We start from the raw sequence: 57,671 nt of genomic DNA, 5'->3' as shown, positions 1-57,671 counted from the left end.
GGTCAGGCCGCGGCTGTCGGAGGGCGATCTGGGGTTTGATCCCTGGTTGCACAGCCTGCGGCAATACCGTGATCTGGAACGTGGGCTGAACGGTTCGGGGATTGTGCTGACCCGCTGTGGCAATCTGATTGACACCATCTGGGAAGATCAGCCTGCGCCACCGATGGAGCCGGTTCATCTGCATCCCGACGCCTTGGCCGGACGTACATCGGCCGAAAAACGTGCCGAGCTGGCCGCCGCGTTGAAGACGCTGGGGGCCGCGGTTGCGGTCATCACCTTGCCGGATTCGCTCTGCTGGTTGCTCAATATCCGCGGCACCGACATTCCGCGCAATCCGGTGGCCCATGGCTTTGCCTTGGTGCATGTCGATGGCACGGTTGATCTGTTCATGGCAGCGGCCAAGCTGGGGGATGTCGATCTGGGGCCGGATGTGCGCCAGCATGCACCGGATGGTTTTTCGGCGGCTTTGGCCAAGCTGGATGGGCCGGTTCTGGTGGATCCTGAAACTGTGCCGTTGGCGGTGGTTGATGCGATCACGGCCGAGGTGGTCGAGGGCCGCGATCCATGTGTTTTGCCGAAAGCCTGCAAAACCGAAGCCGAGTTGGACGGCATGCGCGCCGCGCATCTGCGGGACGGCGTCGCCATGTGCGAGTTCCTCGCCTGGCTGAACGATGAAGCGCCGGGGGATCTGACGGAAATTGATGTGGTGACCGTGCTGGAGGGATTTCGGCGCGAGAGCAATCAGCTGCGCGATATTTCCTTTGAGACGATCAGCGGCTCTGGCCCGAATGGCGCGATTGTGCATTACCGGGTGAACGAGGAAACCAACCGCAAGCTGGCGGATGGGGAATTGTTGCTGGTGGACAGTGGTGGGCAATATGCCGATGGCACCACCGACATCACCCGCACCATGGCCGTTGGCACCCCCCCGCCCGAGGCCGTGGCGGCCTTTACCCGGGTATTGCGGGGCATGATCGCCATGTCCTGTGCGCGCTGGCCCAAGGGGCTGGCGGGGCGGGATCTGGATGTTCTGGCGCGGATGCCGCTTTGGCAGGCCGGACAGGATTACGGCCATGGCACCGGGCATGGGGTTGGGGCCTATCTGTCGGTGCATGAAGGTCCGGCGCGGCTAGCCCGCACCGGCACCGAGCCGCTGTTGGCGGGCATGGTCCTGTCGAATGAACCGGGGTTTTACCGCGAGGGCGCTTTTGGCATCCGGATCGAGAACCTTTTGACGGTGCGCGCGGCCCCGGCCCTGCCCGGGGGCACGGTTGACGAGATGCTGGAATGGGAAACCCTAACCTTTGTCCCGATTGACCGGCGCCTGATAGCGCCCGACATGTTAACCGCAGATGAGCGGCGCTGGTTGAATGAATATCATGCGACATGTCGTCAATTGCTGCGCGACAGACTGGGCAATCGGGCCGCACTGTGGTTGGATGCCGCAACTGCAGAAATCTGACATCAAACGGTTACATGCCACGGGGCATGTACAAGGACGTGTCGTGGGGAGATAGAAAATGACAATCAGGATCGTAAAAGCCGAGGGCAATTGGGTTGTCCGTGCAGGTGGCGCCGTATTGGGTGAAAGCAGCAATGCATTGGAACTGATCGAAGATGGCCACAAGCCGGTGATCTATTTCCCGCGTGGCGATATTGCGATGGCCTTTCTTGACGCGTCGGACAAGAAAACCACCTGCCCGCACAAAGGCGAAGCCAGCTATTTCTCGATTGATGCCAAAAACCGGACGCTTCAGGATGTGGTCTGGAGCTATGAAGATCCCAAACCCGAAGTCGCAGAGATCAAAGGGTATCTGGCGTTTCAACCGGGCGCATATCTTCAGGTCGAAGAGGTCTGAGGTCAAACCCGCAAGCAAGGGCCGGGGCGGATCTAGGCCGCCCCACCCCGCAATTTCTTGCCCGCCGCATAGAGCCGGCCAAGCGTGACCGCAATCAACCGGGGTTCGAATATCAGCCCCAGGCCAAAGCGGATCGACAGGTTGTTCAGGGTTTCGATCGAAATTGATTTCGCTGCGCGGGAAAATCCGCCCGCCTGCATTTCCTCAAGACAGCCATTCACCGTCAGCGTGTCAAAACCAAACGTATTCTGGAACAGAAACCAGAGCGATTCTGAATGCATTTTCAGATGTGGCGCGGCGGTCGTTTCTTCGAATCGTCCGTTGGGGACATCAATTTCATACCGTTTCCCCAGATCATCGCATTCGATGACCACCGGCTGAAACAGCCGGATCGGGCTGTATTTTTGCGCCAGACGCATGGCCGTGACGCTGTTGTTGCGATGAACGCGATCAATGAATTTGGCGAACACGGCCTCAAGCTCGGCTGGGGTTTTGCTGGTGAATTCCATCAAGGGGCCGGTAACCGCCCGATCCCGCGCCGCATTCCAGAACGCCACCGCATCGCGGGTCATCCCGTCGCTGACCTCGCCCCGGAACACATCACCGGGTTTCATCACCTGAATGTCGAAATCCGCATCGCCAAAGCGGTCCAGCACATCCTGCGGCCCGTTTGCAGCATCGTTCAGATAGACATTGCGGGTATTGGCAAAGGCCACGTAACTGGCAAAGGGGATGACGACGCGGGGGTTCAACAGCTCTGCCTGGACCGCGATATTGTCGAGCTTGGCCTGGGCCGCCTCTTGCCGCCAGGCGGTGTTGTCCGGCCCGCCCTTCCATGCAGCATAGGAAAACTGGGTCAGCAGCACGTCACATGGCCCCGCCTGCGACAGGATCTGACGCGCGCGTTTCGGGTTGTCGATGTGGCAATCATTGAGGTTCAAAATGTGATGCGTCGCGGTTTTGATCGACACAAGTGAATCGTACCAATCATCCTTGAGGCACATCAATTGCATCCCGCCGATGTCATAGGCGCGGCCAAAGGTCATTTCACACAGGTCGATCCCCTGGCCGCGAATGAATTCGGCCACCCGCTGATCGCCAATTTTCTGAAACCAGATGGCAATGCCGCGCGCGCGCAGCTTGGCCCCATGGGTCTTGAAGAATGCGATCGAGAAATGATCGGGGTGTTCGTGGCTAAGCCAGATATGTGTCACCCGGTCCAGCAGCGCGTCAACCGCCGCATCCGGGGTTTCGACCAGAAGCTGCCAGCCCTTGTGAAAGGCCGGGCCGGAATACCAGGGGTCGGTCAGTAGCGCGACCTCGCCCTCGGTGATCAGGATTGAGGCGTGATTGATAAACTCGATCTGCATGGTCATTCCTTTGTTCCGACGCGCCTGTCAGTCAGCTGTGTTCTTCTTCTGCCGTCGCCGCCAAAGCCCGGTTATAGGCCTTGAGCGCATCAACGTGAAACAATGCCCCCCGCAATTCCGGTGGCTGGCCCTCGCCGCGTAATGCGACGACGGGTACAAACGTCAAACCCGATGTGTCAAACATCGGCATCGCGGTTTCCAGGGTGGCATTCGCGTTCAGATACACCCCCTCTTCGACCAGTTTCCAACAGGCATCCTCGGACGCGGCGGTCTCGGCGTCCCAGGGGCGCATCACCTGACTGACCCGAAACATCGCCAGCAAATAGGCCTGTGGCCCAGCGGCCAGATGCACACCGCGCCGCTCCAGCTGGGTCAGGAAGAACGACCGATCCACCAATCGCGATGACACCGCCGTTGAAATCGACACTGTCACCATCACCGCCAATCCGGTCTGCCAGTCGCCGGTCAGTTCGAACACGATCAACGTGGTCGAAATCGGCGCGCCCAGCACCGCCGCCGCAACCGCGCCCATCCCCGCCAAGGCATACAGCGTGAAGGCGCCGGAATGGTTGGGAAACAGGCCGGTCGCGATCAGACCAAAGGCCAACCCGGTCAACGCCCCCACCATCAAGGCCGGCGAAAACACCCCGCCGCCCATCCGCCCCGCCATGGTGATGGCCACGGCCAGCACCTTGAGCATGGCATAAACAATGGCTTGCCACAAAAGAAGTTGCCCGGTCAGCGCCAGCGAAGTCGTCTCGTATCCGACGCCAATGATATGCGGGAAAAAGATCGCCATCGCGCCCAACAGCGCCCCCGCCAACATCGGGCGAATCCAATAGGGCATGCCAATGCGGCTTTGGATCCGGCTTTCCAGATCATCGGCCCAGAATATGGCCCGGATCATCACCACAGCCACCAGCCCACACACCATCCCAAGGATCAAAAATGCCGGCAGTTCGAGATAGAATTCCAGGGCCGTGGTGCCGGGAAGCGTAAATTCGGTCACATCACCAAAGGCCAGCCGGTTGATCACCGTGCCCGCCGCGCTGGCCACCACAATGGGCGCAAAGGAATGCAGCGCAAAATGGCGCAGCACCACCTCAAGCGCGAACAGCGCCCCGGCAATCGGCGCATTGAAGCTGGCCGAAACCGCCGCCGCCACAGCACAGCCCAGCAGATCACGCCCGGTGATACCATCCGCATGCAACACATTGGATACCCAGCTGGAAATCATCGCCGCAATATGCACAACCGGGCCTTCCCGCCCGGTCGATCCGCCGGTGGACAGGGTGATCAAGGAAGAGGCCGCCGAGGCCAGCCCCTCTTTGCGTTCGACCCGCCCGTCGTGAAGTGCGGCGCCTTCGATCACATCCGCCACCGACCGGACCCGGCCATCGGTCGTGAACAGATACAGGATGACCCCCACCGCAATGCCGCCGCCCATCGGAATGATCAACGCCCAGAACCAATCCAGCGTACCGGCAAAACTGTGCAATTGGCTCAGATCTTCGGTGCCGTAAACACTGGCCTGCAACCAATCAATTGCGCGGCGAAACAGCAGCGCCGCAAAACCCGCCCCAATGCCAATCAGCAATGCGATGAACCAGAATTGCACCTGACTGGGCCCGCGATGTCGCAGCAATTGCCACCCACGGGCAAAGACATTGGCCATTTCACGAATCTGGCGTCGGGCAAGGTTTTGGTTGTTATTTGTCATTACACTCGATCACATCTTTGCGCGCTTCTGCCGCTACGGTAAGAATGCGCGATTTCGGTGATCAGACGGGGCAGACATGACCAGACCAGGGGCGCGGATAGAGGAAACCATTGAGGCGCTTAAGTCCTTGTTAGGCCAGAGGTTGACGACGTCCAAGTCCGATTTGGACCAGCATGGCCGATCCGAGAGCTATTTTGCCCCAATCCCCCCGGATGCGGTCGCCTATCCCGAAACCACAGAAGAAGTTTCCGCCCTGGTGAAGATTTGTGCAGGCTTCGATGTGCCGGTGGTGGCCTGGGGCACCGGAACCTCGCTTGAGGGGCATTCGCTGGCTGTCGAGGGTGGGGTCGTGGTGGATTTTTCCCGTATGACGCGGGTGCTGGATGTGCGCCCCGGCGATATGGATGTCAGTGTTCAGCCCGGCCTGACCCGCGAGGTCCTGAACCAGGAGCTGCGTGCCACGGGGCTGTTTTTTCCGGTTGATCCCGGTGCCAATGCCGCGCTTGGCGGCATGGCGGCCACCCGCGCCAGCGGCACCACTGCGGTGCGCTATGGCACGATGCGCGACAATGTTCTGGGGCTGGAGGCGGTGCTGGCCGATGGCCGAATCATACGCACCGGCACGCGGGCGCGCAAATCATCCGCCGGCTATGACCTCACCGCGCTGTTGGTGGGCAGCGAGGGCACATTGGGATTGATTACCGAATTGACCCTGCGGCTGCATGGCCAGCCCGAGGCGATCAGCGCCGGGGTCTGTGCCTTTCCCGACATGGCCCGCGCGGTGGCTGCGGTGACCGACACGGTGCAACTTGGCCTGCCGATGGCGCGGATCGAATTTGTCGACGCGGCCACGGCGGCGGCGGTCAATGCCTATTCCGGCATGGAATTCCCGCTTTTGCCGCATCTTTTGGTAGAGTTTCACGGCAGCGATGCGGGCGTGGCCGAACAATCGCGACAGTTCGGTGAAATCGTCGCCGATCATGGTGCGCTGGGGTTTGAATGGTCGCAAAACGCCGAAGACCGCAGCGCGCTTTGGACCATGCGGCACAATGCCTATTACGCGATCCTCGCCTCGCGCAAGGGCGCGCGTGGTGTGGTTACCGACATCTGCGTGCCGGTGTCGCATTTGGCACAGGCGGTGGAGGAAACCCAGGCCGATATCGCCGCCAGCCCAATCCCCGGCCCGATCCTGGGCCATGTCGGTGACGGCAATTTCCACGCGATCCTTTTGGTGGATGACAGCAATCCGGCGGAAATTGCCGCCGCCAAGGCCCTGTCGGCGCGGATGGTGGAACGTGCCTTGGCGCTGGGGGGGACATCCACCGGCGAACACGGGATCGGCATGGGAAAGCTGGATTTCATGGCCGCCGAACATGGCCCCGCCTGGGGCGTCATGGGCGAAATCAAACGCGCGCTTGATCCCAAGAATATTTTGAACCCCGGCAAAATGGTGCCGCCCGGCAATCAGTTTTAGACCCCCGCGCGGCAGCGATTGCGCCGCCTTGTCACATCCGGGTCACGGCCCGGCGGTATCCGTCATAAACCCAACCAAGGAATTTTTCATGACCTTCGCCCGTGCACCATTTTTGTTTATCAGCACCTGTCTCGCCATGCTGTTGAGCGCCGCCATCTTTGGATTTTTCTTCGCTTGGGTCTGTTCGACCATGTGGGGGCTGGATGCCATCGACCCGCGCATTTCGATTGCGGCGATGAACGGCATGAATGCCAGCGTGCGCAATGCGGTCTTTGCCCCGGCGTTTTTTGGCACCCCTCTGGCGCTTGCCCTGACTGCCGTGTTGGCCTGGCGCAATCGCGCGGCGGCGCTTTGGTTCGGGACGGCGGCGTTGCTGTATATTGTCGGGGCTTTCGCCGTGACAATGGCGGTCAATGTCCCCATGAACGAGGCGCTGATGTCCGTGACAATCCCCGAGGATCTGGAGGCCGCGCAGGTGATCTGGCAGGCCTATTCCAGCACCTGGCAGGTCTATAACATCGCCCGCACAATCGTCACCGGCTTTGTCTTTCTGTTCGGTTTGATGGGGGTGATACGGCTGGCGCGCGGCTGATCTTCAGCCCGCCAGCAAGGATCGCGCCGCGGCACGCGCCTCGTCCGTAATGGTGTCACCCGCCACCATGCGGGCGATTTCGTCAATCCGGTCGCCGGCATCCAATGGCACCACCTGCGACAGCGTCTGCTCGCCGGTCACCCGTTTTTCCACCCGCCAATGATGCGCACCCAGCGCCGCAACCTGGGGCGAATGCGTCACCACCAGCACCTGACCGGCCTCGGCCAGTGCCGCCAACCGGCGCCCAACCGCATCCGCCGTGGCCCCGCCGACACCCCGGTCGATTTCGTCAAAGATCATCGTTACGCCGTCATTGCCCTCGGCCAGACAGACCTTGAGCGCCAGCAAGAACCGGCTGAGCTCGCCACCCGACGCAATCTTGCCAATCGGGCCGGCCGGTGCGCCGGGGTTGGTCGCCACGGTAAAGGCCACCGCATCGCGCCCCTCAGGGCCCGGCGTGTCATCCGTGATCTCGGTGGAAAACACCGCGCGCTCCATTTTCAATGGCGCAAGTTCTGCGGTGACAGCGGCGTCCAATTTGCCCGCGGCGGCGTGGCGTGCGGCGCTCAGGGCGGCGGCAGCGGCGTCATATTCAGCCTGTGCTGCATCCGCTGCGCTGCGCAATTCCGCAAGGCCGGCATCCCCCTGATCCAATTTGGTCAGCCGCGCGCGCAGGCTCTCGGCCAGTTCCGGCAGGGCTTCGGCCCCGACATTGTGCTTGCGTGCCAAGGCGCGCAGGGCAAACAGCCGCTCTTCGCAATCTTCCAATTCATGTGGGTTGAAAGCCAGCACATCCAGCGTTTCCTCGATCCCACGCACGGCTGTGTCCAGCTCCTCCAGCGCGCGGGACAGCGCCGCCAGCGGGGCGTCCAGCCGACCGTCAGCCCGGTCCGCCACCCCGTCAAGCCATCGCATCGCCTCGCCCATTGATCCTTCGGCGCCATCATTGCCAAGTGCGTCGCCCGCGCGGGAAATATCTTCGCGAATGCGTTCCGCCCCCTGCATCAGTCGGCGCTTGGCATCCAGTTCGCTGTCCTCGCCCGGTTGCGGATCAAGCGCGTCAACCTCGGCCACCGCATGACGCAGGAAATCTTCTTCTTCGCGCATGGCGGTCATGGCCGCCTCTGCCTCGGACAGCGCCTTGCGGGCAGCAGACAGGCTGCGCCAGGCGGCACTGGTGGTGCGCAACTGTGCCTCGACCCCGGCAAAGGAATCCAGAATCCGACGATGCCCGCGCGGGTTCAACAGACCGCGATCGTCGTGCTGGCCGTGCAATTCAACCAATGTTTCCGACAATTGCCGCAGCACCTCGCCGGAACAGCGCCGGTCGTTGACCCAGGCCGTTTTACGCCCATCCGCCGAATTCACCCGGCGCAGAATCAACTCATCCCCTGTCGGCAGACCGGCCTTTTCCAACACGGCAAAGGCAGCATGATCCGGGGACAGATCGAATTCGGCCACGACCTCGCCCTGTTTGGCACCGGACCGCACCAATTCGGCCCGCCCGCGCCAGCCCAGCACAAAGCCCAGCGAATCCAGCAGGATCGACTTGCCCGCGCCGGTTTCCCCGGTCAACACGTTCAACCCCGGCTGGAAGGCCAGCTCGAGGTGATCAATGATCAGCATATCGCGAATATCAAGCGCGCGCAGCATTTACGCCCCTTGGGCCGGGCCTGTTGCCCGCCGCCCTGTTACAGCCATTCACCCTTGATCATCTGGCGATAGATCGCCCCCAGCCAGCTGCCTTGGAAATACTTCGGTTCAAGCCCCTGCCCGGTCAAAAGACGATAGCTGTCTTCGTACCATTCGGTGGATTGATAGTTGTATCCCAGGATTGCGCCGGCGGTCTGTGCCTCTTGGGTCAGGCCCAGCGACAGATAGCTTTCAACCAGACGATGCAGGGCCTCTGCGGTGTGGGTTGTGGTTTGGAAATCTTCGACCACCACCCGGAACCGATTGATCGCCGAGGTATAGTGCTGACGTTTCAGATAATACCGCCCGATCTCCATCTCCTTGGCGGCAAGGTGATCAAAGGCGAGGTCGAATTTCAGAATCGACGAGCGGGCATATTCGCTGTCTGGATAGACTTCGATAACGGTGCGCAGCGCCTGCAATGCCTGAAAGGTCAGCCCCTGATCGCGACCAACATCGTCAATTTGGTCATAATACGATAGCGCCAACAGATATTGCGCATAGGCCGCATCTTCGTCTGCCGGATAGAAATCAATATAACGCTGTGCTGCGGACCGGGCGCTTTCGTATTCCTTGTCCTTGTGATGGGCAAAGGCCTGCATGATCAATGCACGCTTGGCCCATTCGGAATAGGGATACAGCCGTTCGATCTCGGAAAAGAAACGCGCCCCTTCGGAGTATTTCCGGCGGTCGACTTCATATTCGCCACGCTCGAAAATCTGTTCGGCGGTATAGGCCTCGATCGGGGTGTTCGATGCCCCGATATTGCCCCGCGCGTTACGATAAGACTCGCCACACCCCGCCAGGGGCACAGCCAGCACCAGCGCCACAAGGATGGCCCGCGATGTCACACCAAAAAGTGGTCTGCCGCCTGTCATGCCTGATCAACCCTCACCCAATAGTCCGGCCCGAATGTCGGGCTTTGTTCCAGCCCGGCGTTCAAACGTCAACGCCTGTTTGGCCCGGTTAACCCGTCCTAGCACAAAGCCAGCAATCTCTTAAAGGGCATACGACAGTTCCCCAAAAATGGAAACGCCTGCCGACCATCGACAGGCGCAAAAGAAGGTGATGCCATGGAAAGCTGAGCAAAATCTGCGGGGCGGATCAATGCAGACGCCCCGTTCACCTGGGAATCAGGCGACAGCGGCGGGAATATCGTGACGCATCACGCCCGCCCCGGGCAGACGCGCGGCGCTGGCACGATCACATTCCACAAACCGCACCGCACCCGGTGTGTTGAAAAGCGCATGCAACAACATGTTGGTCATCGAATGCCCGGCGCGATAACCGGTGTAATGGCCCAGAATGGGTGCCCCCGCCAGCGACAGATCGCCAAGCGCATCCAGCATCTTGTGGCGCACAGGCTCGTCGCTGTGGCGCATGCCGCCGGGGCTGAGGACCTTGTCACCGTCAACCACAACGGCATTGTCCAACGTGCCCCCAAGCGCCAGGCCATTGGCGTGCATATAGTCAACATCCGACTTGCGGCAGAATGTGCGGCTATCGCACAGCTCGCGCACAAAGGCCCCGTTGGACAGGGTCATCTGCTTGTCCTGGCTGCCGATGGCCGCATCTTCAAAGTCGATATGGAACGACATCGACAGCGTGTCCGCAGGCGACAACCGCGCCCAGCCGCTGTCGGTTTCGACGGTGACGGTTTTTTCAACCTTCAGCGCGGCGACCGGCATGTCCAGCTCCCGCACGCCACGGGCCAGAATTGCATCGACGAACGGCGCGGCGGAACCATCAAGGATCGGCACCTCGGGTCCGTTGATTTCGATCAGCGCATTATGCACACCACAGCCCGCAAGTGCGGCCATGACATGTTCGATGGTCGACACTTCGACACCGGCACCATTGACGATACGCGTGCACAGCGGCGAGCGCACAACAGAATCCCAGCGCGCCGGGATCATGGTGTCGCCAAAATGAATATCCGTCCGTTTGAACCAGATGCCATATCCCGCCGAAGCCGGAGAAATGATCATGCGTACCGGGCGGCCAGAGTGCAGGCCGACACCGTCAAAGCGGATCTTGGATTTAAGCGTTGCCTGCACGTTGCTACCTCTTGTCTTCTTCCCTTGCCACATGGGGGCCTTTGATGGTCCCGGCAGCATTTCCGCAAAATTCCCGCCCTGGGCGGTCGACGTGGTGGAACCCGGTTTCAGGCCCGGTGCCACCAAAGACATCACTGCGGATCGGTGATGAGGCAGAGATACGAATTGTGCCGCATCTTCTCAAATAACGTAATGCAACGTGTTGAAACATATGGCCGAATCCATCGGCGACAACTTGCATATTAGGGTCAAGCCATTGAATTCATGTCTGAATTCATGTTGCATGATTATGGTGCAAACCCTTAATCGTGACCACAAACCGGGCGTTTCTGGCGCGGTTTGTTGCATTTTGCGTGCCGGGGTTCTGCCGTTTTTCGCCAGTTTTCGCCGGCACTCCCCCACCGCGGTGGCGCAAGACATTCCCCCCACACCAGCCGCACAACAAAAAAGGGCCCCCGAAGGGACCCTTTTCAATCTTGGGCTGCGTTGCCTCAGTTGGCTTGACGGCGCAGGAAGGCGGGGATTTCAATCCGCTCCTGCTCAGGGTCGGCCTGAGGCTCGGGCGCATGGCTTGCTGCCGGGGTTTGCATGGGCGGCTGACGGCGCGGTTGCTGTGCATGCCCGCCTTCCTGACCATGGCCGGTCATCCGACCGATCAGCGAGTTGATACCAAACCGCGGGCGGTCCGGCTCTGCGCCGTCCTGACGTGGCTCTGCGCCGCGCGGTGCGCCGCCACCGGCACGATGTGCCGCAGCCTGCAAACGGGCCAAAGCTTCGGGCGATGGGGTGCCGGGTGTCGGGGCCTTGGGCGCGACAAAGGACTCGGTCTCGTCTTCTTCGTAGCGTGCATGGCTGGGTTCGAATTGCGGCACATCCGGCTGATAGGCCGGGGGCGGAAGATCGTCATCCGCCGCAACATCCGTGCGCTGCTCAAACCCGTTGAACAACGAAGGTTCTTCTGGCGCTTCAGCGGCTTCGGGCGCGGCCTGTTCAAAGGCCACCGGCTGATGTTCTTCGGCCTGGGTGGCCGCCACTGGTGCGGGCGCAGGTTCGGCCGGGGCCGGTGCTTCGACAGCGGCTGGGGCCGCAGCGGGCACCTGTTTCAGAGGCTCGGCCAGCGAACGACGCGGCACGGGAATATCCATTTGCACGTCGGAGGCATCAATGCCTGTGGCTACAACGCTGACGCGCATCTGACCGCCCATCGCCTCGTCCAGGGTCGAGCCGACGATGATATTGGCGTCTGCGTCCACCTCTTCGCGAATGCGGTTGGCCGCTTCGTCGAGTTCGAACAGCGTCAAATCGGTACCACCGGTGATGTTGATCAGCACGCCCTTGGCGCCGCGCAGCGAAATCTCGTCCAGCAGCGGGTTGGCAATCGCCTTTTCCGCCGCCTGGATTGCGCGATCTTCGCCGTCGGCCTCGCCCGTGCCCATCATCGCCTTGCCCATTTCGTCCATCACGGCGCGCACGTCAGCAAAGTCGAGGTTGATCAGGCCCGGACGCACCATAAGGTCCGTCACACCCTTCACACCCTGATAGAGCACATCGTCCGCCAGGCTGAAAGCTTCGGTAAATGTGGTTTTTTCGTTCGCCAGCCGGAACAGGTTCTGGTTGGGAATGATGATCAGCGTATCCACGACCTTTTGCAGCGCCTCAACGCCATCTTCGGCCTGACGCATCCGCTTCGCGCCTTCGAACTGGAACGGCTTGGTCACAACACCAACCGTCAGAACCCCAAGTTCCCGCGCCGCTTGCGCAATGATCGGGGCCGCGCCGGTGCCGGTGCCGCCGCCCATCCCGGCGGTGATGAAACACATATGTGCCCCCGCCAGATGGTCGACAATCTCTTCAATGCTTTCTTCCGCAGCAGCGGCGCCGATCGTCGCCTTGGCGCCCGCGCCCAGGCCTTCGGTCACTTTGACGCCCAGCTGCACCCGGCTGGCAGCATTGGATTGTTGCAGCGCCTGTGCATCGGTGTTCGCGACAACAAATTCGACGCCTTCAAGCGCCTTTTCAATCATGTTGTTGACCGCGTTTCCGCCTGCACCGCCCACGCCGAAAACCGTGATGCGGGGCCGCAGTTCGTCGTGTCCGGGTACTGAAAGATTCAATGTCATAACTGTCCGCCTTGTCCGCCTGCTTTATACCCTGACCGGGCATTTTCCTGCCTATTACTCTACATTATGCCGAAATGGCAGGCCGGCGTCACGTAAAAAACATGAATAAACCGCAAAATATGGGCAAAAAGATGCCCATTTCTGCCGGATGCCGGCGAATTTCCCAAATATGGCGGAAGTATTGTGGTCATGACACAAGGTAACCCGGTCAAATGGCCGGTTTATCCACAGTGTTATCCACAGGTGCAGCCGCATTCAACGGCTCAGGTTGCTACCAATTGTCACGAAACCATTTGACCGCCCGCTTCAATGAACGCGCCGGATACCGATCGACCGGCAGGTCAAAGTCCCACCATTCGTCCTGGGGGTGGGCGGCAAACAGGCACAGCCCCACAGCCGCCGAAAAACCGGGGCCGGTGACCGCCTGCGGCAGACCATGCACCCGCAGCGGCCGGCCCAACCGGACCTGATGGCCCAGAATACGTGACGCCAGCGCATCAAGTCCCGGGATCTGGCTCGCGCCGCCGGTCAACACGATTTGCTGGCTTGGCAGATGCTCAAACCCTGCCGCGTCAAGGCGCACGCGCACCTCTTCCAAAATTTCTTCGACCCGTGGACGCATGATGCCAATCAATTCGGCCCGGCTGGCAGTGCGGCGATCATGTTCCCAATCGCCGGTCTCGCCGCCAATGCCGATCATCTCGCGGTCATCCATGCCGGTCGCAACAAGGCCGCCGTGCACGGTCTTGATCCGCTCGGCCATCGCCATCGGCACCTGAAGCCCCATGGAAATGTCGCTGGTGACATGATCGCCGCCCATCCGCACCGCATCGGAATAGATCATGTGTTTTTTCATGAAGATCGAGATACCGGTCGCCCCGCCGCCCATGTCGATACAGGCCGCGCCCAGCTGTTGCTCGTCCTCGACCAGCGCCGCATTGCCCGCGACATATGCGGAACTGGCCAGCCCGGCCAATTCCAGATCACAGCGTTTGACGCAATGCGCCAGATTCTGGATCGCCTGTGCATCTACCGTCAACATATGCATGTCAGTGGACAGGTTGTTGCCGATCTGACCGCGCGGATCGTCCAACCCGGAACGATGATCCAGCGCAAAATTCACCGGTTGTGCGTGCAGCACCTCGCGCCCGGCGCCAAAGTCCGGCACATCACAAGACGACAGCACCCGCGCCACATCCTGTTCATCGACCGTCTGGCCATGCACCTCGACCTCGCCCGCCAAACCATAAGAACGCGGACCGCCACCGGAGAAACAGGCAATCACGTGATCCACCCGAATGCCGGCCATCTTCTGGGCCGATTGCAAAGAGGTGCGAATGGCGCGTTCGGTTTCGCCCATCGCCGAGATTTCGCCAAACCGCACGCCGCGCGACCGGGTGGTCGCAGCGCCAATCACCCGAAACCCGGATTGCCCCGCAAGCGAGCCAACCCCGGTATCGACGCTTTTTTCCGTGCCATCAAATCGCAGGACCAGACAAGCGATCTTGGCGCTGCCCACGTCCAGAATGGCAATCACGCCGCGTTGCATTGCCGCCTTGCGCATGTTGCGCATGGCCCGCTGGGATTCATACAACTCGATCATTTTGCCCTAACTCCAAGCTCTTCCGCCTTGATTTTCCGCAATTCTGTGACTGCGTTGTCATTCATTCGTATCGTTGGCCGGTCCGGCAACCGCATGTCGACCACCGCCAGATCACGATCCAACATGCCGTGCGGCGTGATCTTGTCCAACGCCAGAACGCGTTCCAATGCCGGCACCGGTTGATTTGCAGGCAGCTGAATTCGCTGACCCCGGTTCAGCACCAGATCCCAGCGCCGTTCACCCACCCGAACCAATCCGCGCAAACGCGCGTTCAGGGGGGTCGCGGCCGCCAAAATCGCCAGCGCCTCTTCGACCTCGGTCTCGGCACCGTCGCCGGCAATCACCGCAAGATCGGGGCGCTCTGACCGATGGGCCAAGGACGACACCCGGAACCCCTGGGCATCCAGAAGTTCCAGCCCCTGCCCCGACCGCCAGACCACCGCCGGCACCCGTTCAACCACATTAACCTGAAGCACGCCGCCCGGCTTGATCCGCAGACTGATCCGTTCCACCGCGTCCAGACCGGCAATCGTTTCGCGGATCTGATCCAGATCGAGATGAAAGGACGACACCGGAAAATCGACGGCCAGGATCTCGCGGATGTCCTCGGACACGCCAAGACCGGCGCCATCGACCCGCATCATGTGCACCATGAATTCATCGCGCTGTTCGATCGCGACACGCATATCCACCAGCTTGCTGTTCAAAGCCTCGCGCCGGGTCTCATCGGACAGCCAGATGGTGCCAATCAACAAGGTCACCGCCAGCGGCACCCCGATGCGCAGCATATGGCGAAACATCGGCGTCAGCATCAACCGCTGCATCCGATAGGACCAACGTGACGGCGCCGGATCGGCCTTGGGCCGGGGCGCGTTGGGCCGGGGGGCGTTGGGTCTGGCTTGGGGTGTTTGAACCGGCGGCGTCGGCCCGCCATGTGCCGGGTGATAGGCGCGGAAAATCCGGCCTTTGGCGGGGGGATCACTCAGCGATGACATGAGGCCTCCTCCACCATCCAGGCGCAAAGTTGGCCAAAGCTGATGCCCTGTGTCGCGGCCTGTTCCGGTGCCAGCGACGTGGGGGTCATTCCCGGTTGGGTATTGGTTTCCAACAGGATCAACCCATCCAGACCGCGCGCCGCATCCCAGCGGAAATCGGTGCGGCTGACACCGCGACAGCCAAGCGCAACATGCGCCCGTGTCGCATAATCGAGGCAGGCGGCAAAAATGTCCTTTGGAATATCGGCCGGCACCACATGGCGCGACCCGCCCTCTTTGTATTTGGCGTCGTAATCGTACCACCCGGTGGTGATGATATCGGTCACGGTCAGCGCCCCGGGATCGTTTTCGCCCGTGCCCATCACCGTGGTTGTCAATTCACGTCCCGGCGCAAAGGTTTCGACCATGACGAATTCCGGCATGTCATCGGACAATTGCGGCGGGCCGTTGTTTTCGGCCTCGACCAGATAGACACCAACGGACGAGCCTTCGTTGTTGGGTTTGACCACATAGGGCGGCGTCAACACATGGCCCGCGCGCACATCGGCGGCAGCGGCAATCACGCTTTCGACAACCGGCAATCCAGCGTCGCGAAAAACCTGTTTGCTGCGCTGCTTGTCCATTGCCAGCGCCGAGGCCAGCACGCCGGAATGCGTATAGGGCAGACCCAGCCATTCCAACATGCCCTGCACACAGCCATCTTCGCCCCAACGACCATGCAGGGCGTTGAACACAACATCAGGCGCAGCCGTGGCAAGCTGCGCGGGCAGATCCTGCCCGGCGTCGATCTCTATAACCTCAAAGCCTTCGCCCCTGAGCGCCACAGCGCATTCGCGCCCCGAAGACAGCGACACCTCACGCTCCGCAGAGGGGCCACCCATCAACACCGCAACTCGGGAGCCTGCCCTGCTCGACATGCTCACATCGCCTCAACTTTTCTGGACCTGCTCGGGCCCTAATTTTATCGAACCTGCCGGTTCGTTTATTATGTCGAACCATATGGTTCAGTATCTGGCCGTTTTTCGACCTTGGCGGGTCAAAGCTTTTCGCCAACCCGCATGATTTCCCAGTGTAACGCTATTCCGCTGGTTTGAAAAACCTTTTTTCGCACTTCTTCGCCCAGATCTTCCAGATCTGCTGCGGTGGCGCTGCCGGTGTTGATCAGAAAATTGGAGTGTTTCTCGCTCATCTGCGCACCACCAATGGTTGCGCCACGCATTCCAGCGTCGTCAATCACCTTCCAGGCCTTCAATTCATGGCTATCGTCTGCCCGCCCGGTGCTGGAAAATCCGGCCGGATTGCGAAAGGTCGATCCGGCTGTGCGGTCCTTGGTGGGTTGGGTGGCGTCGCGTTTGGCCAGCTGATCGTCCATTTTTTGGGCAAGTTCCTGCGCATCCCCCCGCGCGCCCTGCAAAACGGCCTGTGTCAGAACCCAGCCATCGGGCAGATCGGTCTGTCGGTAGCGAAAGTTGAGGTCATCGGCGGTGAGCGTCACAATCGCGCCCTCGCGGGTCACGGCAGTGGCTTCGACAAAATGATCCGCGACATACGACCCGTAGCACCCGGCATTCATCCGCACCGCGCCGCCAATCGCACCGGGAATGGTGCGCAGAAAGGTCAGATCGACCCCGGCCTCTGCCGCCCGTTTGGCAACATGGGCATCCAATGCGGCGGCGCCCACCGTCACCCGGGTGCCATCGACGGAGATCGCGTTGAACCCCCGCCCCATGCGCACCACCACGGCCCGCAGGCCACCGTCGCGCACAATCAGGTTCGATCCAACCCCCATGGGAAAGACCGACACCGCCGGGTCCAGCGCACGCAGAAACCCCGCCAGATCATCGGTATCTGCGGGCTGAAACAGCCAATCCGCCGGTCCGCCAACCCGCAACCATGTCAGATCGGCAAGCGCCCGATCCTGGGTCAGCCGTCCGCGCACCTCTGGCATCTGTACAGAATTGTTCATTACCCGCCCTTTCCGAAACGCTTCGGTCATAAGGCGGTTTGCAGCGCAGGAAAAGCCCCGTCAACCGGTCTTCAGCTAGGCCTTTGCCCGAACCTCTGCTCAGACCTCTGCCCCAACCTCTGCTCTGGCGTCGGGCCGCACATCTTCGTGGGCGCTGGCATTGTCGCGCCGTGCCCGCCACCAGGCGACAAGCCCGCCAAGGCTCAATCCCGTCAGGGCTGGCAGTGCAAGAAACGCCACAATCAGGAAATAGGCCAATGCATCCCAGCCCACCGCAGACTGCGCCATGGAATAGGTCACCGCGCCAGCGATGATCACCATTCCCAGCAGGCAGAAATATTCACACACAGAGCCGCGCCGCACCAATTGATGCCCCAACAAACCGGCTACCATCGCCAATCCCGCGATGAAAAGGGCATATTTGATCTGATCCGGTTCCATATCTCCGCTCCCGACTTGTTTGACAAAGCCTAGTCGCGAAGATGCCCTTGCGGCAACTGGGGTATTCCTTACCCTGTCCGATTATTTGGTCTGATCCGCCGCTGCGGTCTTAACGCGCGCCGCCCCCGGCCATGCGTCGCATCCAGCGGCCAAGATAGATCACAGGCCAGCGCAGAACACTCATCCCGGCCAGCAGCGTCAACAGGCCGATCCAAGGGCCGTTTTGATAGGTGACAAACCCAAGCAAAGGCACACCCACAGCAATCAGCGCATAGGCACGGCGCCAATGGTTGTCATTCGACGGCAAGGCCGCCGCCAGATTGGCGGCCAAGACCCAAAGACATGCAAGCACCAGCGACAGGGACATCAACCCGCCGCTTTCAATTGATCCGGCAGGGCATTGGCCCAGGCGCTGATCGTGCCCGCGCCAAGACAGACCACCATGTCCCCCGGCCCGGCGTTTGCGCGGACAAATCCGGCCAGATCATCCGCCCCGGCCAGCGCACTGGCATGGCGGTGACCATGACGGCGCAACCCCGCCACCAGATCATCGCGCGACGCGCCCGCAATCGGGTCTTCACCGGCGGCAAAGACATCGGCAATCGCCACCACATCGGCCTCATTGAAACAGGCACAGAAATCTTCAAACAGGTTTTCCAACCGTGAATAGCGATGCGGTTGGTGCACCGCGATCACCCGCCCCTCACAGGCCTGGCGCGCCGCTTTCAGCACAGCAGCGATTTCAACCGGGTGATGTCCGTAATCGTCGATGATGGTCACGCCATCAACTTCGCCCACTTTGGTAAAACGCCTGTTAACACCGCCAAACTTCGCCAAAGCATCGCGGATTTCACTGGTTTTCATGCCCAGATGGCGACAGACAGCCACCGCAGACAAGGCGTTCAGTACATTGTGATCACCGGGCATCGGCAGAGCGCAATCTTCGATCATCATGCCCTCGGCCTGAAGTGCGATATCGAATTTCGCCACGCCGCCGACGTAATGCAGGTTAACGGCCCGCACATCGGCCTGCGAATTGAAGCCATAGGTCACAATGCGCCGGTCCGTGACCTTGCCAACCAGGCGCTGTACCTCTTCATGATCGGTGCAGCACACCGCAAGACCATAGAAGGGAATGTTCGACACGAAATCCAGGAACCCCTGGCGCAGGCTGTCGAAATCACCCCAATGCTCCATATGCTCGGGGTCGATATTGGTAACAACACCGATTGTCGCGGGCAGTCGGTTGAAGGTGCCGTCGCTTTCATCGGCCTCGACCACCATCCATTCGCCCTGCCCCATCCGGGCGTTCGAACCATAGGCGTGAATGATCCCGCCATTGACCACCGTCGGATCAAAACCGCCGGCGACCATAAGCTCGGCCATCATGGTGGTGGTCGTGGTCTTGCCATGCGTTCCGGCGATGGCAATGTTGGATTTGAGACGCATCAGCTCGGCCAGCATTTCGGCCCGGCGCACCACAGGCAGACCGTTGGCACGGGCTTCATCCAGCTCTGGGTTGCCGGGTTTGATTGCCGACGAAATGACAACCACCTCGGCCCCGTCCAGATTTTCGGCCTTCTGCCCCACAAAGACCCGCGCGCCAAGACCTTCGAGCCGCTCGGTGATCTTGGACGTTTTCAGATCACTGCCCTGCACCTGATAGCCAAGGTTCAAAAGCACCTCTGCAATCCCGGACATGCCGATGCCGCCAATGCCGACAAAGTGGATCGGCCCGACATCCGTGGGCAGTTTGGTGGCGGCTGCGTTCATTCTGCATCCTTTCGCACTGTGGGTGTCTGACCCTCGGCCAGAGCTTCGACCATCGCGGCCAGATCCTGCGCGGCACCGGTCTTTCCCAGACCAAGCGCCGATTGCGCCATATGCAATGCGCCCTCTGGTTGGTTCAGGATCTGATGAATGGACGCGGTCAGCGGGTCGACGTTCAATTCACTTTCGGGGATCACGACGGCGGCCCCGGCTTCGGACATGCCGCGGGCATTGGCGCTTTGGTGATCGCCGGTGGCGGCCGCATAGGGCACCAGAATCGCAGGGCGGCCAATCACGGTCAGATCCGCAATAGAGGACGCACCGGCCCGGCTGATCACCAATTGCGCCTCGGTCATGCGGCGCGGCACATCATGAAAGAAGGGCTGTACATCGGCGTCAATATTATGGTCGCGATAAAACTGGGTGACCCGTTCGTGGTCTTCGCCCCGGGCCTGATGGCTGACGCGGATGTTTTGCAGCATCTCCATCGGCAGGCCGGCAATGGCCGGCGGCACCACATCGGACAGAACCCTTGCGCCCTGGCTGCCGCCCATCACGAGGATCGACATCGGGTAATCGCCAGGCGGGATATAGCTGGCACCGGCCCGCTCCAATATCGCGGCACGCACCGGGTTGCCGGTATGCGCGCCCGTCACACCCTCGGGCAGGACGGTCGGCCAGGTGCCACAGGCCATCGCATCGACGCGTTTGGCAAACACCCGATTCACCTTGCCCAGAATGCCGTTTTGTTCATGGATCATACGTGGCAGGCGCAGCATCCAGGCCGCCGACAGCGCCGGGATCGACGGATAGCCGCCAAACCCCACAACCGCCGCAGGCCGGTCGCGCAACATCGCAAAGGCCGCCGACGCAACACCGCCCAGAATACGCAGCGGCACCAGCCCCTTGGCCAAAATACCACCACGGGCAAAGGTCGCGGAAGAGATTTGATCAATCTCGACCATATGCGGAAAGTTCTGGGTGTACCGCGCGCCGCGCGCATCGGTCGACAGTTTGACCCGCCAGCCGCGCGCCAGCATCTCTTCGGCCAGGGATTGCGCCGGGAACATATGTCCGCCGGTGCCCCCCGCCGCGATAACCAGAAGCTTGGTGCGTTTGCTCATGCCATGCGCCCAATGTCAGACCGGGGCATTGCGCAGTGTGGAAGTGTCGGGATCACCTGACCCGTCCCCGCAGAATATCGCCGATTTCGCCCTGTGGCCGGGTCCGGGTAAAGGACAGCAACATGCCAACCGCGATGCCAGTGGCAATCAGGGACGAGCCGCCATAGCTGACAAAGGGCAAGGTCATGCCCTTGGCCGGCAACAGCCGCACGGCAACCCCCATGTTGATCATGGCCTGAACCCCGAACATACAGGCCAGTCCCGTGCCGGCCAGCCGAATAAATGGATCGCGCTCGCGCATCAGTCGCCCCAACGAGAAAAGAACGACGCCCGCATATAGCGCGATAATCGCCAGCACAAGCACCAGGCCGTATTCCTCGGCGGCAACCGCAATGATGAAATCCGTATGGGCATCCGGCAGCGACCATTTCACCTGGCCCTCACCGACACCCACACCGACAAAACCGCCTTCGCGGATGGCATTGGTGGCATAGCCCAGCTGGGTGGTGGGATCGACATCCGCCGTCAAAAAGCCGTCGATCCGGCGGGCGAAATGTTCAGAACTGGAATAGGCCACGGTTCCCGCCAGCACCACACAGCCCGCAATCGCCACCAGCAACAGCATCGGCGCACCCGCCACGAAATACATCACCCCCCAGCCAAACATGACAAGACACGCCTGACCAAAGTCAGGCTGCAACGCCAGCATCAACACGATGGTGATGCACAGACCAAAGGACCACATCCGCCCCGGCGGGCCGTTGATTTCCTGATTGGCGGCCATCATCCAGGCCGCAACCACAACAAATCCGGGTTTGAGGAATTCGGACGGCTGCACACTGGCAAAGCCCAGGCTGTACCACCGCACCGCGCCTTTGCCAAAATCGGTGCCGAGGGCCGGCAGAAGCGCCAGTGCCACAAAGGCCACGGCAAATCCCATCACCGCCAATCGGCGCACGACCACCGGCGACATCATCGAGGTCAAGAGCATCGCCACCAGCGCCGCACCACCAAACACCGCCTGACGGGTCACATAATGAAAAGGCTCAAATCCGTTCTTGGCGGCCAAGGGGGGCGAAGCCGCCAATCCCAACAGGATGCCGATCACAAAAAGGATAAGGATAAACGACATCGACATCTTGTCGATTGTGCGCCACCATTTTGGGAGCACCGGCTCGACATCCCGTACGGGTGCCGCGCCATAGACCATTTCCGTCATGGGAACCTGCCACTCAAACTGCCTCAATCGCCCCGTTTTCGGGGTCTGAGCGGGAGTGTACCGATTTTTTGCCTATCCGGCCAGAAGAAAGCGCCACACCCCTTGCGCATTGTCAGGTCCAATTCGGGCCATTAGCAGGCCAGGTTCGGCACCCGAATGCGGCAAAACCCGAAAAAACCCAGAATTTCCGCCCCAACCACGTCGCCAGGACAGAGGGTTTCCACCGCCGCCCCTTGCCTTTTGCGCGGGATCGGGGCACCGCTGCCACATGGACACAAAGACGTTGATTATCGGGGCTGGCGCTGCTGGCATGATGTGCGCCGCCCATGCCGGGCCGGGCACGCTTGTGATTGATCATGCCAAGGCGCCGGGTGAAAAGATCCGAATTTCCGGCGGCGGGCGCTGCAATTTCACCAATATGTACGCCGGCCCGGATAATTTTCTGTCGCAAAATCCGCATTTCTGCAAATCGGCGCTAAAGCGGTATACCCAATGGGATTTCATTTCCCTGGTCGACCGGCATGGCATCGCCTGGCATGAGAAAACCCTGGGCCAATTGTTCTGTGACGGCAAATCGACCCAGATCGTCAACATGCTGGTACAGGAACTGCGCGAGGCCGGTGCGGATCTCTGGCTCAAGACCTCGGTCAAGGGGCTGCGCCATGATGGCACGCATTTTCATGTATTGCTCGAACGCGAAGGCCAGAAAACCGAAGTGCGGATCCGCAACCTGGTGCTGGCCACCGGCGGCAAATCCATCCCGGCGATGGGCGCGACCGGTCTGTCCTATGAGATTGCCACCAAATTCGGCCTGAAGATCACAGAGACACGGCCGGCATTGGTGCCGCTGACCTTTTCCGACCAAAGGTTTGCCAGCTTGTCGGGGCTGTCACTGCCGGTCACCGCGCGCGCCAATACGACGGGTTTTGACGAGGCAATGCTGTTCACGCACCGTGGCTTGTCCGGCCCGGCGATCCTGCAAATTTCATCCTTCTGGCGCGAAGGCGATGAAATCAGCGTGAACTTGGCCCCTGCCGGTCTTTTCGCGGCGTTGCGCGACGCACGCCAAAGCGCCGGACGTGTGAACCTGACCACGGCCCTGGCGCGGCATCTTCCATCGCGGCTTGTGGATTTTCTGGCCGGTGACCTCCGGCTGGCCGGGAACCTTGCGGATCAAAGCGATGCGCGGTTGCGCGAGATCTGTGACGGGCTTGCCGATTGGCGGCAAAAACCCACAGGATCAGAGGGCTATCGCACCGCCGAAGTCACGATCGGCGGCATTGACACCGACGAGCTGAATTCGCGCGACATGATGGCCAAATCCCTGCCCGGTCTTTTTGCGATTGGCGAGGCGGTGGATGTCACCGGATGGCTGGGGGGATATAACTTTCAATGGGCCTGGTCGTCGGGTTGGGCCGCCGGCAGCGCAATCCGATCCCAAGCCTAAGTCCAAGACCAGCCCCAGGATATTTACAAAACCTACATCTGGCTGTTACATACCTGTTGCAATAAACAGGTGGCCGCATGGCATTTATCGAATATCCGCCGCTACGTCCGACCAATATATTCCGCTCGCTCGAAGCAAAAGTGCCGCGCAAATTTGCGCGCGATATGGCCAACCGGATGCGGTTTGGCACCCATGCCCCGCTTAGCGATGAACCCCTTTTTGTGCCTTTGGCAGATGTGCATGCCACATATGTCCCAAACCCGGCACAGGGCGCCCCGAAATTTCGCCGCCAATACAGCGGCCATGTCGAGGGCGGCGATTGGGATCTGTCGATCACGCCGCTGATGGACAGCGCAAAATACCTCGCTTGCCGGGCGCATTTCGTCGACGGGGTGGCGTGGCAGGACACCGGATTGTTCGAACGACATCTGAAGATTATCGCCAAGACCGGCCAGTCGGATGAATGCCGCACGCTTGACGATCTGAAGCGGCGCTATGACCGCATTGATGCGCTGTTTGAGACCGTGAAACGCGCCGGCCAATTGCGCCCGCGCAGCACCCTTCCCGACCGTTTCCGGCGCGAGCATGGCGGAATTTTCGTTCATATCGACCGAAATGGCCGCGCAATCCGCAGCGGCGGCGGCGAACATCGGTTTGCCATTGCGCGCATCCTCAACCTGCCGGAAATTCCGGTCCAACCCGGCGTGGTGCATCTCGACGCTGTGGCACAGGGCCATCTGCAACGGTTGCGTCAGTCGATCTTTGGCGAAGTCCCGGGGGCGTCGCGGGAAAACTAACCCCCCGGCACGCCGTGCCAGAGGGTGTTTCGCAGCCTACGCCGCCCCGGTTGCCGATTGGCACGCCTATTTGGTGTCGAGCAAAGCCAACACATTCTGGGTGAAATCCGTGCCGCGCTGTTCGAAATTGTCATATTGATCAAAGCTTGCCGCGGCGGGGGCCAACAGGACCGTTTCCCCCTCTTGCGCGTCTTGCATTGCACGTGCGACGGCGGTGCTCATATCTGTACAGACCTCGGCCTCGACCCCCGGCATGCCCATGGCAAATCCGGCGGCCTCGCGTCCGATCACATAGGCCTTGACCACATTTCCCAGTGCCGCGCCCAGCCCGTCAAGACCACCTTCTTTTTGCAGGCCGCCACAGATCCAGCGGATGCTTTTGAAAGCGGCCAATGCCTTGGCCGCGCTGTCGACATTGGTGGCCTTGCTGTCATTGACATAAACCACCCCGCCCGCTTCGGCGATGATCTGGCTGCGATGCGGCAGCCCCTTGAAGCTGTGAAACGCCTGTTCAATCACCCGTGGCGCAAGCCCCAGCGTGCGACATGCAGCATAGGCCGCGCAGGCGTTTTGGTGGTTATGTGCCCCCGGCAGACCCTTGATCGTGCGCAGGTCGATCGACCCGGCCTGACGGCCTTTGCGGAACTCCGCAAGATAGCCTTTGCGGGCGAAGACATTCCAACCTGATCCCGTCAATTTGCTGCCGGAAGAGACCCGGATCACCCGGTCGTCGCCCGGGCCTTCGGCCATCTGCCCGGCAAGGAATTTGCCCTCGTCCTCGTCGACGCCAATGATCGCGCGGTCCGGTCCGCCCTCGGCAAAGAGCCGGCGTTTGGCCGCGAAATATCCGCCAAAGCCGCCGTGCCGGTCCAGATGATCGGGGCTGAGGTTGGTAAAGACCGCAACATCCGGCGTCAGCGCCCGCGCCAATTCGGTTTGATACGAGCTGAGTTCCAGCACCACAACGCCGCCATCCCCCGGCGGGTCAATATCCAACACCCCCCGGCCAATATTGCCGGCCAATTGCACGTCGCGCCCCGTGGTTTCCAGGATGTGATGGATCAAGGCCGATGTGGTGGATTTGCCGTTTGATCCGGTCACCGCCACCACGCGGGGCGCGGTGTCGTAGCTGTGCCAGCCATCATTGGCCAGCGAGCGGAAGAACAATCCAATGTCATTGTCGACCGGCACGCCGGCGTCAAGCGCGGCAGCGACAACCGGATTGGGGCTCGGGTAGAGATGCGGAATACCGGGAGAGACGATCAGCGCGGCAATCGCGTCGAACGCCCCCTGTTTCGTCAGGTCGGCACAGGCAAAGCCCTCTGCCTCGGCGCGATCACGCGCGCCCGGATTGTCATCCCAACAGACCGGCACGGCCCCACCCGCCGCCAGCGCGCGTGCCGCCGCAAGACCAGAGCGCCCAAGCCCAAGCACAGCCACATTGTGATTTTCATACCCGGTCACTGGGATCATCTTCGCCACCCTTTTTGCGTTGATCCAGCGCTAGCGGATTGATCGCGAATAGGAAAGACCCCGCAACCGCTCAGTTGGCGGCGGCCCGATGCAATTGCACCTGTCGCGTGCCGCCGGCGCTGTTGGCCATATATCCCACCGCATCATCATTGCCGAAAAACATCAGCGCGCCCCAGCTGCGGCGGTCGCCCTTGCCGAATTGCCACCAATAGCGCAACGGATCTGCGCAGCCGGTCAGCACCTCGACATCCTGTTGCGTCAATCCGCCCGGGGTCAGCGCCGGAACCGACATGTCGATCGGGGGCTCTGGCCAATCCATATTGCCCGCTTCAAGCGCGGCATTCAACGGCACCAGCGGCACGGACATTCCGCCACCGCCCATGCGCAATCCACCGCTCGCCGGATCAACCGCCAGATCGACAACCATTTGATTGGTGCCGGTGGTAAAGCCTGTGCCGGGGGCGGTCATCTGCCAGGGACCGGCCAGAAATTCGGCAAGCTCGGTTTCGGTGCCCGCGCCCAACCCCGCCTGACACAGGGAAATGATCACCGATTTGGGCTGCGCATCGGCCATCGCCGGGGCCAGGGTCAGAGGCAGGGCCATGGTCAGGGCCGACACGGCCGCCATCATACAGCTGCAAACAATAGTCTTCATGCCCAAACCCCTTTGCCGGAAATTACCGTACTTTCAATGTGGCCAGCCCGATGATCGCCAGGATCAGCGAAATGATCCAGAACCGGATCACGATGGTTGGCTCGGCCCAGCCCTTCTTCTCGTAATGGTGGTGGATCGGGGCCATCAGGAACACGCGTTTGCCGGTGCGTTTGAAATAGAGCACCTGAATGATGACCGACAGCGCCTCGACCACGAAAAGACCGCCGACGATGCCCAGCACGATCTCGTGTTTGGTGGCGACGGCAATCGCCCCCAGCGCACCGCCCAGTGCAAGTGAACCGGTGTCGCCCATGAAGACCGCCGCAGGCGGCGCATTATACCACAGAAACCCGAGACCGCCGCCGAACAACCCGGCGGTGAAAATCAGGATCTCGCCCGTGCCCGGCACGTAATGCACATCAAGATATTCGGTAAAATCGACCCGCCCCACCGCATAGGCAATCACACCCAGCGTGCCGCCGGCGATCATCACCGGCATGATGGCCAATCCATCCAGCCCATCGGTCAAGTTGACCGCATTGGCCGCCCCGACAATGACAAACATCGCAAAGGGAATGAACAGCACCGACATGTTCAACAGCGTGTCTTTCAACACCGGCAGCGCCAGACGATATTGCAATTCTTCGGGGTGATAGAGCGTGGCCCAATAGGCGGCAATGCCCGCGATCAGGAACCCCAGCAACAGCCGCACGCGCCCCGGCACGCCCTTGGTGTTTTGTTTGGACACCTTGGCATAATCATCGGCAAATCCGATCAGACCAAAGGACAGCGTCACAAACAGAACCATCCAGACGTAAGGATTGTCGAGCCGCGCCCAGAGCAGGGTCGATGTCACCAAGGCCCCCACAATCAACAGCCCGCCCATGGTGGGGGTGCCTGCCTTGGCCAAATGACCCTCGGGGCCATCATCACGAATTGGCTGACCTTTGCCCTGACGGCGGCGCAAAACGTTGATCAACGGCGGACCAAACAAAAAGCCAAAGATGAGCGCCGTCATAAAGGCCCCGCCCGCCCGGAAGGTGATGTAGCGGAAAAGATTAAAGAAATCTCCGCCATCTGACAGGCCTGTCAACCAGTAGAGCATGTTCGCCCCTTTTCTACCACTTATTGTGGGCTGCTGTGGCCCATTTTGCGAATTTCGTCAACCAGCGCCGACAGGCCAACAAAGTTTGATCCTTTGACCAAGACGACATCGCCATCCTGGAACGCCCCCGCCAGATCCAGATCCAACCCGCCGATGGTGTCGCACCATGCGCCGCGTTTTTCCTGTGGCAAGGCAGACCAGAGATGTCTGCAAAGCGGGCCGATGCAATGCACGAGGTCGATGTCATCCATCTGATTGGCAAGCGCGGCGTGCAGCGTCGGGGCGGCCTCGCCCAGCTCGCCCATATCGCCAAGCCAGGCGATGCGCCGGCCGCCACGGTCGGGGGATGTTGCGGACAGCACCGCCAACGACGCCGCCATCGAGGCCGGGTTGGCATTATAACTGTCGTCGATCAGTTCAATGGTCTTGGCACCGCCCAGCGAAACCTTTTGCCGCTCGCCCCTGCCCTGCACCGGATGCCATTCGCTCAGCGCCGCCATGGCCACCGCCCGATCCAGCCCCAGCACATCACAGACCGCCAGCACCCCAAGGCCGTTCATCGCAAAATGTCGCCCGGTGGCGGCAATCTGATAGGTCATTTCACTATAGGCATCACGTGCCGTCGCCAGTGTCGTGCCATCGGTCAGTTGGACCTGCAAAAGCTGATGATCGGCCTCGGGGACGCCGCCAAACCCGACATATTGCGCGCCGGCGCGTTCCACCGCTTCGCGCAGAATGGCGGCGGTCTCGACCTCGGCATTAAAGACGGCGACGCCGCGGTTTTCCAACCCGGCAAGGATCGCGGCCTTTTCCGCGGCGATGCCAGCGATGTCACCAAAGGCCGCAAGATGGGCCGGGGCGACAATGGTGATCATTGCCACATGTGGCCGTGCCATGCGCGACAGCGGTGCAATTTCGCCGGGATGGTTCATGCCGATTTCGATCACGGCAAATTCGGTGTCGGCGGGCATGCGCGCCAAGGTCAGCGGCACGCCCCAATGATTGTTGTAACTGGCCACCGACGCATGGGTGCGGCCAAAGGCCGACAGGACTTGACGCAACATTTCCTTGGTCGAGGTCTTGCCGACCGAGCCGGTGACCGCAACAACGCGGGCGTCGGTGCGCGCACGCGCGGCACGGCCCAGCGCCTCTAACCCGGTCAACACGTCATCGACAATCAGCAACGGCGCATCCGCGGCCACACCATCGGGGATATGGGTGACCATGGCCGCCGCCGCGCCCTTGGCCAGGGCCTGCGCCACAAATTCATGGCCGTCGCGCGCCGCTTTCAACGCCACAAACAGATCACCGGGTTGCAGAGTGCGGGTGTCGATGGACACGCCTGTCGCCTGCCAGGGGCCAATGGCCTGCCCGCCCGTCGCCCGTGCCGCATCCTGTGCGTGCCAAAGCGTCATGGTTGCACCCCGTCCAGCGCCGCGACCGCCACGCTGGCCTGTTCGACATCGTCAAACGGAAAGACCGTATCGCCGACCACCTGGCCGCTTTCATGGCCTTTACCACATATCAAAAGCGCGTCGCCCGCGCCCAGCATATCCACCCCGCGCAAGATCGCCTCGGCGCGGTCGCCCACCTCTGTTGCCTCGGGTCCGGCACCCTGTAGGACGGCGGCACGAATGTCGCCGGGATCTTCGCTGCGGGGATTGTCATCGGTCACAATCACCAGATCGGCCGCATCGCGCGCCGCTTCGCCCATCAGCGGGCGTTTGCCGGTGTCGCGATCGCCGCCAGCCCCCACAATGGCGATCAAGCGGCCCATCACATGCGGGCGCAAAGCCGTCAGCGCGGTTTTCACTGCATCCGGCGTATGGGCGTAATCGACAAAAACCGCCGCACCATTGCCGCGCGTCGCCGCCAGTTGCATCCGACCACGTACATTTTCAAGATCATTGAAGGTGTCGAACACCTGTGCGGCCTCGGCCCCTGCCGCAATCACCAGCGCCGCAGCCATCAGAACGTTGTCAGCCTGAAATCCGCCGATCAGATTCAACCGTGCCTGATGGGGTTGGCCCTGCCATTCAAACCGCAGATCCTGACCCGTGGTGTCAAACCGTTGCGCCACCAGACGCAGATCGCATTCCGGGCCATGCCCCACCCGCAGAACCTGTTGCCCGCGCACGGTGACCACCGGCTCCAGCTGCGCAATCACATCGTCGTCCATGTTCAGAACCGCAACGCCGTCTTCGGGCAGAACGCGGGTGAACAGACCGGATTTGGCCGCCAGATAGGCGTCAAAGGTCTTGTGATAGTCCAGATGGTCCTGGGTAAAGTTGGTGAAACCCGCCGCCCGCAAATGCACCCCGTCCAACCGCCGTTGGTCAAGCCCATGGGAAGAGGCCTCCATCGCGGCATGGGTGATGCCGTTTTCGGCGGCCGCCGCCAGCGCCCGGTGCAAAGTCACCGGTTCCGGTGTTGTATGGGCCAGAGGGGCCCGCCAACTGCCTTCAACCCCGGTGGTGCCAAGGTTGACAGCGGGCAGGTCCAGAAGATTCCAGATCTGGCGACAGAAGGTCGACACCGAGGTTTTGCCGTTTGTGCCGGTCACTGCCACCATGTGGCGCGGCTGTACACCAAACCAAAGCGCCGATGTGAATGCCAGCACCTGACGCGGATCCTGGGCGACGATCAACGCCGCATGCGACGCATCCAGAACATCGGCTGCGATGCGCGCGCCCTTGGCATCGGTCAGGATCGCCGACGCGCCCATGCGCAGGGCGTATTGAATGAACTCGCCACCATGGACCTGACTGCCCGGCAGAGCGGCAAACAGAAAACCGGGCTTCACCTCGCGGCTGTCTACCGTGATCCCGGTAATCTGGGCTTCGGCCCCGCCGCGAGCATTCAGGCCAAGATCGGCCAAGGTTTTGGATGTCATGCGTCCCCCGGTACTGGCCCGATCATGGACCGGTCATGCGCCTTTCAATGGTTGATCAAACTTATACCAGCGAGTTCCGCGGGTTCAATCGTTGGCCGCAATCCAAGCAGCGGCGCAAGCCGTTCAATCATTTCGGCGGCCACCGGAACCGCCGTCCAGCCAGCGGTACGACGCAATTGGCCCGCCGCATGAATTTCCGGTTCGTCCAGGGTGACGATCAACACATATTTCGGCTTGTCGATCGGAAAGATCGAGGCAAAGGTCGCAATCACCTTGTCATCGTAATAGCCGCCCTTGGGCTTTGGCTTGTCGGCGGTGCCGGTCTTGCCGCCCACGGCATAGCCTTTGACATCGCCAAAGCTGGCGGTGCCATCCGGGTGGCTGACCACCAGACGCAACATCGCCCGCGACGCCGCCGAGGCGCTGGCCGACATCACCCGTTCCCCATAATTCGCCCCGTTTTGGCGCAGCAGGGTTGGGGTGATCTTGTAGCCGCCATTGGCCACCGTCGCATAGGCCGAGGCCAGATGCAGCGGCGAGGCCGACAGCCCGTGACCGTAGGAAATCGTCATGGTCGACAATTCTGACCAATGCGGCGGCAGCAACGGGCGCGCGGCCTTGGCCTCTTGCAGTTCGATATCCTTGACGTCAAAGAAGCCAAGCTTTTGCAGGAACTCCTTTTGCCGCGGCACACCGATCATCTGGGCCAGACGGGCGGTCCCGATGTTCGATGATTTCACAATGACCTTGGTGACCGACAATTCCTTGCCGTAGTTGTGGAAATCACGAATGCGGTGTTTGCCCCACTTCAGCGGGCCGCGAATATCGACCGGGGTCGACGGATTGACCAGGCCGATGTCCATTGCCTGGGCGGCGGCAAAGATCTTGAAGGTCGAGCCAAGCTCATACACCCCCTGCACCGCGCGGTTGAACAGCGGGCTGATCGAGGGATCGTCGCCAAGCGCAGGCAAAGGTCGGTCGTTGGGATCAAAGTCCGGCAGACTGGCCAGCGCCAGAACCTCGCCGCTGTGCACATCCATCAGGATCGTCGCCGCACCTTTGGCATTCATGATCTTCATGCCGCCATAAAGCACCTTTTCCGCCGCCGCCTGTAGCGTCAGATCAAGCGACAATTCCAGCGGCGCGCCCTCACGCGCGGGATCGCGCAGAAGGTCGTCATGGAACTTCTCGATACCGGCGGTGCCGATGACCTCGGCCGAATGCACGCCTTCGCGGCCAAATCCATAACCGCCCAGCACATGCGACGCCAACGCGCCATTGGGATAAAGCCGCATCTCGCGCGGGCCGAACAACAGCCCCGGCTCGCCGATATCATGCACCGCCTGCTTCTGTTCCGGGCTGAGCTTCTTGCGAATCCACATGAATTTACGATCCGAGGTGAACCGCTTGGTCAGATCCTGGACATCCAGATCAGGAAAGATCTTGCCCAGTTCCGCCGCCGCCCGCACCGGATCAACCATCTGTTGCGGATGGGCATAAAGCGAATGGGTCTCCATGTTGGTGGCCAGAAGCCGCCCCTTGCGATCCACGATATCCGCCCGTTGCGCCACGATGCTGGCCCCATTGCTGGCACCGCGTGGTTCCGCCGGTTCAGACGCCGCAAGCAGCCCCATCCGCGCGCCAATCACCAAAAAGGCGCAGAAATACATGATCCCCATCAACAGCAGGCGCTGTTCGGCGCGCACCCGCAAACGGTCGCGCATATCCTCGTGCCGCAATCGGATGTTTTCCCGTTCGATGGCGTCGGGATTTTCACCTTTTTGGCGGGCCTCCAGAATACGGGCCAGCGGGCGCAGCGGCGTGCGGATCATGGCTCTTGCTCCTCACCTTGTGATGACACAGCCACCGGATTGGTGATCGGCTCCATATTATCAAAGTCCGGCATCGGGAAAGTCACCTGGTCGATATTGGCAAAATGATGGGGGCGCAGCGGCAAAAGCCCAAGACGGTCAAAGTTCAGCTCTGCCAGGTCGCGCAGCCGGTCCGGCCGGTTCAAATAGGCCCATTCCGCCCGCAACACCGAAAGCCGCGACCGCGCCGTGCCAATGTCACGCTGCAATTGTGCCGATTTTTCAATTGCTTCCTGGGTTCGGTAGTTTTCGTGATAGGCCCAGAACGCCAAACCGATCACCGCCAAAGATGTCAGGATATACAAGAACGACCGCATTACCTTTTCCCCTTCAGCTGCGGCATGGCAATTGCGCTGGGATCGACCGCCCCGGCAGGCATATCCGTGCGCCGCGCCACCCGAAGCCGCGATGACCGCGACCTTGGGTTTTCCTCCAGCTCCTGATCATCCGGGCCGACGGCCTTGCGTGTGAGAATATCGAATTGGGCGGGCACCACGGCGGTTTGCGGCGCATAGCGATTGGTATTGCCGGAATGGCCGGCACGGGCGGTAAAGAACCGTTTGACCATGCGGTCCTCGATCGAATGAAAGGTCACAACCGCCAGAAGACCACCGGGTTTCAACACCCGTTCGGCGGCCATAAGCCCCTGAAACAATTCCTTGTATTCGTCGTTGACCGCGATGCGCAGCGCCTGAAAGCTGCGGGTTGCGGGGTGGCTTTGGCCGGGTTTCGACCGTGGCAGGGACCGTTCGATCACCCCGGCCAATTGCAACGTGGTTTCAAACGGGGTGTCCGCCCGCACCCGTGCAATATTCTTGGCAATGCGCCGCGAGGCACGCTCTTCCCCATAGGTGAACAGGATTGCGGCCAATTCTTCTTCGCTCAGATTGTTGACCAGATCGGCGGCGCTGACGCCCTGTTGGCTCATCCGCATGTCCAACGGCCCGTCCCGCATGAAGGAAAAGCCGCGTTCGGCGCGGTCCAGCTGCATCGAGGACACACCCAGATCAAGCACCACGCCGTCCACCTGATCGGCGACTTCGTCCATTGCCGAGAACACGGTTTTTTCCGGGCGCACACGCGCGCCATAGTCCCCGAGCCAATCTGCCGCCATTTCGAAGGCCAGCGGATCGCGGTCAATTGCGACCACCTCATCCGCCCCGGCCTCTAACAATGCGCGGGTATAGCCGCCGGCCCCGAATGTGCCGTCGATCCAGGTGCCAGTGACCGGCGACACCGCCTTGATCAATGGGCGGATAAGGACGGGGACATGCGGCGCGGCGTCGGGTTTATGTGGGGCTGCGGCCATTCTTCAAACGCCTCCGACCGGTCCATCAAGGAACGACATGGGATCGAAGTCTTCCGGCAGTTCTTCCAGCCATGCTTCGGTCTTGGCCAGCTCTTCATTTTCATAGGTCTCGGGGTTCCAGATCTGGAACGTATCGCCAGCCGCAATGAAGAAGGCCTCTTTCTCAAGATTGATTCTGTTGCGCAGCTTCGCAGGCAGGACCAGTCGGCCGGTCTCGTCCACATTGGTGGGGAAGGATTGCCCGTGGAACATATGCTGCAACATTTTCCGTTCCATGGATGCACGCGGCAGAGCGTCGATTTTCTTGTCGACCTCTTCGATGGCTTCCATGGTGTAACATTCAAGGCAGTTGAGCTTCTTGTTGCCGTAGACAATCACAAGCTCCGGGTTTTCTCCGACTTTCCAGTTGGGATCAGCGGCCTCGATCACACGGCGAAAGCCGGCCGGGATTGACACCCTGCCCTTTGCATCCACCTTGTGATGGCTTTCGCCTCTGAACCTGCGGCTCACTGTCCTTGCCGTCCTTTGCCTCGCGCCCCGTATTTTCCCCAATTTGAAATGGAAAACGGCGGGTTGATCTGCTGCCACTGATCAACCCGCCGCCCATGTCCCGCTTGGCGGGAAGTCCAGCTGCGCGCGCCACCTGGGGGGATGTCTGCTCGCCCGCGCGCCGGATTCTGTTCACGATGAAAGACGGTGCCTGTATGAAACCATTTTTATTGTTTTTGAGTATTCGGTGCGGGGTCTTTGTTGCCCCTTGTTCCGTCCCTCATCGTGATACTAGGGATGCCATGGGAATTCATGGAAATCAACTGCTCTTTATGGGAAATCGCCCCTACAGTTTGTTCACAGGGGCTGTGGAAAACTAAATATAGCGGCGAAATCGCGGTCCAACGCGGAAGTTCTAGCGAAAGAGATCCCGGCCCAACACTATATGTGGTAAGGTACTGGAACGCGCCCAACGGCCCATGATTTCCCAAAAAAATTCTAACCAGACGCCCAAAATAGCGACACGGCCCGGTTTCAGCCCGCAGAATCACGCGAGAGTGGTCAAATTTGATTCGTCTTGAGGGGCAATTGGCGGTCGAACACCGCATTCCCCAAGATCGTCCCACGAATTCCCGTATTTCCCATCCATTCCCGTTGTCGTGCCCGGCATTGCCCCCGTTTGCCCCTGCTGGCCCATTCAAAAGCCTTCGATCCTGTAGACCCGGGGCCACAACGCGCGGATTTGACGCCGGATGGGTCAAAATGGCCGCTTGTCACAATGCATTTGCGTGACTAGACGAAAGCACGCTTTGGTTCGGGCCTCGCAAGAGGTCCGTGAAAAGGGAACGCGGTGCAAACCCGCGACTGCCCCCGCAACTGTGAGCGGCGAGCAAACCCGGAAATTGCCACTGTGGCCCCCTTTTGGGCTGCGGGAAGGCCCGGGGATGTGACGACCCGCGAAGTCAGGAGACCTGCCAGGCGATCACCCTATCCGGGCGCGGGGCGTGCGATGGATAACGGCAACCCCGTTGCGGTGATTTCACTGAGACGGGGGGTGACCTCCGGTTTGATTATCAATCGGCCCTTTGCACTCACAGGGCCAATCGGAGGGACAGACATGACCCGAACACAACTTCTGACAACCGCGGCCCTGCCCGCATTGTTGTCCGCACCGGCCTTTGCACAGGACGATCCCTATGATCTGGGCGTCCTGATCCTGTCCGCCGGATACGAGGCCGTGGCCGAAGACGAAACCGGCGTTGCCGTGGATGTCATCACAGAAGAAGAGCTGGAGGCCACCGGCGAGACCAGAGCCATTGATTTCCTGGCCCGCCAACCCGGCGTCACCCTGCGCACCACCGGCCCATTGGGCACCACCGCCGGTGTGTTCATTCGCGGCGTGAACCAGAACAATATCGCGGTGCGCGTCGATGGCATCGACGTCTCTGACCCGTCCGGCCCACAGGTGGCTTATGATTTTGGCGGCTTGATGACCTCTGACATCTCGCGGATTGAAATCCTGCGCGGTTCGCAATCGGCGCTTTATGGATCCGAAGCCCTGGGCGGGGTGATCAATATCACCACCAAACGCGCCACCCGCGACGGGCTGAGCGTTCAGATGACGGCGGAATATGGCGCCTATGAAAGCCTGCGGTCGTCGGTCACCTTTGCCAACAAGGGCGAAGGCCACGAAAGCGCGCTGACCCTGTCCTATGCCAACAGCGACGGATTTTCCGCCGCCGACGAAAACGATGGCAACGACGAGGCCGACGGTTTCAACGCCAAGCGCCTGAGCTTTGCCGGCAGCTATGATCTGGGCAGTCCCGACACGGTCCTGCATCTGTCGGCGTTCAGCGAAGAATCGACCTATGATTACGATGAAACCTCCGGCGGTGTGCCATTGGATGGCAGTTCGGATGAGGTCACCGAGAAACAACAGGACGGCCTGCGCATCGCACTGGATTTCGTCACCGGTGGCTTTGATCACACGGTCTCGGCCTCTTATTTCCGTATTGATCGCACCCTGACCGGCTCCGCTGCCAGCTTTGGCGGCGTGTCTGATGATCAATTCGACTATACCGGCACGCGGATGGAATACCGCTATCAGGGCGGCGTTGATCTGACCGACACCACCCGTTTGGTGTTCGGCGCCGATCACACGGTCGAGGAATTCGACACCTCCCTGACGCTCGATCACTCGATCTTTGGGCTTTATACCGATGGGCAAAGCCATGACACGTCGGTCACCGGTCTCTTTGCCGAGGTGACAGCCGCGCCCAGCACGGAATGGAACCTGTCGGCGGCGCTGCGTTATGACGAACATTCCGAATTTGGCGGCTTCACCACCGGGCGGCTGTCGGCGGTCTATCGCCCGACAGAGGATCTGATCTTCCGGGCCAATGCCGCAACCGGGTTCCGCGCCCCGTCGGGGTATGAGCTTTATGATGGCTTTGCCGGCAATTCGGATCTTGATCCCGAAACATCCAAGAGTTTCGACCTTGGTGTCGAGAAACGCTTTGGCGACCGGGGCTATATCCGTGCCACGGCCTTTCATATCGAGGCCGAGGACATCATCGACTATTCCTTTACCGCTGGCACCTATGTGCAGGCCTCTGGCACCTCGACCCGGCAGGGCATCGAATTGGCTGGCGGCACAGAGCTGTGGCAGGGCGTGCGGCTTGACGGCTCTTACACATGGACCGACAGCTTTGCCGATGCCGATCTGGACAGCTCGAGCTGGTCCGCCGCAGTTCCCGGCCATCAGGCCGCTGCCACTGTGACCGCAGATTTCGGCAGCCAGACCAGCCTGGCCGTCACCGGTCTTTGGGCCGGGGATCGCGCAGAGGGGCTTGACCCCTATGGCGCGTTGAATTCGACCCTGACATACAAGGTGATGGACAACGCCGAAATCTACCTGAGGATCGAAAACGTCTTTGACGAGGAATACCAAACCGCACCGGGCTATGGCACATCGGACCGCGCGGCCTATTTTGGAATCCGTGCGTCTTTGTAAGGCACTGACCCTGTCCGCCGCGCTGATGTTTGGCGCGGCGGCAGCGGTGGGTGCGGCGGCGGGGGACACCCCGCAAAAGGTTGTGTCGATCAACCTGTGCACCGATCAACTTGCGATGCTGCTGGCCGCCCCCGGCCAGTTGCACGCGGTGTCGTTTCTGGCACGGGACAGCCGCAGTTCGGCCATGGCCGAAGACGCGATGCAATACCCGATCACCCATGGCCGGGCCGAAGAAATCTATCTGATGCAACCAGATCTGGTCCTTGCCGGCCGCTACACCGCCCGTGCGACGGTGGACATCCTGCAAAACCTGGGGATTTCGGTTGTGACATTCGACATTGCCAACAACATGATGGATGTGCGCACCAATCTGATCCAGATGGGCGCGGCTCTCGGCCAAACGGAAAAGGCCCAGGAAATGCTGCGCGATTTTGACAGGCAACTGGCGGCTTTTCAGGCCGAGGTCACACGCCGCCCGCGTGCCGCCCTTTATTATTCCAACGGCTTCACGTCAGGGCGGGGTTCGCTGGCGCATCACATCCTGACCGCCGCCGGGTTTGACAATATCGCCATCGAAGCAGGTTATGAAAACGGCGGCGCGATGCCGTTGGAGATCCTGGCATTGACCGCGCCAGAGGCCATCATCACCGGGCAACCCTATCCCGGTGCCAGCCGGGCCGAGGCGATCATGGATCATCCGGTGGTGCATGCCCTGCGCCGCGCGTCCAAGGGCGCCAGTCTGACCAACAGCGATTGGGTCTGTGGCACGCCGCATGTGCTGCGCGCAATCGAAGGTCTGTTGCCCCTGCGCCGCGAATTGGAAACCCGGCCATGACCCGCCTCATGCTTCTGTTGACCCTAGGGGTGCTGGCGCTGTTTTCGGCGTCGATGCTGATCGGCCCGGCGCCGGTCGGGGTGGGCGACAGCCTGCGGGCGTTGTTCACCGATACGGGCGCGCCGATGACGCTGGTGATGCGGGAAATCCGCCTGCCGCGTGCGGTGCTGGCCGTGATCACCGGCGCATCGCTGGGCATGAGCGGTGCCGCCATGCAGGGCTATCTGCGCAACCCATTGGCCGAGCCGGGGTTGATCGGGGTGTCATCCTCGGCGGCTTTGGGGGCGGTGATTGCCCTGCAAACCGGTGCGGCGGCGGCCTTTACCCTGGCATTGCCGCTTGCCGCGCTCGGCACGGCCTTGATCGGTGTCATGCTGGTGATGGTGCTGGCGGGGCCGCGCGGGGCGTCGTTGACGCTGATCCTGGCGGGGATTGCGATTTCGGCTCTGGCCGGGGCGCTTCTGTCGCTGGTGTTGAACTTGTCGCCCAACCCCTTTGCCACTTCGGAAATCGTGTTCTGGATGATGGGATCGCTGGCGGATCGGTCGATGATACATGTCTGGCTGGCGCTGCCATTGTCGCTGTTTGGCTGGATCTTGCTCGGGTCCTTGGGCCGGGGGCTTGATGCGCTGACCCTGGGCGAAGACGCGGCTGGCGCGCTTGGCATACGCCTGCCCCGCCTGCGGATGACATTGGTGGTTGGCACCGCCTGTGTGGTCGGCGCGGCCACGGCGGTGGCCGGGGCCATAGGTTTTGTCGGTTTGGTCGTGCCGCATATCCTGCGGCCATTTGTCGGCGCCCGGCCCTCGCGGTTGGTCTTTGCCTCGGGTCTTGGCGGGGCGGCGCTGGTCCTGGCGGCGGATATTGCCGTGCGCTTGATCCTGCCGGATCGGGATCTGAAGCTGGGGGTTGTGATGGCACTGATCGGCGCGCCGCTTTTCCTGCATTTGATCTACAAGACCCGCAAGGAATTCGCATGATGCCGCTTTTGGAGGTTTCCGGTCTGACGGTCCTGCGCGGCGACCACCCGGTTGTCAGCAACCTGTCCTTTGCCATCGGTCCCGGCGAATGTGTCGGGCTGATCGGTCCAAATGGCGCGGGCAAGACCACGCTTTTGCGGGCCGCGCTTGGCCTATTGCCACATCAGGGCCGCAGCAACATTTCCGATCTGGCGATCGGCACGCGGGCGCGCCATGCCGCCTGGATGCCCCAAACGCGCGAGATTGCCTGGCCGATTGATGTCGAAGCGGTGATTGCCCTTGGGCGCACACCCTGGTTGCCGCGCGGCGGCAGTTTGCGTCCCGACGACCGTGCCGCCGTCGAACGTGCGCTGTCACATATGGACCTTGGCCCCTATCGCCGTCGCGCCGCCAATCGGCTGTCCGGGGGCGAGCAGGCACGCGTGTTGATTGCCCGCGCATTGGCCCAGGAAACGCCGCTGCTGATGGCCGACGAACCCATCGCCGGGCTGGATCCGGCAGCACAGATTGCCACGATGCAGGTGTTTGGCCAAATCGCGGCCGAAGGCAAGGCGGTGGTCGTCTCTTTGCACGATCTGGGTCTTGCAGCGCGCCATTGTACCCGCATCCTTATGCTGGACCACGGTCAATTGGTCGCCGATGGCCCGCCAGCCGAGGTGCTGACCCCGGCCCGTCTGGCCGAGGTCTTTGCCCTGCGGGCGCATTACCAGACCGGCCCGGATGGCCCGATCTTTCAACCGCTGGAATATCTGCGCTGACAGCCGCGGCTTACGCCGCCATGTTCAAATCAAGCCGCCCTTGATCAACCCGGCCGCAAGCTGTGCATAGGCTTCGGCCATCGGGCCATCACCCGCCGCCACCGGCGTGCCGCCATCGCCCGCCAAACGGGTGTCGAGATCAATCGGCAACTGCGCCAGAAGCGGCACCCCCATTTGCTGCGCCTCGGTCGCGACGCCGCCATGACCAAAGATATGCGCCTCATGCCCACAGTTCGGGCAGTGAAAGGTCGACATGTTTTCGATCAGGCCCAGGATCGGGGTCTTCAACGTTCCAAACATATCTATCGCCTTGCGCGCATCCAGCAGCGCCACGTCCTGGGGCGTGGACACAACAATGGCACCGGACAGATCGGATTTCTGACACAGGGTCAGTTGCACATCCCCCGTCCCCGGCGGCAGGTCGACCAACAGCACATCCAATTCGCCCCAGGCCACCTGCCCCAACATCTGTTGCAACGCCCCCATCAACATCGGCCCGCGCCACACCACAGCCTTGTTCGGGTCCATCATCAACCCGATCGACATCATGGTCACCCCATGTGCCACCAGCGGTTCGATGGTCTTGCCATCCGGGCTGGCGGGCCGTTTGCTCACGCCCATCATCCGCGGCTGGCTGGGGCCATAGATATCCGCATCCAACAGGCCAACGCGTTTACCGGCCCGGGTCAGCGCCACGGCAAGGTTCGATGACACGGTGGATTTGCCCACCCCGCCCTTGCCCGAGCCGATGGCGATGATGCGCTTCACCCCCGCCGGTTTCATCGGCCCGGCCTGTGGTTTTGGGTGGCCGCCGATCTTGAGACTGGGCGCGGGTTTGGCTGACGCCGCGGCAGGGCCATGCGCTGTCAGCATAGCTTGTACTTTTTGCACGCCGGGCACGGTGGCCACCGCCCGCTCTGCCGCCTGGCGCAATGGTTCCATCTGGCGGGCGATTTCCGGTGACGGCGCTTCGATCACAAAAGACGCCAAACCGTCCTGAAACCGCAAAGCACGAATCAAATCGCGCGAAATCAGGTCGCCCCCGTCCGGCAGGGCAAGCTCTGCCAGTTTTTCTTGAATAAGTTTCTCTGTCATTTCTCTGCCCATTTCCTTGGCGTCGCTGCACCATAGCAACGCATCCCAAACCGTTACCGCAACCATTTCGCGAATTTTTGCGACCTTGGTCGCATTCACACTTCCTTAACACCCGTTAACTCATGCAATTTCTGCATAGCAGCATTGTCCAACCATGTATTGTGCAGCCGCAGCATAATGCTAAATTGAATACAACAAGAAACACAGTCACAGAGGCAACAGCGCCATGGCAGACATCACAAACACCAGCCCCGTCCTTACCGGACCGGTGGCACGCGTACAAACAATGTTGCGCGCTTTTGGCACCCGCGTCGCCCAATACCGCGTGTACCGCGACACATTGCATGAACTGCAAATGTTGTCGGTCCGGGAATTGAATGACCTGGGCGTAAGCCAGTCCGAAATTCGTCGCGTCGCATACGAAGCGGCATACCACTAATAAGGAATCAGAAGGCTCTCTCCTCCTCCCTGAGTCTTCTGTGTCTTTGCGGCGGCATCTCTCCTCCTCCCTGATGTCGCCGCATTTTTACAACTGGGCCTGAACGCCCAACCAGAGATTTCCGCGCTCTCTCCTCCCATTGTGCGTGGAAATACCGGACCCAAGGCTCTCCTCCCATTGCCAAGGGTCCAAACATCGCCGGCGCTTCGTCTCCTCCCATTCTGAGGCGCTGGTAAATAAAGACGGCGGCACATCCTCCCGTGCCGCCGTTCTTTATTTCGGGGGTCTGAATTTCAGTGCCAAACGGCGACATCGGTCGCGAACGCCATGAGCGGCAATGATGCCCGCCCAGCGGTCTATTGCGCGGTGGGCGACTTCAGCAATTTTCCCAAAGTGTTCCAATTGCGCCCCGTCCCCGGTTGACCAATCAGCTTGTCCAGCCGCGCCGGTGTCAATTTCGACATACCGACACCATCAACATAGTCGACAAACAGCCCGCGGCTGACCGGGACCAGCCGCTCTGGCCCCAGATCCCAATCGGCGGCGCGCTGTCGTGCGGCATCATCCAACGCCCGTGCCGTGGCCACATACAGAACCCGCGCCGGTCGCGTGGTCGTTTCTGTCACAAATGGCGTTTCGGACATGATCTGGCCCAGTTCTGCGCGGGTCATCACAACCACGGAATTCCCCGGCAGCGACAGACCAAAGCCGATCAAAACCTCTTCGATCAAAGTTTGCAGGGCACCGCCGGGAGTATCGCCGGAGGCATCAGAACGAAACAGCAGGTTCCCCGTGGCCAAAACCGTGCGCACATCATCCAGGCCACGGGCCGAAACCGCGCCGCGCAAATCCGCCATCGACATCTTTTTATGGGTGACTGGCCCGATCGCCCGAATCAATGCCACCCAATCCGCCATCAGAACGGCACATCATCGGACCCGGTGACGAATCTTGCGACCACCTTCTTGGTTCCGGCTTTTTCAAACTGAATTTCCAGCTTGTCACCCTCGATCCCGATCACGCTGCCATAGCCGAATTTCTGGTGAAACACCCGTTCGCCCACCGTATGGCTGGAGATCGCGGTGGCATCTATTACCGTATTCCGGGTTTCGCGCGGCTGCGACATCGGGCGTTGATTCTGCCGATCCTGCAAACGTTTCCAACCCGGTGAATTATAGACATTCGCCTCGGCGACACGCGTTTCAATCCCAGAGCCATAGCTTTGCGCGCCCCTGCCGCCACCGCCGCCGCCATACAGGCCCGACGGGGTCAGGACATCGACATGTTCCTCTGGCAATTCGTCCACGAATCGCGACGGCAATTGCGATTGCCACTGGCCAAACACCCGCCGATTGGCGGCAAAGGAGATGGTACAGACCTCTTCGGCCCGCGTAATACCGACATAGGCCAGCCTGCGTTCCTCTTCGAGGCCCTTGAGGCCGCTTTCATCCATGCTGCGCTGGGACGGGAAAAGCCCGTCTTCCCACCCCGGCAGAAAGACCGCCGGAAATTCCAGCCCCTTGGCCGCATGCAAGGTCATGATCGACACTTTTGCGCCGGCCTCTTCGCTTTCGTTGTCCATGATCAGACTGACATGTTCCAAAAACCCTTGCAGGTTTTCAAAGGCCTCAAGCGCCTTGACCAATTCCTTGAGGTTCTCCAGTCGGCCCGGCGCTTCTGGCGTCTTGTCGTTTTGCCAATGCGCGGTATAGCCGCTTTCATCCAGAATGATCTGTGCCAATTCCACATGGCTCAGGTCCTTGTCGCCGGTCATGCGCCCCCAGCGCGCCAAGCCGTCAATCAACCCCGCCAAGGCGTTGCCGCCCTTGCCCTTGATCGCACCAGAATCAACGGCAATCCGGGCCCCGGCAACCAGTGGCACATTGTTTTCACGCGCCAGACGCTGAATGGTTTGCTGTGCCTTGTCGCCCAGCCCCCGTTTTGGCGTATTCACGATACGCTCAAACGCCAAATCATCCTCGGGGCTGACCACCACCCGGAAATACGCCATCGCATCGCGAATTTCCAAACGTTCGTAAAAGCGTGGGCCGCCGATGACCCGGTATGGCAAACCGATGGTCAGAAACCGATCCTCGAACGCCCGCATCTGATGGGATGCCCGCACCAGAATCGCCATGTCATCCAGGCTGAAACCACGCATGCCACGGGTGCCGCCCTGCATCGCCTCGATCTCTTCGCCGATCCAGCGCGCCTCTTCTTCGCCATCCCAATGGCCAATCAGACGCACCTTTTCGCCCGCCTCGGCCTCGGTCCACAATTCCTTGCCCAACCGGCCCTGATTGCCGGCAATCACCCCCCCGGCCGCCGCCAGAATATGCGGCGTCGAGCGATAGTTCTGCTCCAGCCGCACCACCGTGGCGCCGGGAAAATCCTTTTCAAACCGCAGGATATTGCCGACCTCGGCCCCGCGCCAGCCATAGATCGACTGATCATCATCGCCGACGCAACAGATGTTCTTGTGCCCTCCCGCCAACAACCGCAGCCAGAGGTATTGGGCGACGTTGGTATCCTGATACTCGTCGACCAGAATGTATCGGAACCAGCGCTGATATTGCGCCAGAACGTCGTCATGTTTCTGAAAGATCGTGACGCAATGCAGCAACAGATCGCCAAAATCGGTGGCGTTCAATTCCCGCAGCCGCAGTTGATACTGGGCGTAAAGCTCGACACCGCGATTGTTAAACGCCCCGGCCTCTGCGGCGGGGATATTGTCCGGTGTCCAGGCCCGGTTTTTCCAGCCATCAATGATATGCGATAACTGGCGCGCCGGCCAACGTTTGTCGTCGATGTTGGCAGCCGACAGAAGTTGCTTCAACAACCGGATCTGATCATCCGTATCCAGAATGGTAAAGTTGGATTTCAACCCCACCAGTTCCGCATGACGGCGCAACAATTTGACGCCAATCGCGTGAAAGGTGCCCATCCACGGCAGCCCCTCGACCACCTGCCCCAGCAACCGCCCGACGCGCACTTTCATTTCGCGCGCCGCCTTGTTGGTAAAGGTCACCGCCAAAATTTCATTTGGCCGGGCCCGACCGGTGTTCAGCAAATGGGCAATCCGGGTGGTCAGCGCCTTGGTCTTGCCGGTCCCCGCGCCTGCAAGCATCAGGACCGGACCATCCAGCGCCTCAACCGCGGTGCGTTGCGCCGAGTTCAAGCCATCCAGATAGGGCGCGGGCCGCGCCGCCATGGCACGTTGCGACAGACTGGAGGCCGCTTCGAATGCATCAATATCGTCAAAATTGCTCATGGGGGCGAACATAGACACTTCGGCCGGCCCTGAAAAGCCTGTTCGCCTTCTGTTCACATCGAATCCTGTTTCAAGGTAAGAGGGGGCTCTGCCCCCACCCTTCGGGCCCCCCGGGATATTTTCAGTCAGATGAAAGCTCAGCCCCCAGTGTTCAAGACACCGAGGCGAGATGCATCAGCGCTCAAACAACCGGGGGCTTTCACCTGACGCGGTCATCGGCTTCCCAGCCTGTACCGCAGATCCAAATGTCGACTGTTATGGTTAAGGAACCGTTTCATCTGACCGGAAATATCCCCGCCGGAGGCATGAAACTCTTTACGCCCGCCAGAAGTTCACGGTCAGGATGGCAAAGACCGCAAGCAATTCCAGTCGCCCGACCAGCATCCCCACCGACAACAGCCATTTCGCGGTATCGTTCAAGGTGGCGAAATTGCCCGCCGGACCAATGACGGAACCAAGTCCGGGGCCGATGTTGCCGAGGGCCGTCGCAGCACCGGAAATCGACGTGACAAAGTCGAGGCCCGTCGCAGACAGAAGCACCGCCAAAACACCCAAAGACACCACGAAGAACATGAAAAACGACATCACCGAGCTAAGAACATCCTCCCCCACGGCGCGCCCTTCGAAACGTGTGGTGAAGATACCATTCGGTGAGCGGATGCGCTTCAACTGTACCCGGATTGAAGCAAACAGCAGCTGGTAGCGGAAGATTTTGACGGAACAGGCGGTGGATCCCGCGCAGCCGCCGATAAGCCCGATGAAGAAGAACAGGGAAATCATCAACGGGCCCCAGCCCATGTAATCGACACTTGCATAGCCGGTGCCCGATATGATCGACGAGATATTGAACAAGGCTTCGCGGAATGCCTGTTCCGGGTGATGCGGAAAGACCATCAACAGCACGGCGGTCGAAAACACGACCAGCACCGCGATGGTCAGCAAAAAGACCCGAACCTGGCTGTCGCGAAACAATGGCCGGGCAGATCCGTTGACCAGCTGCACGTACCGTACAAACGGCAAAGCGGCGAGGATCATGAACACCGAAGCGACATATTCCATCGGCCCGGTAAAGGCCCCAAAAGAGGCGTCATAGGTCGAAAAACCGCCTGTGGAAATCGTGGTCAACGCATGGACGGATGCATCAAACGGATCCATGCCAAACAGGATATACAGCAGCGCGCAGGCCAATGTCAGGCTGACGTAGATCACCGAGATCTGGCTGGCGATCTGCGTCGCGCGGGGCAGGATTTTGCCCATTGTGTCAAAGCTTTCGGCACGAAAGATCTGCATGCCGCCGACCCGCAACTCCGGCAGGAAAACCATGGCAACGACAATGATGCCGATCCCGCCCAACCATTGCAGCAGCCCCCGCCACAACAACAGCCCCTTGGGCAGCGTATCCAATCCGGTGAAAACGGTAGAGCCGGTTGTCGTCAGCCCCGACATCGCCTCAAAAAACGCATCGACATAGCGTGCTTCTGTCGCGCCGATCATGAAGGGCAAAGCGCCAAACACCGGCAGCGCCAACCAGACACCGGTGGTCAACAAAAACGTCTGCTGGATCGAAAGTCCCGACTTGACCCCATTGGAGCAGGCCAAAGCCATCAGGCCGCCGGACAATATTGTCACCACGCCGCTTTCGACAAAAACAGGCCAATGGCCCCGCCCCTCGGCCAGATCGACCAGGAAAGGCAGAAACATCGTGGCGCCAAGACAGGCCACCAACAATCCGATCACGTATCCGACGGGGCGAATATCAAACATGCGGCAAAGCGTTGGACCCCGCTTGCCGGGGTGTCAAGACAAGCAAACGAATGTAGCGCCTACTGTGGGAAAATGTCCCTAGATTTGGCTGCGATTTTGGGGCGATGCACGATCTGAACGCGCGGCGTTCGTCGTGGCGACGTGGCCGAAAAATGCGCGGCAATCGAAGCCGCGCATCGCAAGTGACAGACGACATTGATCGCCGACTGCCGCCGAGGCGCCTAGCCGACGTGAAACAGCGACGCGAAAAATCGCGGATCAATGCTGGCACTTTCGAACGTCGGGCCAGAGGTCAGGACCGAAATCGCATCATGTGAATGCAGGCTTTCCTGATGACTGGCGGCCACCCGGAAATCGCCCACCCGCGAGTCCGCCTGTAGTTCACCACAAAACAGTCGCGCCGCATCTTCGACAAAGATCGGATTGGCGGCGTTCAATTCTGCGAATGCCTGTTCGTCTTCACGTTTGACCATCACCTGGGTTTCGGTCGGAACGGCCCGGCGGCACAAGTCAATAAGGTCTTCGAACCAAAGGCATTTTTCGCCCTGCACCTTGACCGAAATGCGCGCGACGGATCGTTGGGAATGTGGCGTTGCCAATTGCCCGCGCTCGCGCCGTGCGTGTTCGCTCAACTCCAATGAACATGGGCATGTCGAGGAATAGACGTAATCCAGATGGATGATCCGATGGCGCGCGCCGTCCTGTTCGATCAACTCCAGCGCGATGTCGTAATATTGATATCCACTCAGCCCGGATCGCAGGCTGTCGCGGCGCATGGGAAAGGAAAACCGCATCTGGATGCGCGCGTCAAAGCTTTCCAGATCGGTTTTGTAATCATCCAGCGCGGCCTCCATGACCTCAAAGCTGAATGTCTTGTCCGCATGCTCATAAAACGACCGCATGATGCGGCTCATATTGATGCCTTTTTTGTCGGCCTCAAGACTTACCGAACCGGTGACCGAGGTTTCCAGGTTGAGATCGCCCTGCCCCCGCGTGAGATAGCGGATCGGCAAACGAAAGTTGGAAATCCCGACATGCTGGATCGGTTCATTTGCACCGCGAATGAGTGATGCAGGGCCGTTCTGCAGATCTGGCAAGCTGGCCTTATAGGCCGCATCCACCGAAAAATCAGTGGGATAAGCCCGATGCATTACCGGATAGGTCAGGTCCGATTGTCCGGTCCCGCTCGCATATCGCCGCAACAGGTCGAGCGCCGCCTCGGCCTCGTCCCGGCTGGGCAAGCGATTAATCTTTGGTGTCTGGACGTTCATGCACGACCCCTTTCAACGCGAGCAAGCGACAATGTAGGCGCTCTTGGCGCAAAATTCCATTGTCCGCCTAATAAAAGGTAAAGGGTGGCCACATCAGGTTAAAGTATATCGTGCAAAATCATCCGTTTCCGGAAAATTTGACCTTAATCTATCCTGGAACGCGTCACAAATCCGCCCAAAAGGGATCTTAGAAGTTGAGGGCGGTTCTGGTAACGCGGGAAGGTTCAGAATCCGAAGCGACCAACAGTGTCAGTGCTGCGGTGCCGCCAAGAACAGCCAATGCCGTGGTTTCATCTGCGGTTGCGACAAACGGCTCGGCTTTTTCTGACAGGGCGCTGACCTGCTCGGCCAAAGCGGGCAAAACAACAGATGCAATGAACGCAGCAGAGAGCAGAAACTTGGTCATGAAAAGCCCGGTAATTTAATCTGCCTTCTTAATGCCGCGTTTGCATTGGTATTTCCAGCCCAAAATGCTGCACCTGCACAAAACAGGCGCAGCTTTGCCGTTTTGCTATCAGCCCGCCTGATCTGCTGATTTTTTAAGCGCTTGCTGAATGTCTGCCAGCAAATCGTCAGGGTCTTCCAACCCACAGCTGAACCGAATCAATCCAGGGGTGATTCCCAGCGTGGCCTTTTGATCGTCCGGCAACCGCTGGTGCGTGGTAAAGGCCGGTGGCGTGGCGATGGATTTTGCATCGCCGAGGTTGTTGGAAATGATCGCAATTTCCAAAGCATTGAGGAAGGCAAACGCCGCCTCGCGCCCGCCTTTGATCTCAAAACTGACCACCGTGCCGCCAGCCCCCAGCTGCCGCATGGCCAAGGCATGGTGCGGGTGGCTGGCCAGACCGGGATAGCTGACCCGATTGATGCGGTCATCGGCCTCCAGCGCTTCGGCCAGTTTCAGCGCGGTCGCGGTCTGTGCCCGCACCCGCAAATCCATGGTCTCCAAACCCTTGAGCAACACCCAGGCGTTGAATGGCGAAAGCGCACCGCCCGTGTGCTTCATGAAGGGTTCGATGGTCCCGCGGATCATGTCCCGCGTGCCAAGGATCACCCCGCCCAGCACCCGGCCCTGGCCATCCATATGTTTGGTGGCGGAATAGGTCACGATGTCCGCCCCTTGGGCGATGGCATCGGAATAGATCGGGGTGGAAAACACATTGTCCGACACCACCAGCGCGCCGCCCGCATGGGCAATCTCGGCCACGGCCTCGATGTCGATGACTTCGAGCGTCGGGTTGCTCATGGATTCGAAGAAACAGACCTTGGTTTCCGGGCGCATCGCCGCGCGCCAGGCGTCCAGATCGGTGCCATCAACCAGGGTCAGGGTCACGCCGAATTTGGTCAGCACGTTTTCCAGCACGTAAAGACAAGAGCCAAACAGCGCCCGCGCCGCAACCACGTGATCGCCGGCCTTCACCAGCGCCAACAGCACGCCCTGCACCGCCGCCATGCCGCTGGCACAGGCAAAAGCGTCTTCCGCCCCTTCCAGCAGGGCGATGCGTTCTTCGAACATCTTCACCGTGGGGTTGCCGTAGCGGGCATAGATGAATTCATCTGGGCCAGCCTCGATGAACCGGGCCTCGGCCTGTTCGGCGCTGTCGTAGACAAATCCCTGGGTCAGGAAAATCGATTCGCTGACTTCGTTGTATTGCGACCTGCGGATACCGCCATGCACAAGCTTGGTGCGGCTGTTCCAGCCTTTGGACTGCGTGTCGTCGTTCGTCATGTTCTTTCCTTCAAATACAAAAGCCCCCGAGCGCGGCCAAGCGAACGGGGGCTTTCGTCCTGACCTTTTAGCGGAATTATTTAACGTGGCCCGCAATCCGGTAACAAATCGCCACGCGATCCTATTACGGTGTTGCGCCATTCGGGTCAAGACCGTCACGGTGCTGTAACCCAGCCTTCATTCCGGCGTCATAGCATTCCTTTATCGGCAGGCTACAAGATGTAGTGGAGGCACGCAGATGGCGCTTCTGAGGGTGAATGCATGTGGGGACAACCCCCAGCCGCATGGCGGCCCGGAAGGCCCATCGCTGGACTCCCTTCTGCGCACCGCACTGGAACGCCCCGGCCCCGTGGTCCTGATGTTGCATGGGTATCGCTATGGGCCCGGCCGGGCCGGACATTGCCCACATGATCTGTTGTATGCGATGCGCCCCACCGGCGGATCGAACCGCATTGTCAGCTGGCCGCGTCATCTGGGATTTGGCGTGGATCAACGTCAGGCAGGATTGGGTGAGGCGGGTCTGGGTCAGGTCGGGCTGGGTCAGGCCGAACTGGGTCAGGCTGGGCTAGATCAGGCTGGGCTAGATCAGGCGGGATTTGCGATTGCCTTTGGCTGGGACGGACGTGGCACCATTCGCCGCGCGTACCGCGAAGCCGCCCGCGCCGGGCGCGCAATGGCAAAACTGGTGCGTCAGATCCGGGCCATTGATCGCAGCCGCGAGGTGCATGTGCTGGCGCATTCGCTGGGCGCGCGGGTTGCGCTTTGTGCGCTGCAACATCTGGGTCCAAAGGATCTGTCGCGGCTGATCCTGATGTCCGCCGCAGAATACCGAAGCACAGCGACCGCTGCGCTGGCCACCCCGGCCGGGCAAACGGCGCAGGTGGTGCATGTCACCAGCCGGGAAAACGATCTTTATGATTGTCTGTTGGAATGGTTGGTGCCCGCGCCGAGGCGCGGTGATCGCGCGCTTGGCACCATTTCCGCCGCAAACCTGCGCCCGGTGCTGTTGGACGATCCGGCGGCACTGGCCGCATTGGCCCGCATCGGATACCGCATCGCGCCGCCATCCCGGTTGATTTGCCATTGGTCGCCCTATCTGCGCCCGGGCGTCTTTGCCCTGTATCGGGCGCTCCTGACCGGTACGCTGACACCCCAGGCGCTGGACCATTGCCTCCCGGTCAGCGAAGATCGCCGCTGGACCCGGATCTTGCCGCGCCGCATCGGCCTGCCCAGCCTGCCATTCGCCTCAAAGGCGCCAACCTGACCCGCGACACGAAGGTCGCACACCGCCGGGTCAGGCCGCAATGGGCGCCAGCGCGTCAGTCTTCGCCAAGCTCCATATACTTTTGCAGCACCGCAAACTGCGACCAGATGAAGACAAACAGCAGAATCGGAAAGCCGAAGGTCTCGATCTTGACCCAGAGATCGGTGCTCATCGTGCGCCAGACGATTTCATTGGCCACCGCCAAGCCCAGAAACGCCAGACACAGCCGCCGGGTCAGGATCATCCAGCCTTCTTCCTGCATGTCGATGGCATCGGACAACACATAGGCCAGATAGGATTTCCCCCGCGCCAGGCCGATGCCCAACAGCAGCGCAAAGAAGCCATAAACCAAGGTGGTCTTCATCTTGAAGAAGCGTTCATCGTTGAACCAGGCGGTCAGCCCGCCAAAGAAGATCACCATGATCGCGGTAAAGACCTGCATGCGGCTCAGCTCTCCGGTGAGATACCAAAGCGCGCCCATGGCGGCCAACATGATGGGCACAAACAACACCGTCGCCAGGATGAACCCGGAATATTCGGTGCCGCCTATCGTAAAGACATCTTCCTTCATCCACAGGTAAAGGCCAAAGAACGCCAACGGCGGGCCCAGTTCCAGCACCTGTTTCACCAATGGATTGATCTGCTTCTTGTCTGCCATAATGGCTTAGCCCCCTAGTTCCACGATCACGGCCCCGGCCGCAATCAACGTCATCAGCGCAATGCGGCGTGGTCCCACCGTTTCGCGCAATATCAACCAGCCGATCAAGGCCGCAAACACCGTCGAGGTTTCGCGCAAGACCGCCGCTTCGCCGACCTGCCCCAAACGGGTGGCCACCATGATCGAGCCAAAACTGCCAAAGGCCACCATGCCGCCAATCCAGCCGCGCAACATCAGCGGGGCCACCCTTGGCGTCACCGGCAATTTGCGCCAATGCAGGGCCGCCAGAATGGGCATGCCCAGACCGTCGATCATGAAGAACCACGCCAGAAAGGTGAACGGATCCGCCGTGGCGCGAATGCCATAGGCGTCATAGGTGGTGTAAAGCGCAACAAACAATCCGGTGATCATCGCCAGCCCCAGCGCCAGCGGCAGTGTATCGCGCGCCGTTTCGAGGAACATCAGGTTGTAGATCGCCAACCCGAAAATCCCCGCCAACAAGACCAGAACCCCGATCCATTGCGCGGCGGTAAAGGCCTCGCCGAACAGGACGCCAGCGCCAATCACCGTGAACAACGGGCCCATGCCGCGCACCACCGGATAGACAACCGTATAGGCACCCTTGCTATAGGCCATGGCCTGGAGGATTTTGTAGACCATGTGGATCACGAAAGCGCCGAGGAAAATCAACCACATATGCGGCTCTGGCCAGGGCACGACAAACAACGCAAAGGGCGCGGCCATCAGCCCGTAAGAGGCATCAATCGCCCCGCGGCTGAGCCAGGGGTCATGCTGCCCCTTTTGCAGCGCGCCAAACACCGCATGCAAAAACGCCGCCAGCACCGCCAGACCCAGCGCCAGTTGCTGGCCCATTTCGGTCCCTTCAAGGGAGATCAGCCAGGCGCTCATTCAGATCTCACGACATTGGGGGCGCTGCCCCCGACGCCTTTGGCGTCTCCCCCGGGATATTTTTGAACAGAAGAAGGACCGGTGCCCCGCATCCGCTCAGCGATCCAATCCGGTCAGGGCGGCGGCGAAATCTTCGGGATCGAAGGGCGCGAGGTCGTCGATCTTTTCGCCGACGCCAATGGCGTGGATCGGCAAGCCGAATTTGTCGGCCAGCGCCACCAGAACGCCGCCCTTGGCGGTGCCGTCGAGTTTGGTCATCACCAGGCCGGTGACATTGGCCAGTTCCTGAAAGGTTTTGACCTGCGACAATGCGTTTTGTCCGGTTGTGGCATCCAGCACCAACAGGGTGTTATGCGGCGCATCGGGGTCTTTCTTGCGGATCACCCGCACGATCTTGGAAAGTTCTTCCATCAGATCCTTGCGGTTCTGAAGGCGGCCGGCCGTGTCGATCAGCAAAAGATCCGCGCCATCCCGCGCGGCCTGCTCCATGGCGTCAAAGGCCAGGCTGGCAGGATCGGACCCTTCGGGCGCGGTCAGGACCGGCACGCCGGCGCGATCCCCCCAGACCTGGAGCTGTTCGACGGCGGCAGCGCGAAAGGTATCGCCCGCCGCAATCACCACGTTTTTGCCTGCGGCGCGGAACTGGCTGGCGAGTTTGCCGATGGTTGTGGTCTTGCCCGACCCGTTCACGCCCACCACCAGAACGACCTGGGGCTTTTTGGCATAAAGCGGCAGGGGTTTTGCCACCGGGTCCATCACCCGCGTGATTTCCTGTGCCAGCAGCTCCTTGATTTCCTGAACCGAGAGTTTGCGGCCAAACCGGCCTTCGGCCATATTGGCGGTCACGCGCAGCGCGGTATCGACGCCCATGTCCGATGCGATCAGCAGCTCTTCGAGCTGTTCCAGCATGTCATCATCCAGCGTCCGGCGCAGCACCTCGGGGGCACTGCCGCGCCCCAACATGCGCCCGATCAATCCGGGCTTGCGGTCAGCGGGGGCCTTGCGGTCAGCGGGGGCACTGGGCGTTGTGGCGGGTGTCGCGGCAGGGACCGGGATTTCCACCGGCGTCACGCTTTGCGGCACTTCGGTTGGTGTCGCCATCGGAATTTCCGATTGGGTCTCTGACGGCAGTTCCTCTGGGGTCTTTTCCGGCAGCTCCTCTGGCGCGGCGCGCTCTGGGGCCGGTTCCGGGCTTGTTGGTTCGGGGCTTGTGGGTGCAGAGCTTGCCGGTGTTGGGCTTGCCGGCGTTGAGCTTTCCGCTGTTGGGCTTGCCGGTGCGACGCCAGCTGCGCGCCCAGAGGTGTCGTTCGGCACCTCCGCCGAAACCTCTCCACCGTCGCCAACAATTGCCTCCAGCCCTTCGTCCAGCTTGGACGAGGATTTGAACAACCGATCTTTCAGCTTCCCGAATAACGACATGGGCAGGCATCTCCTTTGATCTTGACCTATAACTTTGTCGTCACAAGGAAAAGGGCCGGTTGACTTGAATCGCACGGCTGCCATGACTGATGCCATGTGGTCTCTTTGTCTGGGTCTTGTGTTATGTCTGCTTTTCGCGCCCCCCTTGCGCGCGGCCGAAGGTATGGCGGAAGGCCCGCACCATGACGCGGTGCGGACCTGCGACGCATTGGCGGCCGCGGCGGAAACCACCGGCCTGTCAGTGGATTTTCTGGCGCGGGCGGTTTGGGAAGGCGCTGAAGACACCGACGCCGAGGCCATCGTAGCGACCGCCACGGCACTTGCGGCCCTGCAAGAGGACTATGGCAATCCCGGTCTTGCCGCCCTGGCGCATTTTGCGGGCACCGAACAGGTCGAAACCTTCATGGGTGGTGGCGGCATTCCCCCGGCCAGCGTCGATTTCATCATCCTGACAACCGGACATATTCCCGAGATCTGGCGCGAGCTTCCCGCCGATCTGGCCGGGCGGGCAGAGATTCCGCCGCTGGCGGTCGATGTGGCCTTTCACCCGGCTTGCGTGGAGTGGATCGCCGGGCGCTGGGGGGAACCGCTGCCCGATCTGGTGCCGCTGCCACCACGAAGCGCGCCGATGATCCTTGACCCTTCGGAGCGCAGCCTGCGACCCCGGCTGCGGCCGATCCCAAAACTGGCAAAATGGGGCGCGCAGCTGGCCTTTGGCACCAGCCGCGACCGTGCAGAAACCAATTTCACCCGCGCCACCCGGGCCTGTCGCAACGTGGTGGGCGACGCGCCCGACTTTGTGCATGTGGAAAACCGGGTGCGGGGTCGTGAAGGATATTGGATGGCCCGCGTCAGCCGGATGGACCGCGACGAATCAGAAGAGATTTGCCGCAAGGCCCGTGCGCGCGGCTGTTCCTGTGTGGTTTACAAGAATTACTGATGTCAAAGATCCTGCGGTCAGACCTCGTCCGGGAAATGCGCCATGGTCATGCGGATCGGATTTGGCGCGGCCTGCCCCAGACCACAGATTGATGCATCCGCCATCGCCTGACAGATCTCTTCCAACAGCGGTTGGTCCCAGTGATCCGCCTGCATCAGCTTGACCGCTTTTTCACAGCCCACCCGGCAGGGCGTGCATTGGCCACAGCTTTCATCCTCGAAAAACCGCAACATGTTCAGGGCGGCGTCGCGTGCACGGTCCTGATCCGACAGAACCACCACCGCCGCCGATCCGATGAAGGTGCCATGTGGCTGCAAGGTGTCGAAATCCAGCGGAATATCGTCCATTGACGCGGGCAACAGGCCCGAGGACGGCCCCCCCGGCTGATAGGCCTTGAAGCGGTGGCCCGCCGCCATGCCCCCCGCCGCCGCAATGATATCGGTGATCGTCGATCCGGCGGGCAGAAGGTAGACACCGGGCGCGGCCACCCGCCCGGACACGGAATAGGACCGCAGGCCCTTGCGGCCATTCTTTTCAACTGCGGCCAGCACATCAGGCCCCTCGCGGCAGATCCGGGCCACCCAATACAGAGTTTCGACATTATGTACCAAGGTCGGGCGGCCGAAAATTCCGACCTGCGCGACAAAGGGCGGGCGGTGACGCGGCATGCCGCGCTTGCCCTCGATGCTTTCGATCATCGCGCTTTCTTCGCCACAGATATAGGCCCCCGCCCCCCGGCGCAGGTCGATATACCCCGGCGCCACAAGGCCGGCGGCCTCCAATGCTGCGATTTCCCGGCGCAGAATTTCCAGCACCGCCGGATATTCATCGCGCATATAGATAAAGCAGGTCTCGGCCTCGACGGCCCAGGCGGCGATCAACATACCTTCCAGAAACACATGCGGTTCCCGCTCAAGGTAAAACCGATCCTTGAATGTGCCCGGCTCGCCCTCGTCGCCATTCACCGCCAGATAACGCGGCCCGGCATTGTCGCGCACGAAGCCCCATTTCTTGCCCGACGGAAACCCGGCCCCGCCCAATCCGCGCAGGCCAGAGGCCAGGATCTGGTCCTGGACCGCCTGCCAATTGCCAGAAGTGCGCAATTTGGTAAGGGTTTTGTATCCATCACCTTCACAATATGCGGCAAGGTCCTGAAATGGCGGGATTTCCGCATGGGTGTCGCCGTTCGCCACAGCGGTCTGAACCTTGTCCACTGTCGCATGATCGATATGTTTGTGTCCCAATTCCAACACCGGCGCGGTGTCACAGCGCCCCATGCAGGGCGCGCGGAGAACCCGGATCTGGTCCGGGTTCAGACCGTCCTGAAGCGCCAACCGCAGCTCTTTGGCGCCAGCCAATTCACAGCTTAACGAGTCACAGACCCGAATGGTCAGCGGCGGCGGCGCAGGATCTTCTTCCCGCAGGGGGTCGAAATGGGCATAGAAGCTTGCCACTTCCCAGACCTCGGCCATGGGCAGTTTCATCTCTTCGCAGAGCGCACGCAGATGACGGGCAGACAGATGGCCGTGGGCGTCCTGGATCAGATGCAGGAATTCAATCAACAGATCACGACGGCGGGGCCGATCGCCCAGCAGGGTCTGAACCTCCGCCAGGGCGGTATCGTCGAATTGACGGCCCTTGGGGGTGTGACGCCCCTTGCCCCGGCCCGATTTCCAGACACCTTTGCCGTTCGCTGCTGCCATTTTGTCTACCTCCGCTCTCTGCCTGACCATAGAAACCGTTCCGACCATCCGCGAGGTCAAATGCGACAATTTACCGGGCAATCACGTTGCTTTTGCGTTCCTTCTTGTCGGGATCTTGGCGATAGTTACCCTATCGGAAACACTTTTGCCGTTTAATGGCGGCTGACATCTGTTTGGATTTTCGTTCAATTGACCCGATTTACCTTTGCCACCCTTGTTCCGGTCCTGCTGCTGTTTGCGGCGGGCTTCTTTGGCGGGTTCTGGGTTTGGGGGGCCTTGGCCTATATCACCTGCCTTGTCGCGGGGCTGGATCAGGTGAAATCCAAGGCCGCCCCCGCCGATCCCGGGGTGGAATTTCCGGCGGGAACCGGGCTGTCGGTGGTGCTGGCGCTGGTGCATTTCCCGCTGTTGGCCTTGGCGGTTCACGTGGTGTCCGGCATGGGGCCCGCCAGCGGCGCCGAAAAATTCGGGGCCTTTCTGGGGTTTGGCCTGTTCTTTGGTCAGGTCAGCAATTCCAATGCGCATGAATTGATCCACCGGGGCAACCGTCATCTGCGCACCCTGGGCAAGGCGGTCTATGTATCGGTGCTTTATGGCCATCATGCCTCGGCCCATCCGTTGGTGCATCATGTGCATGTGGCAACGCCCGATGATCCGAATTCGCCGCAAGGACGCATAAGTTACTACCGTTTTGCCCTGCGGGCATTGCGCGGTGAATATGCGGCGGGAAAGGCGGCGGAAACCGCACGGCGCAAACGGGCGAAGAAGACCGGAATGCACCCCTATACCCAATATGCACTGGGCTCTGTGGCGACGGTACTGGTGGCGGCAGGGATCGGCGGAATTGCCGGCATTCTGACGCTGGGTGCGATTGCCCTGCATGTCCAGAGCCAACATTTGCTATCGGATTATGTGCAGCATTACGGGTTGTTCCGCCGCCGTGACGCCAACGGGAAACTGGAACCTTGCGGGCCACAGCACAGCTGGAATGCGCCGCATTGGCTGTCCTCGGCGATGATGCTGAACGCCCCGCGCCATTCCGATCACCATATGCGCCCCGGCGTGGCATATCCCGGCCTTGTGCTCAGCCAGGATACGATGCCCACCCTGCCCTATCCGCTGCCGGTCATGGCGCTGATCGCGCTTTGGCCGGGGCAATGGCGGCGCATCATGGATCCACGGGTCGCCAAATGGCAGAACCCGGCTGGATAAGGCTGGTTGCGGATTTGTGACTTGCTCCCGGCGGGGTGCATCTGGCAGAACATGACCCATGTTGAAATCTGTTCTTGCGACCAGCTCTGCCGTTGTCATTTCGGCCACATCTGCCTTTGCTGTGGACATGTCCGCGGCCGAGTTCGAGGCCTATACCACCGGAAAAACACTGTATTACGGTGCCGAGGGCCGGGAATACGGGGTCGAGGAATATATGGAAAACCGCCGCGTGCGCTGGTCCTTTCTGGATGGACGCTGTCGCGAAGGCGAATGGTACGAAGACGCCAACGGCCTGATCTGTTTTGTCTATGAAGACCGGCCAGATCCGCAATGCTGGTCGTTTGAACGTGGTTCCGGCGGCGGACTTGTG

General features: G+C 60.8%; 50 protein-coding genes and 2 riboswitches (2 of these 52 cut by a window edge). Of the genes, 15 read left to right on the top strand and 35 right to left on the bottom strand.

Going from position 1 to position 57,671, the window contains the following annotated elements:
* A protein-coding gene (locus Q4577_RS15305; RefSeq protein WP_303470361.1) for an aminopeptidase P family protein crosses the window boundary here: on the top strand, positions 1-1,462 show its 3' portion. The gene continues 317 nt to the left of window position 1, outside the view; only the last 1,462 of its 1,779 coding nucleotides appear in the window; the start codon falls outside the window, past its left edge; its stop codon occupies positions 1,460-1,462.
* A 58-nt stretch (positions 1,463-1,520) separates the two neighbouring features.
* Positions 1,521-1,859: a DUF427 domain-containing protein gene (locus tag Q4577_RS15300; RefSeq protein WP_244687585.1), complete on the top strand. Its 339-nt coding sequence runs from the start codon at positions 1,521-1,523 to the stop codon at positions 1,857-1,859.
* A 32-nt stretch (positions 1,860-1,891) separates the two neighbouring features.
* Here Q4577_RS15300 and Q4577_RS15295 read toward each other — a convergent pair whose 3' ends face one another.
* Positions 1,892-3,229, bottom strand: a complete 1,338-nt coding sequence (locus Q4577_RS15295) for an MBL fold metallo-hydrolase (RefSeq protein ID WP_303470363.1) — start codon at positions 3,227-3,229, stop codon at positions 1,892-1,894.
* Positions 3,230-3,260: 31 nt separating this feature from the next.
* The gene (locus tag Q4577_RS15290; protein WP_303470560.1) at positions 3,261-4,904 is read right to left on the bottom strand and encodes a chloride channel protein; all 1,644 of its coding nucleotides are present in this window, start codon (positions 4,902-4,904) and stop codon (positions 3,261-3,263) included.
* A 121-nt stretch (positions 4,905-5,025) separates the two neighbouring features.
* Between Q4577_RS15290 and Q4577_RS15285 the strand changes: the two genes are divergently transcribed.
* On the top strand, positions 5,026-6,423 hold the full coding sequence (locus Q4577_RS15285; RefSeq protein ID WP_303470365.1) for an FAD-binding oxidoreductase: 1,398 nt from the start codon (positions 5,026-5,028) through the stop codon (positions 6,421-6,423).
* Positions 6,424-6,511: 88 nt separating this feature from the next.
* Entirely contained in the window at positions 6,512-7,015 is a 504-nt protein-coding gene (locus Q4577_RS15280; protein WP_303470367.1) for a DUF1772 domain-containing protein, read from the top strand.
* Between the two features lie 3 nt (positions 7,016-7,018).
* Here Q4577_RS15280 and recN read toward each other — a convergent pair whose 3' ends face one another.
* The 13 genes from recN to ftsW form a co-directional block, all read right to left on the bottom strand.
* A complete protein-coding gene (gene recN, locus Q4577_RS15275; protein WP_303470369.1) occupies positions 7,019-8,668 on the bottom strand; it encodes a DNA repair protein RecN in 1,650 nt (549 codons plus the stop codon).
* Between the two features lie 38 nt (positions 8,669-8,706).
* Positions 8,707-9,585 carry an outer membrane protein assembly factor BamD gene (locus Q4577_RS15270; RefSeq protein WP_303470372.1) on the bottom strand — a complete coding sequence of 293 codons (879 nt, stop codon included), beginning with the start codon at positions 9,583-9,585 and terminating at the stop codon, positions 8,707-8,709.
* A 255-nt stretch (positions 9,586-9,840) separates the two neighbouring features.
* Positions 9,841-10,764, bottom strand: a complete 924-nt coding sequence (gene lpxC, locus Q4577_RS15265; RefSeq protein WP_303470374.1) for a UDP-3-O-acyl-N-acetylglucosamine deacetylase — start codon at positions 10,762-10,764, stop codon at positions 9,841-9,843.
* Positions 10,765-11,255: 491 nt separating this feature from the next.
* Entirely contained in the window at positions 11,256-12,884 is a 1,629-nt protein-coding gene (ftsZ, locus tag Q4577_RS15260; protein WP_303470376.1) for a cell division protein FtsZ, read from the bottom strand.
* 271 nt (positions 12,885-13,155) lie between these two features.
* Complete coding sequence (ftsA, locus tag Q4577_RS15255; protein ID WP_244687602.1) at positions 13,156-14,487, bottom strand: cell division protein FtsA; 1,332 nt, start codon at positions 14,485-14,487, stop codon at positions 13,156-13,158.
* Positions 14,484-15,482, bottom strand: a complete 999-nt coding sequence (locus Q4577_RS15250; protein WP_303470380.1) for a cell division protein FtsQ/DivIB — start codon at positions 15,480-15,482, stop codon at positions 14,484-14,486. The genes ftsA and Q4577_RS15250 overlap by 4 nt, the downstream gene beginning before the upstream one ends.
* Positions 15,470-16,399 carry a D-alanine--D-alanine ligase gene (locus Q4577_RS15245; RefSeq protein ID WP_303470383.1) on the bottom strand — a complete coding sequence of 310 codons (930 nt, stop codon included), beginning with the start codon at positions 16,397-16,399 and terminating at the stop codon, positions 15,470-15,472. Before Q4577_RS15245 ends, Q4577_RS15250 begins: the two co-directional genes overlap by 13 nt.
* A 119-nt stretch (positions 16,400-16,518) precedes the next feature.
* Entirely contained in the window at positions 16,519-17,448 is a 930-nt protein-coding gene (gene murB, locus Q4577_RS15240; protein WP_303470385.1) for a UDP-N-acetylmuramate dehydrogenase, read from the bottom strand.
* A gap of 99 nt (positions 17,449-17,547) precedes the next feature.
* Positions 17,548-17,889 (bottom strand): hypothetical protein, encoded by a 342-nt coding sequence (locus Q4577_RS15235; protein ID WP_303470388.1) that lies wholly within the window; start codon positions 17,887-17,889, stop codon positions 17,548-17,550.
* 109 nt (positions 17,890-17,998) lie between these two features.
* Complete coding sequence (locus tag Q4577_RS15230; RefSeq protein WP_303470390.1) at positions 17,999-18,256, bottom strand: DUF2484 family protein; 258 nt, start codon at positions 18,254-18,256, stop codon at positions 17,999-18,001.
* A complete protein-coding gene (gene murC, locus Q4577_RS15225) occupies positions 18,256-19,662 on the bottom strand; it encodes a UDP-N-acetylmuramate--L-alanine ligase (RefSeq protein WP_244687614.1) in 1,407 nt (468 codons plus the stop codon). The genes Q4577_RS15230 and murC overlap by 1 nt, the downstream gene beginning before the upstream one ends.
* Positions 19,659-20,783 carry a UDP-N-acetylglucosamine--N-acetylmuramyl-(pentapeptide) pyrophosphoryl-undecaprenol N-acetylglucosamine transferase gene (locus Q4577_RS15220; RefSeq protein WP_303470393.1) on the bottom strand — a complete coding sequence of 375 codons (1,125 nt, stop codon included), beginning with the start codon at positions 20,781-20,783 and terminating at the stop codon, positions 19,659-19,661. Before Q4577_RS15220 ends, murC begins: the two co-directional genes overlap by 4 nt.
* A 52-nt stretch (positions 20,784-20,835) precedes the next feature.
* Positions 20,836-22,002, bottom strand: coding sequence for a putative lipid II flippase FtsW (gene ftsW / locus Q4577_RS15215; protein WP_244687618.1), 1,167 nt, complete (start codon positions 22,000-22,002; stop codon positions 20,836-20,838).
* A 268-nt stretch (positions 22,003-22,270) separates the two neighbouring features.
* Between ftsW and Q4577_RS15210 the strand changes: the two genes are divergently transcribed.
* Both Q4577_RS15210 and Q4577_RS15205 read left to right on the top strand, forming a co-directional pair.
* Positions 22,271-23,449 carry an NAD(P)/FAD-dependent oxidoreductase gene (locus tag Q4577_RS15210; protein ID WP_303470397.1) on the top strand — a complete coding sequence of 393 codons (1,179 nt, stop codon included), beginning with the start codon at positions 22,271-22,273 and terminating at the stop codon, positions 23,447-23,449.
* Positions 23,450-23,526: 77 nt separating this feature from the next.
* Complete coding sequence (locus tag Q4577_RS15205) at positions 23,527-24,246, top strand: hypothetical protein (protein WP_303470399.1); 720 nt, start codon at positions 23,527-23,529, stop codon at positions 24,244-24,246.
* A 66-nt stretch (positions 24,247-24,312) separates the two neighbouring features.
* On the opposite strand, the gene murD is transcribed toward Q4577_RS15205, so the two are convergent.
* The 9 genes from murD to mraZ form a co-directional block, all read right to left on the bottom strand.
* Positions 24,313-25,719: a UDP-N-acetylmuramoyl-L-alanine--D-glutamate ligase gene (gene murD, locus Q4577_RS15200; RefSeq protein ID WP_303470402.1), complete on the bottom strand. Its 1,407-nt coding sequence runs from the start codon at positions 25,717-25,719 to the stop codon at positions 24,313-24,315.
* 70 nt (positions 25,720-25,789) lie between these two features.
* Positions 25,790-26,374 carry a hypothetical protein gene (locus Q4577_RS15195; protein WP_303470405.1) on the bottom strand — a complete coding sequence of 195 codons (585 nt, stop codon included), beginning with the start codon at positions 26,372-26,374 and terminating at the stop codon, positions 25,790-25,792.
* A 22-nt stretch (positions 26,375-26,396) separates the two neighbouring features.
* Positions 26,397-27,479, bottom strand: coding sequence for a phospho-N-acetylmuramoyl-pentapeptide-transferase (mraY, locus tag Q4577_RS15190; RefSeq protein ID WP_244687629.1), 1,083 nt, complete (start codon positions 27,477-27,479; stop codon positions 26,397-26,399).
* 20 nt (positions 27,480-27,499) lie between these two features.
* Complete coding sequence (gene murF, locus Q4577_RS15185) at positions 27,500-28,894, bottom strand: UDP-N-acetylmuramoyl-tripeptide--D-alanyl-D-alanine ligase (RefSeq protein WP_303470408.1); 1,395 nt, start codon at positions 28,892-28,894, stop codon at positions 27,500-27,502.
* A complete protein-coding gene (locus Q4577_RS15180; protein WP_303470410.1) occupies positions 28,891-30,372 on the bottom strand; it encodes a UDP-N-acetylmuramoyl-L-alanyl-D-glutamate--2,6-diaminopimelate ligase in 1,482 nt (493 codons plus the stop codon). The genes murF and Q4577_RS15180 overlap by 4 nt, the downstream gene beginning before the upstream one ends.
* A 44-nt stretch (positions 30,373-30,416) precedes the next feature.
* Positions 30,417-32,204, bottom strand: a complete 1,788-nt coding sequence (locus Q4577_RS15175) for a penicillin-binding protein 2 (protein ID WP_303470412.1) — start codon at positions 32,202-32,204, stop codon at positions 30,417-30,419.
* On the bottom strand, positions 32,201-32,560 hold the full coding sequence (locus Q4577_RS15170; RefSeq protein ID WP_244687638.1) for a cell division protein FtsL: 360 nt from the start codon (positions 32,558-32,560) through the stop codon (positions 32,201-32,203). Before Q4577_RS15170 ends, Q4577_RS15175 begins: the two co-directional genes overlap by 4 nt.
* A complete protein-coding gene (rsmH, locus tag Q4577_RS15165) occupies positions 32,560-33,552 on the bottom strand; it encodes a 16S rRNA (cytosine(1402)-N(4))-methyltransferase RsmH (protein ID WP_303470415.1) in 993 nt (330 codons plus the stop codon). Before rsmH ends, Q4577_RS15170 begins: the two co-directional genes overlap by 1 nt.
* Before the next feature lie 3 nt (positions 33,553-33,555).
* A complete protein-coding gene (mraZ, locus tag Q4577_RS15160) occupies positions 33,556-34,062 on the bottom strand; it encodes a division/cell wall cluster transcriptional repressor MraZ (RefSeq protein ID WP_244687643.1) in 507 nt (168 codons plus the stop codon).
* A gap of 772 nt (positions 34,063-34,834) precedes the next feature.
* A riboswitch (cobalamin riboswitch) is annotated at positions 34,835-35,035 on the top strand.
* A gap of 123 nt (positions 35,036-35,158) precedes the next feature.
* Here mraZ and Q4577_RS15155 point away from each other — a divergent pair.
* From Q4577_RS15155 to Q4577_RS15140, 4 genes are read left to right on the top strand one after another with little or no spacing between them, the layout of a single operon-like run.
* Positions 35,159-37,054, top strand: coding sequence for a TonB-dependent siderophore receptor (locus Q4577_RS15155; RefSeq protein WP_303470419.1), 1,896 nt, complete (start codon positions 35,159-35,161; stop codon positions 37,052-37,054).
* Positions 37,041-37,889: an ABC transporter substrate-binding protein gene (locus tag Q4577_RS15150; RefSeq protein ID WP_303470421.1), complete on the top strand. Its 849-nt coding sequence runs from the start codon at positions 37,041-37,043 to the stop codon at positions 37,887-37,889. The genes Q4577_RS15155 and Q4577_RS15150 overlap by 14 nt, the downstream gene beginning before the upstream one ends.
* Positions 37,886-38,869 (top strand): iron ABC transporter permease, encoded by a 984-nt coding sequence (locus Q4577_RS15145; RefSeq protein WP_303470423.1) that lies wholly within the window; start codon positions 37,886-37,888, stop codon positions 38,867-38,869. Before Q4577_RS15150 ends, Q4577_RS15145 begins: the two co-directional genes overlap by 4 nt.
* On the top strand, positions 38,869-39,627 hold the full coding sequence (locus tag Q4577_RS15140; protein ID WP_303470562.1) for an ABC transporter ATP-binding protein: 759 nt from the start codon (positions 38,869-38,871) through the stop codon (positions 39,625-39,627). Before Q4577_RS15145 ends, Q4577_RS15140 begins: the two co-directional genes overlap by 1 nt.
* 24 nt (positions 39,628-39,651) lie before the next feature.
* On the opposite strand, the gene Q4577_RS15135 is transcribed toward Q4577_RS15140, so the two are convergent.
* Positions 39,652-40,722, bottom strand: a complete 1,071-nt coding sequence (locus Q4577_RS15135) for an Mrp/NBP35 family ATP-binding protein (protein WP_303470425.1) — start codon at positions 40,720-40,722, stop codon at positions 39,652-39,654.
* 226 nt (positions 40,723-40,948) lie between these two features.
* Between Q4577_RS15135 and Q4577_RS15130 the strand changes: the two genes are divergently transcribed.
* Positions 40,949-41,161 carry a DUF1127 domain-containing protein gene (locus tag Q4577_RS15130; protein WP_244687654.1) on the top strand — a complete coding sequence of 71 codons (213 nt, stop codon included), beginning with the start codon at positions 40,949-40,951 and terminating at the stop codon, positions 41,159-41,161.
* Positions 41,162-41,517: 356 nt separating this feature from the next.
* On the opposite strand, the gene Q4577_RS15125 is transcribed toward Q4577_RS15130, so the two are convergent.
* The 6 genes from Q4577_RS15125 to metZ form a co-directional block, all read right to left on the bottom strand.
* Complete coding sequence (locus Q4577_RS15125; RefSeq protein WP_303470428.1) at positions 41,518-42,066, bottom strand: DUF1697 domain-containing protein; 549 nt, start codon at positions 42,064-42,066, stop codon at positions 41,518-41,520.
* A gap of 11 nt (positions 42,067-42,077) precedes the next feature.
* A complete protein-coding gene (locus Q4577_RS15120; protein WP_303470431.1) occupies positions 42,078-44,432 on the bottom strand; it encodes an ATP-dependent helicase in 2,355 nt (784 codons plus the stop codon).
* 315 nt (positions 44,433-44,747) lie between these two features.
* Positions 44,748-46,196, bottom strand: coding sequence for a TrkH family potassium uptake protein (locus Q4577_RS15115; RefSeq protein ID WP_303470433.1), 1,449 nt, complete (start codon positions 46,194-46,196; stop codon positions 44,748-44,750).
* A gap of 221 nt (positions 46,197-46,417) precedes the next feature.
* Positions 46,418-47,467: a GTP cyclohydrolase FolE2 gene (gene folE2 / locus Q4577_RS15110; RefSeq protein WP_303470436.1), complete on the bottom strand. Its 1,050-nt coding sequence runs from the start codon at positions 47,465-47,467 to the stop codon at positions 46,418-46,420.
* A gap of 187 nt (positions 47,468-47,654) precedes the next feature.
* Positions 47,655-47,873: a hypothetical protein gene (locus Q4577_RS15105; RefSeq protein WP_303470439.1), complete on the bottom strand. Its 219-nt coding sequence runs from the start codon at positions 47,871-47,873 to the stop codon at positions 47,655-47,657.
* A 108-nt stretch (positions 47,874-47,981) separates the two neighbouring features.
* Positions 47,982-49,196, bottom strand: coding sequence for an O-succinylhomoserine sulfhydrylase (gene metZ / locus Q4577_RS15100; RefSeq protein WP_303470442.1), 1,215 nt, complete (start codon positions 49,194-49,196; stop codon positions 47,982-47,984).
* Between the two features lie 47 nt (positions 49,197-49,243).
* Positions 49,244-49,321, bottom strand: a riboswitch (SAM riboswitch).
* 113 nt (positions 49,322-49,434) lie between these two features.
* Here metZ and Q4577_RS15095 point away from each other — a divergent pair.
* A complete protein-coding gene (locus Q4577_RS15095; RefSeq protein WP_303470444.1) occupies positions 49,435-50,460 on the top strand; it encodes an alpha/beta hydrolase in 1,026 nt (341 codons plus the stop codon).
* A 55-nt stretch (positions 50,461-50,515) separates the two neighbouring features.
* Here Q4577_RS15095 and Q4577_RS15090 read toward each other — a convergent pair whose 3' ends face one another.
* The 3 genes from Q4577_RS15090 to ftsY form a co-directional block, all read right to left on the bottom strand.
* Entirely contained in the window at positions 50,516-51,118 is a 603-nt protein-coding gene (locus tag Q4577_RS15090) for an inner membrane-spanning protein YciB (RefSeq protein WP_244687665.1), read from the bottom strand.
* 6 nt (positions 51,119-51,124) lie between these two features.
* Positions 51,125-52,027 (bottom strand): DMT family transporter, encoded by a 903-nt coding sequence (locus Q4577_RS15085; RefSeq protein WP_303470447.1) that lies wholly within the window; start codon positions 52,025-52,027, stop codon positions 51,125-51,127.
* Between the two features lie 96 nt (positions 52,028-52,123).
* Positions 52,124-53,446, bottom strand: a complete 1,323-nt coding sequence (gene ftsY / locus Q4577_RS15080; RefSeq protein ID WP_303470449.1) for a signal recognition particle-docking protein FtsY — start codon at positions 53,444-53,446, stop codon at positions 52,124-52,126.
* 82 nt (positions 53,447-53,528) lie between these two features.
* Between ftsY and Q4577_RS15075 the strand changes: the two genes are divergently transcribed.
* On the top strand, positions 53,529-54,386 hold the full coding sequence (locus tag Q4577_RS15075) for a hypothetical protein (RefSeq protein WP_303470452.1): 858 nt from the start codon (positions 53,529-53,531) through the stop codon (positions 54,384-54,386).
* 17 nt (positions 54,387-54,403) lie between these two features.
* On the opposite strand, the gene Q4577_RS15070 is transcribed toward Q4577_RS15075, so the two are convergent.
* Positions 54,404-56,089, bottom strand: coding sequence for an NAD(P)H-dependent oxidoreductase subunit E (locus Q4577_RS15070; protein ID WP_303470454.1), 1,686 nt, complete (start codon positions 56,087-56,089; stop codon positions 54,404-54,406).
* Positions 56,090-56,278: 189 nt separating this feature from the next.
* Between Q4577_RS15070 and Q4577_RS15065 the strand changes: the two genes are divergently transcribed.
* Positions 56,279-57,301 (top strand): alkane 1-monooxygenase, encoded by a 1,023-nt coding sequence (locus Q4577_RS15065; protein ID WP_303470456.1) that lies wholly within the window; start codon positions 56,279-56,281, stop codon positions 57,299-57,301.
* A 58-nt stretch (positions 57,302-57,359) separates the two neighbouring features.
* Positions 57,360-57,671, top strand: partial view of a hypothetical protein gene (locus Q4577_RS15060; RefSeq protein WP_303470458.1) — the 5' portion only. It continues 96 nt past the right edge of the window; only the first 312 of its 408 coding nucleotides appear in the window; it begins with the start codon at positions 57,360-57,362; its stop codon lies off the right edge, out of view.

Origin of the sequence: Marinovum sp. 2_MG-2023 (assembly GCF_030548265.1) — a bacterium.
In the GTDB taxonomy this organism is placed as follows: Bacteria; Pseudomonadota; Alphaproteobacteria; order Rhodobacterales; family Rhodobacteraceae; genus Marinovum.
Note: the sequence above shows the minus strand (reverse complement) of the source record. Positions and strands in the feature narration are given on the sequence as shown.

Excerpts from the sequence above, each read along its gene's own strand:
- Q4577_RS15280 (WP_303470367.1), top strand. The coding sequence starts at position 6,512 with ATGACCTTCGCCCGTGCACCATTTTTGTTTATCAGCACCTGTCTCGCC.
- folE2 (WP_303470436.1), bottom strand. The coding sequence starts at position 47,467 with ATGAACGTCCAGACACCAAAGATTAATCGCTTGCCCAGCCGGGACGAG.
- Q4577_RS15295 (WP_303470363.1), bottom strand. The coding sequence starts at position 3,229 with ATGCAGATCGAGTTTATCAATCACGCCTCAATCCTGATCACCGAGGGC.
- Q4577_RS15135 (WP_303470425.1), bottom strand. The coding sequence starts at position 40,722 with ATGACAGAGAAACTTATTCAAGAAAAACTGGCAGAGCTTGCCCTGCCG.
- Q4577_RS15210 (WP_303470397.1), top strand. The coding sequence starts at position 22,271 with ATGGACACAAAGACGTTGATTATCGGGGCTGGCGCTGCTGGCATGATG.
- ftsY (WP_303470449.1), bottom strand. The coding sequence starts at position 53,446 with ATGTCGTTATTCGGGAAGCTGAAAGATCGGTTGTTCAAATCCTCGTCC.
- mraY (WP_244687629.1), bottom strand. The coding sequence starts at position 27,479 with ATGCTCTACTGGTTGACAGGCCTGTCAGATGGCGGAGATTTCTTTAAT.
- Q4577_RS15230 (WP_303470390.1), bottom strand. The coding sequence starts at position 18,256 with ATGTCCCTGTCGCTGGTGCTTGCATGTCTTTGGGTCTTGGCCGCCAAT.
- rsmH (WP_303470415.1), bottom strand. The coding sequence starts at position 33,552 with ATGGCCGCAGCCCCACATAAACCCGACGCCGCGCCGCATGTCCCCGTC.
- murF (WP_303470408.1), bottom strand. The coding sequence starts at position 28,894 with ATGACGCTTTGGCACGCACAGGATGCGGCACGGGCGACGGGCGGGCAG.
- Q4577_RS15095 (WP_303470444.1), top strand. The coding sequence starts at position 49,435 with ATGGCGCTTCTGAGGGTGAATGCATGTGGGGACAACCCCCAGCCGCAT.
- ftsW (WP_244687618.1), bottom strand. The coding sequence starts at position 22,002 with ATGACGGAAATGGTCTATGGCGCGGCACCCGTACGGGATGTCGAGCCG.
- Q4577_RS15145 (WP_303470423.1), top strand. The coding sequence starts at position 37,886 with ATGACCCGCCTCATGCTTCTGTTGACCCTAGGGGTGCTGGCGCTGTTT.
- Q4577_RS15120 (WP_303470431.1), bottom strand. The coding sequence starts at position 44,432 with ATGAGCAATTTTGACGATATTGATGCATTCGAAGCGGCCTCCAGTCTG.
- murD (WP_303470402.1), bottom strand. The coding sequence starts at position 25,719 with ATGATCCCAGTGACCGGGTATGAAAATCACAATGTGGCTGTGCTTGGG.
- Q4577_RS15285 (WP_303470365.1), top strand. The coding sequence starts at position 5,026 with ATGACCAGACCAGGGGCGCGGATAGAGGAAACCATTGAGGCGCTTAAG.
- recN (WP_303470369.1), bottom strand. The coding sequence starts at position 8,668 with ATGCTGCGCGCGCTTGATATTCGCGATATGCTGATCATTGATCACCTC.
- Q4577_RS15070 (WP_303470454.1), bottom strand. The coding sequence starts at position 56,089 with ATGGCAGCAGCGAACGGCAAAGGTGTCTGGAAATCGGGCCGGGGCAAG.
- Q4577_RS15115 (WP_303470433.1), bottom strand. The coding sequence starts at position 46,196 with ATGTTTGATATTCGCCCCGTCGGATACGTGATCGGATTGTTGGTGGCC.
- murC (WP_244687614.1), bottom strand. The coding sequence starts at position 19,662 with ATGAACGCAGCCGCCACCAAACTGCCCACGGATGTCGGGCCGATCCAC.
- Q4577_RS15220 (WP_303470393.1), bottom strand. The coding sequence starts at position 20,783 with ATGAGCAAACGCACCAAGCTTCTGGTTATCGCGGCGGGGGGCACCGGC.
- metZ (WP_303470442.1), bottom strand. The coding sequence starts at position 49,196 with ATGACGAACGACGACACGCAGTCCAAAGGCTGGAACAGCCGCACCAAG.
- Q4577_RS15085 (WP_303470447.1), bottom strand. The coding sequence starts at position 52,027 with ATGAGCGCCTGGCTGATCTCCCTTGAAGGGACCGAAATGGGCCAGCAA.
- ftsA (WP_244687602.1), bottom strand. The coding sequence starts at position 14,487 with ATGATCGAGTTGTATGAATCCCAGCGGGCCATGCGCAACATGCGCAAG.
- Q4577_RS15130 (WP_244687654.1), top strand. The coding sequence starts at position 40,949 with ATGGCAGACATCACAAACACCAGCCCCGTCCTTACCGGACCGGTGGCA.
- murB (WP_303470385.1), bottom strand. The coding sequence starts at position 17,448 with ATGAACAATTCTGTACAGATGCCAGAGGTGCGCGGACGGCTGACCCAG.
- Q4577_RS15290 (WP_303470560.1), bottom strand. The coding sequence starts at position 4,904 with ATGGCCAATGTCTTTGCCCGTGGGTGGCAATTGCTGCGACATCGCGGG.
- Q4577_RS15235 (WP_303470388.1), bottom strand. The coding sequence starts at position 17,889 with ATGGAACCGGATCAGATCAAATATGCCCTTTTCATCGCGGGATTGGCG.
- Q4577_RS15180 (WP_303470410.1), bottom strand. The coding sequence starts at position 30,372 with ATGACATCCAAAACCTTGGCCGATCTTGGCCTGAATGCTCGCGGCGGG.
- Q4577_RS15195 (WP_303470405.1), bottom strand. The coding sequence starts at position 26,374 with ATGAAGACTATTGTTTGCAGCTGTATGATGGCGGCCGTGTCGGCCCTG.
- Q4577_RS15250 (WP_303470380.1), bottom strand. The coding sequence starts at position 15,482 with ATGTCATCGCTGAGTGATCCCCCCGCCAAAGGCCGGATTTTCCGCGCC.
- Q4577_RS15170 (WP_244687638.1), bottom strand. The coding sequence starts at position 32,560 with ATGCGGTCGTTCTTGTATATCCTGACATCTTTGGCGGTGATCGGTTTG.
- Q4577_RS15300 (WP_244687585.1), top strand. The coding sequence starts at position 1,521 with ATGACAATCAGGATCGTAAAAGCCGAGGGCAATTGGGTTGTCCGTGCA.
- Q4577_RS15105 (WP_303470439.1), bottom strand. The coding sequence starts at position 47,873 with ATGACCAAGTTTCTGCTCTCTGCTGCGTTCATTGCATCTGTTGTTTTG.
- Q4577_RS15175 (WP_303470412.1), bottom strand. The coding sequence starts at position 32,204 with ATGATCCGCACGCCGCTGCGCCCGCTGGCCCGTATTCTGGAGGCCCGC.
- Q4577_RS15140 (WP_303470562.1), top strand. The coding sequence starts at position 38,869 with ATGCCGCTTTTGGAGGTTTCCGGTCTGACGGTCCTGCGCGGCGACCAC.
- ftsZ (WP_303470376.1), bottom strand. The coding sequence starts at position 12,884 with ATGACATTGAATCTTTCAGTACCCGGACACGACGAACTGCGGCCCCGC.
- Q4577_RS15205 (WP_303470399.1), top strand. The coding sequence starts at position 23,527 with ATGGCATTTATCGAATATCCGCCGCTACGTCCGACCAATATATTCCGC.
- Q4577_RS15270 (WP_303470372.1), bottom strand. The coding sequence starts at position 9,585 with ATGACAGGCGGCAGACCACTTTTTGGTGTGACATCGCGGGCCATCCTT.
- Q4577_RS15155 (WP_303470419.1), top strand. The coding sequence starts at position 35,159 with ATGACCCGAACACAACTTCTGACAACCGCGGCCCTGCCCGCATTGTTG.
- Q4577_RS15075 (WP_303470452.1), top strand. The coding sequence starts at position 53,529 with ATGACTGATGCCATGTGGTCTCTTTGTCTGGGTCTTGTGTTATGTCTG.
- Q4577_RS15245 (WP_303470383.1), bottom strand. The coding sequence starts at position 16,399 with ATGTCGAGCAGGGCAGGCTCCCGAGTTGCGGTGTTGATGGGTGGCCCC.
- Q4577_RS15090 (WP_244687665.1), bottom strand. The coding sequence starts at position 51,118 with ATGGCAGACAAGAAGCAGATCAATCCATTGGTGAAACAGGTGCTGGAA.